The sequence below is a fragment of the Burkholderia sp. BCC0044 genome (assembly GCF_902832955.1).
Classification (GTDB): domain Bacteria; phylum Pseudomonadota; class Gammaproteobacteria; order Burkholderiales; family Burkholderiaceae; genus Burkholderia.
Window position 1 is genome coordinate 1,027,550 of the sequence record NZ_CADFDO010000001.1, and the last position, 57,671, is coordinate 1,085,220.

The 57,671-nt window shown below is 69.3% G+C and carries 42 protein-coding genes (2 of these 42 running past the window's edge); 7 read left to right on the forward strand and 35 right to left on the reverse strand.

Features of this window, described 5'->3' with window-relative positions; genetic code table 11:
* Nucleotides 1-731, reverse strand: the 5' portion of a protein-coding gene (locus HWX14_RS04565; protein ID WP_175881717.1) for a citrate:proton symporter. Its footprint begins 568 nt before the window's first position; only the first 731 of its 1,299 coding nucleotides appear in the window; its start codon is at nucleotides 729-731; the stop codon falls past the left edge of the window.
* A gap of 97 nt (nucleotides 732-828) precedes the next feature.
* Here HWX14_RS04565 and HWX14_RS04570 point away from each other — a divergent pair, with 97 nt between their 5' ends.
* A complete protein-coding gene (locus HWX14_RS04570) occupies nucleotides 829-1,725 on the forward strand; it encodes a LysR family transcriptional regulator (protein WP_175881718.1) in 897 nt (298 codons plus the stop codon).
* A 33-nt stretch (nucleotides 1,726-1,758) separates the two neighbouring features.
* On the opposite strand, the gene HWX14_RS04575 is transcribed toward HWX14_RS04570, so the two are convergent.
* Nucleotides 1,759-2,343, reverse strand: a complete 585-nt coding sequence (locus HWX14_RS04575) for a flavin reductase family protein (protein ID WP_175881719.1) — start codon at nucleotides 2,341-2,343, stop codon at nucleotides 1,759-1,761.
* Between the two features lie 132 nt (nucleotides 2,344-2,475).
* Entirely contained in the window at nucleotides 2,476-2,901 is a 426-nt protein-coding gene (locus HWX14_RS04580) for a VOC family protein (protein ID WP_175881720.1), read from the reverse strand.
* Between the two features lie 112 nt (nucleotides 2,902-3,013).
* Here HWX14_RS04580 and HWX14_RS04585 point away from each other — a divergent pair, with 112 nt between their 5' ends.
* A complete protein-coding gene (locus tag HWX14_RS04585; protein WP_175881721.1) occupies nucleotides 3,014-3,904 on the forward strand; it encodes a LysR family transcriptional regulator in 891 nt (296 codons plus the stop codon).
* Nucleotides 3,905-3,920: 16 nt separating this feature from the next.
* Here HWX14_RS04585 and HWX14_RS04590 read toward each other — a convergent pair whose 3' ends face one another.
* From HWX14_RS04590 to HWX14_RS04605, 4 genes are read right to left on the reverse strand one after another with little or no spacing between them, the layout of a single operon-like run.
* Nucleotides 3,921-4,670, reverse strand: coding sequence for a hypothetical protein (locus HWX14_RS04590; RefSeq protein ID WP_175881722.1), 750 nt, complete (start codon nucleotides 4,668-4,670; stop codon nucleotides 3,921-3,923).
* Between the two features lie 56 nt (nucleotides 4,671-4,726).
* Complete coding sequence (locus HWX14_RS04595) at nucleotides 4,727-7,294, reverse strand: TonB-dependent receptor (protein WP_175881723.1); 2,568 nt, start codon at nucleotides 7,292-7,294, stop codon at nucleotides 4,727-4,729.
* 54 nt (nucleotides 7,295-7,348) lie between these two features.
* Complete coding sequence (locus tag HWX14_RS04600; RefSeq protein ID WP_175881724.1) at nucleotides 7,349-8,350, reverse strand: FecR domain-containing protein; 1,002 nt, start codon at nucleotides 8,348-8,350, stop codon at nucleotides 7,349-7,351.
* A gap of 3 nt (nucleotides 8,351-8,353) precedes the next feature.
* A complete protein-coding gene (locus HWX14_RS04605; RefSeq protein ID WP_175881725.1) occupies nucleotides 8,354-8,863 on the reverse strand; it encodes a sigma-70 family RNA polymerase sigma factor in 510 nt (169 codons plus the stop codon).
* A gap of 482 nt (nucleotides 8,864-9,345) precedes the next feature.
* On the opposite strand from HWX14_RS04605, the gene HWX14_RS04610 reads away from it, so the two are divergent.
* A complete protein-coding gene (locus tag HWX14_RS04610; protein WP_175881726.1) occupies nucleotides 9,346-10,506 on the forward strand; it encodes a porin in 1,161 nt (386 codons plus the stop codon).
* Between the two features lie 405 nt (nucleotides 10,507-10,911).
* Nucleotides 10,912-12,129, forward strand: a complete 1,218-nt coding sequence (locus HWX14_RS04615) for a transglycosylase SLT domain-containing protein (protein WP_175881727.1) — start codon at nucleotides 10,912-10,914, stop codon at nucleotides 12,127-12,129.
* A 129-nt stretch (nucleotides 12,130-12,258) separates the two neighbouring features.
* On the opposite strand, the gene HWX14_RS04620 is transcribed toward HWX14_RS04615, so the two are convergent.
* Nucleotides 12,259-12,594, reverse strand: a complete 336-nt coding sequence (locus tag HWX14_RS04620) for a hypothetical protein (RefSeq protein WP_175881728.1) — start codon at nucleotides 12,592-12,594, stop codon at nucleotides 12,259-12,261.
* 290 nt (nucleotides 12,595-12,884) lie between these two features.
* A complete protein-coding gene (locus HWX14_RS04625) occupies nucleotides 12,885-13,631 on the reverse strand; it encodes a MipA/OmpV family protein (protein WP_175881729.1) in 747 nt (248 codons plus the stop codon).
* A 244-nt stretch (nucleotides 13,632-13,875) separates the two neighbouring features.
* On the opposite strand from HWX14_RS04625, the gene HWX14_RS04630 reads away from it, so the two are divergent.
* Nucleotides 13,876-14,601, forward strand: coding sequence for a response regulator (locus tag HWX14_RS04630; RefSeq protein WP_011545135.1), 726 nt, complete (start codon nucleotides 13,876-13,878; stop codon nucleotides 14,599-14,601).
* Entirely contained in the window at nucleotides 14,602-15,987 is a 1,386-nt protein-coding gene (locus tag HWX14_RS04635) for an ATP-binding protein (RefSeq protein WP_175881730.1), read from the forward strand.
* A gap of 35 nt (nucleotides 15,988-16,022) precedes the next feature.
* Here HWX14_RS04635 and HWX14_RS04640 read toward each other — a convergent pair whose 3' ends face one another.
* The 6 genes from HWX14_RS04640 to HWX14_RS04665 all read right to left on the reverse strand — a co-directional run bounded on the left by HWX14_RS04640 (nucleotide 16,023) and on the right by HWX14_RS04665 (nucleotide 23,870).
* Nucleotides 16,023-17,060, reverse strand: a complete 1,038-nt coding sequence (locus HWX14_RS04640) for an iron ABC transporter permease (protein WP_175881731.1) — start codon at nucleotides 17,058-17,060, stop codon at nucleotides 16,023-16,025.
* Nucleotides 17,057-18,049: an ABC transporter substrate-binding protein gene (locus HWX14_RS04645; RefSeq protein ID WP_175881732.1), complete on the reverse strand. Its 993-nt coding sequence runs from the start codon at nucleotides 18,047-18,049 to the stop codon at nucleotides 17,057-17,059. The genes HWX14_RS04640 and HWX14_RS04645 overlap by 4 nt, the downstream gene beginning before the upstream one ends.
* On the reverse strand, nucleotides 18,046-18,831 hold the full coding sequence (locus tag HWX14_RS04650; RefSeq protein WP_175881733.1) for an ABC transporter ATP-binding protein: 786 nt from the start codon (nucleotides 18,829-18,831) through the stop codon (nucleotides 18,046-18,048). The genes HWX14_RS04645 and HWX14_RS04650 overlap by 4 nt, the downstream gene beginning before the upstream one ends.
* An 11-nt stretch (nucleotides 18,832-18,842) precedes the next feature.
* The gene (locus tag HWX14_RS04655) at nucleotides 18,843-20,942 is read right to left on the reverse strand and encodes a TonB-dependent siderophore receptor (protein ID WP_175881734.1); all 2,100 of its coding nucleotides are present in this window, start codon (nucleotides 20,940-20,942) and stop codon (nucleotides 18,843-18,845) included.
* A 416-nt stretch (nucleotides 20,943-21,358) separates the two neighbouring features.
* Nucleotides 21,359-21,799 (reverse strand): nuclear transport factor 2 family protein, encoded by a 441-nt coding sequence (locus HWX14_RS04660; protein ID WP_175881735.1) that lies wholly within the window; start codon nucleotides 21,797-21,799, stop codon nucleotides 21,359-21,361.
* A gap of 46 nt (nucleotides 21,800-21,845) precedes the next feature.
* Entirely contained in the window at nucleotides 21,846-23,870 is a 2,025-nt protein-coding gene (locus tag HWX14_RS04665; RefSeq protein WP_175881736.1) for an NADPH-dependent 2,4-dienoyl-CoA reductase, read from the reverse strand.
* 152 nt (nucleotides 23,871-24,022) lie between these two features.
* Between HWX14_RS04665 and HWX14_RS04670 the strand changes: the two genes are divergently transcribed.
* Entirely contained in the window at nucleotides 24,023-24,574 is a 552-nt protein-coding gene (locus tag HWX14_RS04670) for a PadR family transcriptional regulator (protein WP_175881737.1), read from the forward strand.
* Between the two features lie 147 nt (nucleotides 24,575-24,721).
* On the opposite strand, the gene HWX14_RS04675 is transcribed toward HWX14_RS04670, so the two are convergent.
* The 20 genes from HWX14_RS04675 to HWX14_RS04770 form a co-directional block, all read right to left on the reverse strand.
* Nucleotides 24,722-25,702: an NADPH:quinone oxidoreductase family protein gene (locus HWX14_RS04675; RefSeq protein WP_175881738.1), complete on the reverse strand. Its 981-nt coding sequence runs from the start codon at nucleotides 25,700-25,702 to the stop codon at nucleotides 24,722-24,724.
* Nucleotides 25,703-25,844: 142 nt separating this feature from the next.
* Entirely contained in the window at nucleotides 25,845-27,674 is a 1,830-nt protein-coding gene (locus HWX14_RS04680) for an acyl-CoA dehydrogenase (RefSeq protein ID WP_175881739.1), read from the reverse strand.
* A gap of 298 nt (nucleotides 27,675-27,972) precedes the next feature.
* Entirely contained in the window at nucleotides 27,973-28,719 is a 747-nt protein-coding gene (locus HWX14_RS04685; protein WP_175881740.1) for a response regulator transcription factor, read from the reverse strand.
* A 99-nt stretch (nucleotides 28,720-28,818) separates the two neighbouring features.
* On the reverse strand, nucleotides 28,819-29,556 hold the full coding sequence (locus tag HWX14_RS04690; protein WP_175881741.1) for an iron-containing redox enzyme family protein: 738 nt from the start codon (nucleotides 29,554-29,556) through the stop codon (nucleotides 28,819-28,821).
* Nucleotides 29,557-29,575: 19 nt separating this feature from the next.
* On the reverse strand, nucleotides 29,576-31,966 hold the full coding sequence (locus tag HWX14_RS04695; RefSeq protein WP_175881742.1) for an EAL domain-containing protein: 2,391 nt from the start codon (nucleotides 31,964-31,966) through the stop codon (nucleotides 29,576-29,578).
* 126 nt (nucleotides 31,967-32,092) lie between these two features.
* Entirely contained in the window at nucleotides 32,093-32,869 is a 777-nt protein-coding gene (locus HWX14_RS04700) for a Crp/Fnr family transcriptional regulator (RefSeq protein WP_175881743.1), read from the reverse strand.
* 445 nt (nucleotides 32,870-33,314) lie between these two features.
* Nucleotides 33,315-34,337 (reverse strand): lipase secretion chaperone, encoded by a 1,023-nt coding sequence (locus tag HWX14_RS04705; RefSeq protein ID WP_175881744.1) that lies wholly within the window; start codon nucleotides 34,335-34,337, stop codon nucleotides 33,315-33,317.
* A 3-nt stretch (nucleotides 34,338-34,340) separates the two neighbouring features.
* The gene (locus HWX14_RS04710) at nucleotides 34,341-35,465 is read right to left on the reverse strand and encodes a triacylglycerol lipase (protein WP_175881745.1); all 1,125 of its coding nucleotides are present in this window, start codon (nucleotides 35,463-35,465) and stop codon (nucleotides 34,341-34,343) included.
* On the reverse strand, nucleotides 35,458-35,874 hold the full coding sequence (locus HWX14_RS04715) for a DUF4345 domain-containing protein (protein ID WP_175881746.1): 417 nt from the start codon (nucleotides 35,872-35,874) through the stop codon (nucleotides 35,458-35,460). The genes HWX14_RS04710 and HWX14_RS04715 overlap by 8 nt, the downstream gene beginning before the upstream one ends.
* Before the next feature lie 19 nt (nucleotides 35,875-35,893).
* Nucleotides 35,894-37,129, reverse strand: a complete 1,236-nt coding sequence (locus HWX14_RS04720; RefSeq protein WP_244130178.1) for a hypothetical protein — start codon at nucleotides 37,127-37,129, stop codon at nucleotides 35,894-35,896.
* 89 nt (nucleotides 37,130-37,218) lie between these two features.
* Complete coding sequence (locus HWX14_RS04725) at nucleotides 37,219-37,998, reverse strand: outer membrane lipoprotein-sorting protein (RefSeq protein WP_175881748.1); 780 nt, start codon at nucleotides 37,996-37,998, stop codon at nucleotides 37,219-37,221.
* Nucleotides 37,999-38,049: 51 nt separating this feature from the next.
* Nucleotides 38,050-39,459 carry an FtsX-like permease family protein gene (locus HWX14_RS04730; RefSeq protein ID WP_175881749.1) on the reverse strand — a complete coding sequence of 470 codons (1,410 nt, stop codon included), beginning with the start codon at nucleotides 39,457-39,459 and terminating at the stop codon, nucleotides 38,050-38,052.
* Nucleotides 39,456-40,178, reverse strand: coding sequence for an ABC transporter ATP-binding protein (locus HWX14_RS04735; RefSeq protein WP_175881750.1), 723 nt, complete (start codon nucleotides 40,176-40,178; stop codon nucleotides 39,456-39,458). Before HWX14_RS04735 ends, HWX14_RS04730 begins: the two co-directional genes overlap by 4 nt.
* The gene (locus HWX14_RS04740) at nucleotides 40,175-41,584 is read right to left on the reverse strand and encodes an NAD(P)-binding domain-containing protein (RefSeq protein ID WP_175881751.1); all 1,410 of its coding nucleotides are present in this window, start codon (nucleotides 41,582-41,584) and stop codon (nucleotides 40,175-40,177) included. The genes HWX14_RS04735 and HWX14_RS04740 overlap by 4 nt, the downstream gene beginning before the upstream one ends.
* A 20-nt stretch (nucleotides 41,585-41,604) precedes the next feature.
* The gene (locus tag HWX14_RS04745) at nucleotides 41,605-45,651 is read right to left on the reverse strand and encodes a cytochrome P450 (protein WP_175881752.1); all 4,047 of its coding nucleotides are present in this window, start codon (nucleotides 45,649-45,651) and stop codon (nucleotides 41,605-41,607) included.
* Nucleotides 45,648-51,656: an SDR family oxidoreductase gene (locus tag HWX14_RS04750; protein ID WP_175881753.1), complete on the reverse strand. Its 6,009-nt coding sequence runs from the start codon at nucleotides 51,654-51,656 to the stop codon at nucleotides 45,648-45,650. The genes HWX14_RS04745 and HWX14_RS04750 overlap by 4 nt, the downstream gene beginning before the upstream one ends.
* 82 nt (nucleotides 51,657-51,738) lie before the next feature.
* Complete coding sequence (locus HWX14_RS04755; protein WP_175881754.1) at nucleotides 51,739-53,349, reverse strand: acyltransferase domain-containing protein; 1,611 nt, start codon at nucleotides 53,347-53,349, stop codon at nucleotides 51,739-51,741.
* On the reverse strand, nucleotides 53,331-54,758 hold the full coding sequence (locus HWX14_RS04760; RefSeq protein ID WP_175881755.1) for a TolC family protein: 1,428 nt from the start codon (nucleotides 54,756-54,758) through the stop codon (nucleotides 53,331-53,333). The genes HWX14_RS04755 and HWX14_RS04760 overlap by 19 nt, the downstream gene beginning before the upstream one ends.
* A 3-nt stretch (nucleotides 54,759-54,761) precedes the next feature.
* Entirely contained in the window at nucleotides 54,762-56,984 is a 2,223-nt protein-coding gene (locus HWX14_RS04765; protein WP_175881756.1) for a peptidase domain-containing ABC transporter, read from the reverse strand.
* An 11-nt stretch (nucleotides 56,985-56,995) separates the two neighbouring features.
* Nucleotides 56,996-57,671, reverse strand: partial view of an HlyD family efflux transporter periplasmic adaptor subunit gene (locus HWX14_RS04770; protein WP_175881757.1) — the 3' portion only. 596 nt of this gene lie beyond the right edge of the window; only the last 676 of its 1,272 coding nucleotides appear in the window; its start codon lies off the right edge, out of view — the gene reads right to left on this strand; its stop codon occupies nucleotides 56,996-56,998.

Genomic DNA, 57,671 nt, shown 5'->3' on the forward strand with positions numbered 1-57,671 from the left:
GTGCCGAGCACGACGAGCGTCAGCACCAGGTTGAACCAGAACAGGTGCGGCCGACGCAGCGCCTGCTCGTCGGCCGTCAGTTCGCGTTTCGGCAGCGGGATCGACGCGTCGTTGCCCGACAGGCCGAGCCGCTTCTCCTCGCGCCGCCCGAGCCAGTACGCGACGCCGAACACGAACACGAGCCCGATCGCCTGCACCGGAATCAGCGGATTGAACAGCGCCGACACCGGCAGGTGCAGCGACGCCGATGCGCGAATCATCGGGCCCGTCCACGGCAGGAAGTTGATGCCGGCGGCCATCGACACGGCGGCGGCCAGCACGCGCCGGTCCATCTTCAGCCGGTCGTACAGCGGCAGCACCGCGGGAATCGTCACGAGAAAGCAGACGGCGCCCGAGCCGTCGAGGTGGATCAGCAGCGCGAGCAGCGTCGTGCCCATCACGATGCGCGTGGGGCGCGTGCCGACCGCGCGCAGGATCCGGTCGATGATCGGATCGAGCGTGCCGGCGTCGGTGATCGTCCCGAAGTACAGGATCGCGAACACGAACATCCCGACGACGGGCGCGAGCCCCTTCAGCCCGTCGATGACGAACTTGCTGGTGTGCAGCCCGAAACCGCCGAGCAGCGACGCCGCGATCGGCACGATGATCAACGCGACGAGCGGCGACATGCGTTTGGACAGAATCGCGGCCAGCAGCACGACGATCGTGCCAAGCCCGAGTAACGGCAGCATCCGTGTCTCCTACCTTGTCTTTTGTTGGAGACGAGCGTAAGGTCGGCGCAGTGATAGCACAATTGAAATGATTTGATCGCAGCAATCACGGACCGTTATGGATCTGAATCTTCGCGACATTCGCGCATTCGTCACCGTCGCGCACGCCGGCAACTTCACGCGTGCGGCCGCGCGGCTGCACCTGTCGCAACCGGCGCTGACCGTGCAGATCCGCCGGCTCGAGGAAATCGTCGGCGCGCGGCTGTTCGACCGCAACAGCCGCAGCGTCGCGCTCACGCAGACCGGGCGCGAACTGCTGCCGCTGCTGCAGCGCTCGCTCGACGACATGGAACGCGTGCTGCGCGATGCGCGGGCGCTCGGCGAAGGCGCGAGCGGCACGGTGCGGCTCGCGTGCCTGCCGACCTTCGCGTCCAGCATGCTGCCGGAGCTGATCCAGTCGTTCCGGCGCGACGTGCCGCGCGCGGGCTTCGAGATCCGCGACGGCGTCGCGAGCCTCGTCACCGCGCTCGTGCGCAACGAGGACGCCGATCTCGGGCTGACCGGCGGCGACACGTTCGATGCGTCGCTGGAGGTGCTGTATGCGGGCGCCGACCGGCTGGTCGCCGTGTGCCCGCAGGATCATCCGCTCGCGCGCAAGCGCCGCGTCACCACCGCCGACGTCGCCGGCGTGCCGCTCGTGCTGACCGCGCAGGGCACGAGCGTGCGCAGCGTCGTCGATGCCGCGCTGGACGCGGCCGGCTGCACGCCCGACATCGCGTGCGAGCCGACCTACATGATGACGGCCGTCGCGATGGTGCGCGGCGGCCTCGGCGTGACGATCCTGCCCGCGACCGCGCGCGAGGTGCGCGCCGAACCCGATCTCGTCGCGAAGCCGATCGACGATCCCGCGTTCGTGCGGCCGATCGCGCTCGTCGCAAAGCGCGGGCGCACGCTGCCGCGCGTCGCGCAGGCGTTCGCCGACCTCATGCTGGCGGCATTGAAAAAGCGCGCATGACGCGCGCCTGGTTCGGGAAAGTGCGCGCGGCGCCTACTGCGCGTCCGGATCGACGTGCAGCGATTCGCCGATCGCATAGAAATTGCCGCCCGCGATGTAGTGCAGGCTGCGCAGCGCCGGGTCGGCCGATTCGAAATACCAGTGGCCGTCGCGGAACACGCGCGTGTCGGACCACGCAGCCACCACCTCGCCGATGAACAGGTCGTAGGTCTGCTGGTTGTGCGGCTCCGGAATCAGCTTGCACGCGAGCCAGCCCGAGCAGCCGGCGACGAACGGCAGGTCGTGGCCGTCGACGTCGAACAGCGTGACGCCCGCTTCACGCAGCTTGTCGGGTCGTTCCGCGAGACTGTGGCTGCCGACCGCATGCGTGAGCTGCAATTGCGCGGCCGTCGGCACCTGGATCACGAACGTGCCGCTGCGCTCGACGAGTTCGCGCGTCTTCGCGGATTTGTCGAGCACGACGGTCAGCTTCGGTGGCAGGAAATCCAGCGCGCACGCCCACGCGGCGGCCATCACGTTGTCGACGCCGTCGTGGCGGGCCGACACGAGCACGGTCGGGCCGTGATTGAGAAGACGGTAGGCCTTGTTCAGCGCCACCGGCGCGATGTGTCTGTCCATACGGGTTCCTTGGAGAGCGGCGCGCACGGACGGATGCCGTGCGGCGCGGCGCCGGCCGTCGCACCTGCGCGCGGCCGGGCTGAAGGCCGCATTCTCGCACCCAACGTCAATCGGCGCTGGCGCCGCGGCCGGTCACTTCGCGAACAGCTGGCCGATGTCGCGGAACGCCTTGAATTCGAGCGCATTCCCGCATGGATCGAACAGGAACATCGTCGCCTGTTCGCCGACCTGCCCCTGGAACCGCACGTACGGCTCGATCACGAAGGTCACGCCGAACCCGCGCAGCCGCTCGGCCAGCGCCTCCCAGCTCGCCCAGTCGAGCACGATCCCGAAATGCGGCACCGGCACGTCGTGGCCGTCGACCGCATTCGTATGCGCGCCTTCCTGCGACGCCGTTTTCGGATGCTCGTGGATCACGAGCTGATGCCCGTAAAAGTCGAAGTCGACCCACTGCGCACTCGAGCGCCCCTCTGCCAGCCCGAACACACGGCCGTAGAAGTCGCGCGCGGCCGGCAGGTCGTAGACGGGAATCGCCAGGTGAAACGGGGAAAGACTCATGATGGCCTCGTGAAGGAATGCTCGCGTGGCGCGAGGACGGCACCATGGTAGACAAGGCCGAGCAAAAATTAAATCAATATATAGTTTTGCGATTCACAAACGGAATTGATCAATGATCCGCGAACTGAAAACCCTCGTCGCCGTCGCCCGCGAAGGCACCTTTGCCGCGGCCGGCAACCGTATCGGGCTCACGCAGGCGGCCGTCAGCGCGCAGATGCAGCGCCTCGAAGCCGAGCTCGGCTTCGCGCTGTTCGACCGGCAGGGCCGATCGGCGCGGCTCAACGAGCGGGGCCATCACGTGCTCGACCAGGCGCAGGCGCTGATCGGCCTGTACGAGAACCTGAGCTCGACCGCGCCCGGCTCGCCGGCCGCCGTGCGCGTGACGATCGGCGCGATCGCATCGGTGCAGAGCGCGCTGCTGCCGGCCGCGCTGGCCGATTTCCATCGCCGGCACCCCGCGTGCCGCACGCGCGTGATACCCGGGCTGTCGATCGAGCTGGTCAACCGGGTCGATGCGGGCGAGCTCGACATGGCCGCGATCATCCGGCCGCCGTTTGCGCTGCAGAGCGACCTGCACTGGACGACGCTCGCACAGGAACCGTTCCGGCTGATCGTGCCGCGCGGCGTGAAGGGCAAAGACTGGGCCGCGCTGCTCGCGAACGCGCCGTTCGTGCGTTACGACCGTGCGTCGTTCGGCGGCCGCCAGGTCGACCGCTTTCTGCGCAAGATGCATATCGCGGTGCGCGACACCTGCGAACTCGACGAGCTCGACGCGATCGTCAAGCTGGTCGAGAACGGCGTCGGCGTCGCGATCGTGCCGCAGACCGCCGTGTATCGTCGCTGGCCGGCCGGCGTGCGCGCGATCGACCTCGGACATCACACGTTCCATCGCGACATCGGGCTCGTGCATCGTGCACGGCGCACGATGTCGGAACCCGCGCAAGCGCTCGCGCAACTGATCGAGGCGGCGTCGCGGCGGCGCGCGCCGCCGCAGCCCGCATGATCCGACGCGTGGCGGCTCAGCGCCGCCCGGCCGCCCAGTCCACCGCCGCGTCGAACAACGCGACGCCGGCCGGCGACAGGTTCGTGAACGTGTCGTTGTCGAGGAAGAACATCACGCGGCGCGCCGGCGCGAGCGTTTCGTAGTCCATCGTCGCGCCCTTCTCGTACGCGAAGATCGCGGCCTTGTCGGGTTGACCGTACACGGTCGCGATCGTGATCGCGCCGAGCCCCGGCTTGCCCCAGCTCATCGGCGCCTGCTTGCCGTACGCGTTCGTCGCGCCGGCCGGCAGCCCGGCCGCGATCGGATGCGGCGCGTTGACGAGCCACAGGTAGCGCTCCTTGCCCGTTTCGCCGAAATCGACGTCGTGCCGCTTGCCCGTCATCGCGAGATCGTCGAGCAGGTCGTTTTCCCAGGTCACGAGCGGCTTGTCGAGCGTGCGCCAGCCGGGCCGCACGTTCTTCGACGATACCGTCGACGAGATCATCACCAGATCGGCGTCGCGCACCGCATCGGGCGTGGCCGACTCGTCGATCAGGCGCACCGCGTAACCGCGTTCGCCGAGATGCTGGCCGATGCGTTCGTCTACTTTCAGGTTCGGGCCGTGCAGTTGCACGAGCATCGCGACGCGCGTGACGGCCGGCGACGCATCGGCGGCGAACGCGGGCGCCGAGACAACGGCGCCAACAACCGCGAACAACGCGAGCGTCGAACCAGCGATCACACGCAACAGGCGGCGGCGCGCCCCGCTCTTCATCTTCAGCTTCATCTGGATTCCTCTCCGAAGCCGCGCGCCGGCGTAACGGCCGCGCGGCGATTGCATGGTCAGAACTGCAGCGTGGTCAGCAGCGACACCTGGCGCGCGTCGCCCACCGCGACGAAGTAGCGGTTCGCGCTCGACGGGTAGTACGTGCGGTTGAACAGGTTCTTCACGTTGAGCTGGAACGACAGCGTCTGCTTGCCGATCCGCGTGTCGTAGGTCGCGAACGCGTCGGCGAGCACGTACGACGGCAGCGTGAAGCTGTTCGCCGAATCGCCGGGCCGCGCGCCGACGTAACGCACGTCCGCGCCGATGCGCAGATCGTCGCCGCCCGCCACCGTGCCGAAGTCGTAGACGGCCGCGAGCGACGCGGTGTGACGCGCGACGTTCCACAGCTGGTTGCCCGCGTACAGCGGATCCTCGGTCGTCTTCGCGTCGATGTACGCGTAGCTCGCGATCACGTTCACGCGCCCGCCGATCTTGCCGGAGACGTCGAGCTCGACGCCGCGCGAGCGCGCCTTGCCCGACGTGCGCCAGTCGGTCAGCTTCGTCGCGTCGTTGTACTGCGACACGAGCACGTTCTTCTTGTCGATGTTGAACAGCGCGAGCGTACCGGTCATCCCGCCCGGCAGATCGAGCTTGCCGCCCACTTCCCATGCGGTCGCTTCCTCGGGCGGCGTCGCGCCGTCGATGATGTAGCCCGTCATCGGCGCGATCGACGACGACGGCTTCAGCGACTGCGAATAGCTGCCGTACAGCGAGAACGCATCGGTCCACTTGTAGACGACGCCCGCGCGCGGCAGCCACTTCGAGCCGCTGAGGTCGGTGTTCGCGGTGAACGGCCGGCCGCGCCCCGCGACCTGGTTGTACGTGATGTAGCGGAGGCCGCCCGACACGATCCACTTGTCGGTCAGGTGGACCGTATCCTGGAAGAACGCGGACGCGTCGTGCAGCGTGTCGGTCTGGTCGCTGTCGCTCGCGGACACCGTGCTCGACGGCGGCAGCAGCCCGTACACCGGATCGATATAGCTGAACGGCGTCTTCACGGCCTGGCGCAGCAGGTCTTTGCGATAGATGCGGCGGTATTCGGTATCGAAGCCGACCTGCACGTCGTGGCGCATCCCCGCGAGCGTCAGCTTGCCCGTCACGTAGCCGATCCCGTAGCTGTCGGTGCTGAGCGCCCCGTGCGTCGCATCGTTGCTGCGCGTCATCGTGCCCTTCACCGGATCGACGCCGGTCGTGCGCAACTGGTTCGCGTCGTAGGTCTCGCGGTTGTAGCTGTAGCCGAAATGCGCGCTCCAGTCCGCATTGAACTGGTGATCGACGCTCAGTTGCGCGAGCTGCGATTCGCCGTCCATGTTGTTGAACGGCTCGTCGATGCGCCGCCGTGCGGGAATGTCGAGCGGCGCATTGGTGCGCGGGTCGAGCGCGGTGCCGCGATCGAACGGCGAATGGAACTTGCGGTACTGGTAGGACACCGCGACCTGCGTATCGCGGCCGTACCACGCGAGCGACGGCGCGACGAAGGTCTGCCGGTACTCGCCGAAGTTGCGCCAGTACTGCTCGTTCGACTGGTCGACGATCAGCCGGTACGCAAGCCGCGAATCGCCGACCGGCCCGGTCGAATCGAAGGTCACGCTGCCGCCGTTCTTGCCGTGCCCGAACGTCGACGCGCCGAGCGAAATCGCGTTGTAGCGGGCGAGCTGCGGCTGCTTGCTGACGACGTTGACGACGCCGCCCGGGTCCATCAGCCCGTACAGCAGCGACGTCGGCCCCTTCAGCACCTCGACGCTGTCGGTCGCCGCGTTGAACGCGCGGCCCTGCACGAGCGGCATGCCGTTCTGCATCACCGAGCCATCGCGGTTGCCGCCGAAGCCGCGCTTCATGATCGTGTCCTGCGTGCCCGCGAGCGTGTTGCCCTGCGTGATGCCGCTCACGTTGCCGAGCGCGTCGTCGAGATTGCGCGGCCGCTGGTCGCGCAGCACCTGCGCGGGCACGACGTTGACGGCCTGCGCGGTGTCGAGCAGCGGAATGTCCGAGCGCAGCACGCCCGCTTCCTTCGGCGCGCGATAGCTTTCGGCGCGCAACGCGTTGGAGCGCACGTCGATCGTCGGCAGCTCGGCGGCCGGCGCGGCGCCGGCCGGCACGGGCCCGGCCGCCGAACCGTCGGCGCGCATCAGCGTGTAGCCGCCGCCCGGCTGGCGCAGCGCGACGAGGCCCGTGCCGGCCAGCAGGCGGTCGAACGCGCCGTCGACGTCGAACCGGCCGTGCACGCCGCCGCTCGTCCGGCCGGCCGTCAGCTCGGCCGGGAACGCGAGCAGGATGCCCGCGTCGCGGCCGAACCGGTTCAGCGCCGCTTCGAGCGGGCCGGCCGGAATGTCGAACGCGCGGCGCGACGCGCGCTGCGCGGCAGGCGCCGCATCGGCGTCGGTGTCGGCCAGCGCGGGCAGCGGCAGCAGCGCCGACAGCAGGACGACGCCGGCCAGCCGGCGGGCGAGACGGCCCGTGGCGGCCGGGCGCGATGCGCGCGGCAGATGACGGGCGGGCGCCGGACGGCGCCGATACGTGAGGCGGATGGAAGCCATGATCGGAGAGTCGGTGGACGATGGGCTAGTGCTGCTTTCATTACCCATGTCACGCGAACATCGAAAAACAGCTCAGGCCGGCTGAAAAATTTTTCGGGGCGCTCACGAATGGGTCGAATAGGCCGAACCAGCCGGCACGACGGTCGCCCAGTAACGCGTCAGGTAGTGGACGTCGATCGGCAGCGTCGCCATCAGCGTATCGAGCACGCGCTGCGGATCGTCGAGCGGATAGGTGCCCGACACGCGCAGGTCGGCCACGGCCGGATCGCAGCGCAGGTTGCCACGGCGATAGCGGTCGAGCTCGGCGACGAGATTGGCGAGCCGCATGCGCGACGCGACGAGCATGCCGTCCGTCCACGCGGACGCATACGGATCGAGCGGCGCCGGCGCGGCGATCGCGTCGCGCGTGAAATCCGCGCCCTCCCCGGCCGCGATCACGCGCGCGCCGGCCGGCGCATCGACCGGCTGCACCTGCACGGCGCCGGCGAACACCTCGACGCGCGTCGCACCGTCGCGCTGCCGCACCGCAAAGCGCGTGCCGAGCGGGCGCAGCTCGCCCTGCGCGGTCGCGACGACGAGCGGCCGCGCGGGCACACGGTGGTCGTGACCGCTAGTGACCATGATCGTGCCGCGCAGCAGGCGCAGGCGGCGCGCCGCGTCGTCGAAACGCACGTCGAGCGCCGTGTCGGTATCGAGCACGACGATCGTGCGATCCGCGAGCGTCACCGTGCGCCGCTCGCCGACCGCCGTGCGGAGGTCGGCCGGCCAGATCGCCGCGCGCCGTGACGGCTCGGCCATCCATGCGGCGCCGCCCGCGAACAGCAGCACGGCCAGCGCCTTCACGGCCGCGCGACGGCCCGCCCGCTTCGGCAGCAGCGCCGCCTGCGCGGCCTGTGCGTCGAGCCCGGCCGCCAGCCGGCCGAACCGGCCCTGCATCGCTTCGATGTGACGCCACGCGGCGTCGTGCGCCGGATCCTCGGCACGCCAGCGCGCGAGCGCGGCGACGAACGCGTCGTCGGTGCGGCCGGACTGCCGGTCGACCCACCATTCGACCGCGCGACGTGCAACGTGCGGCGGCACCGCCGGCGCTCCCGGGGCGGCCATCGGTCAGGCCGCCATCGCGAAGAAGCACTGCGTGCCGGCCTTCACGAGATAGCGCTTCACCGTCGCGAGCGACACGCCGAGTTCGCGCGCGATCTCGGCCTGCGTGAGCCCGTCGAGCTGCGCGAGCAGGAACGCACGCTTCGCCGCGAGCGGCACGCCGTCGAGCAGCCGGTCGATCTCGAGCAACGTTTCGACGACGACGGCCCGCTCTTCCGGCGACGGCGCTACCGCTTCGGGGCGCTGCGCGAGCACGTCGAGATACGCGCGCTCGATCTGCTCGCGCCGCCAGTGGTTGCTCAGCACCCGCTGCGCGACCGTCGTCAGGAACGCGCGCGGCTCGTCGGCGCCGATCGGCTCGTCGCGTGCGAGCAGGCGCACGAACGTGTCGTGCGCGAGGTCTGCCGCGCGGTGCGCGCAACCGAGCTTCCGGCTCAGCCAGCCGCGCAGCCACGCGTGGTGGCCGGCATAGAGGGCGTCGATTTCTCGATGGAGGGACAGCTTGTCAGCGGACATGGCCGGGTTCCGGGGTGCGCGAGCGTCAACAATTCTGTAAATGAGAATGATTATTATATACAAAAGTAAGATTGTGGCCCGGGTTTCGGCGCGCCGCGGCTACGGCGCAACGACGGCGCGTGACGTTTCGAGGCCCATCCGGTCACGCGCGACGCGCGACTATCACAGTCGTTTCAGGGCGACCAATTCGATTCGTTAAATAATGATTTGACGGATCGCCAACAATATTGAGATTGCGGTAATTCGCCTGAAAATCACGCCGAATTATCACGTCACGCGCAAAACGCAATGAAAAACAGACGGAATGACAATCCATTGATACGCAGCCGCCAATAATGCAAATCCCTCAATGGTGTATTTCCAGGAACATCCCTGTCTACATCCGACCACAACGAAGAATTTCATTTTTGCCGTTTATTGCAGCTCTGTAGTCTCCTGCCATTCCGGATCACGAACCCACCCCAGTGCGCCAAGGAGATGAAATGAAACGCATGGCCCTCTCGCTGATTTCGCTCGCGTCGTTCGCGGCGATACCCGTCGCGCATGCGCAGTCGAGCGTCACGCTGTACGGCGTGATCGACACGTCGATCACCTATGTGAACCATGAACAAGGCAAGGACAACGCGTGGATGCTCGGCAACAGCAGCGCGGGCAACCTGGCCGGCAGCCGCTGGGGCGTGAAAGGCACCGAGGATCTCGGCGGCGGGCTGAAGGCGCTGTTCCAGCTGGAGAACGGCTTCGACCCGAGCAACGGCCGGCAGGGCCAGGGCGGCCGCCTGTTCGGCCGTCAGGCGTTCGTCGGCCTGACGAGCGACCGCTACGGCACGCTCACGTTCGGCCGCCAGTACGACCCGCTCGTCGATCTCGTGCAGGGCATCACCGCCGACAACTACCTGGGCAGCGTGTTCGCGACGCCGGGCGACGTCGACAACTACGACAACAGCTTCCGCGTCGACAACGCGGTGAAGTACACGTCGGCCGTCTATGCGGGCCTGCAGTTCGCGGCGATGTATTCGTTCGGCGGCATCGCCGGCAGCACCGGCGCCGCGCAGTCGTACTCGGCCGCCGTGTCGTACAACAACGGGCCGTTCAGCGTCGCGGGCGGCTACTTCCACGCGACCAACAGCCCCGCGTCGAACGGCGTGCGCAACGGCTGGACCAGCTCGTCGGACGGCACGTTCGACGGCCCGATCAACAGCGGCTATGCGAGCGCGCACTCGATCGGCATCGCCCGCATCGCGGGCCAGTACGTCGCCGGCCCGTTCACGTTCGGCGTCGGCTACAGCAATGCGCAATACCGCCGCGACGCGAGCTCGTTGTTCGGCTCGAACGAGCACTACAACACGGGGCAAGGTTTCGTGAACTACCAGGCGACGAACGCGCTGCTCGTCGGCGTCGGCTACAGCTACACGCGCTCGGGCGGCGACACGTCGGCGACCTATCACCAGGTATCGGCCGGCGCCGACTACAACCTGTCGAAGCGCACCGACGTCTACCTGAGCGCCGCGTACCAGCACGCGAGCGGCCAGACCGGCGACGGCAACGGCGGCTCGATGGCCGCGCAGGCGTCGATCGGGTCGTACGGTTATGCGGGCACGAGTTCGCAGACGATGGTCAACCTCGGGCTGCGTCACCGCTTCTGATCGCGATATTGCGAGACCGCCGGCTGCGCGCCGCGTGGCCGGTCGAATCCGCATTGCGCACACGGCGGCTTCGGCCGCCGTTTTTTGTCGCTTTCTTTTCCCCGCCAATGGCTTACGGGCGATTTTCCTTTCGCTTCGCTTATTGCCAGCCGGCTTCACCGCATGAGTGACGTAATACGTCAGGTTTCGGTCATCGCCATTGCATTGGCCTTCGCACCAATGCCGGCCATTCTTACCGATCCCGTATCGCGTCGGGCCACGATCCGGCGCGATAAAAATGCGCGGCGCACGCGCGGACAAATGCAAAGGAAAGTTTGACGCGAGCCATTTGGCCGCCTGCTATGGCACACTTCGCGTCTGCGTAATTTCCTTGCACCGGGCGCCCGAATTCCGTCCCATCCTGCCATGCCGCGTCATACCACTCGCCCGCTCAGCCGCGACACGCTGACCCTCGCCTCGACGATCGCGCTCTCGTGCGCGCTCTGTGGCGTCGCACGGGCCGACTGCCTCGACGACGCGGCCGCGTTCCAGCACGTCAGCGTTGCCCTGATGCGCGGCATCGCGCAAGTCGAATCGGGGATGAATCCGAATGCGGTGAACACGAACACCAACGGCACGGTCGATATCGGGCTGATGCAGATCAACAGCACGTGGCTGCCGACGCTCGCGCGTGAAGGCATCACGCGGGAAAGCCTGTTCGATGCGTGCACGAACGCGTATGTCGGCGCGTGGATCCTGTCGCAGAACATCCGCCAGCTCGGCCCCAACTGGAACGCGATCGGCGCGTACAACTCCGCGTCGCCCGACAAGCGCCTCGCGTATGCGCGCAAGGTCTATGATGCAATCCGGACCATGCCGGATTCGCCGGATACTCCCATGCCCATCCTTCCACCGTCCTTCACGCCGCCGCAACAGGCACAGACGTACAACCCGTTCGCGAGCCTGAGCGTGTCGGCGCCGCCCGTCACGCGTGCGCGCACGATCTCGCCGGCCTCGCCGCCTCCGCCGCCGCAAGGCGGCCCCGCCGGCCCGGCCGGCACGTACAACTTCGGATGGACCGTCACCGGCGCCGACCAGGCCAAGCCGACCCAGGTGTTCGACGACGGCGCGCGGGTCTACGTGCAGTTCAGCGACATGAAGCACGTGCCGGCGATCTTCACCGAGACGTCGGCCGGGCGCGTGCTGATGTCGTGGGAGCTGCAGTTTCCGTATGCCGTCGTGACGCGTCCCGCGCAAACGTTGATCTTCCAGCTCGGGCCGTTCGAAGCGCGCGCGCAGCGCAGCGCGGCGGCCGCGGGCATGACCGCGCAAGCGGGGACGGCGACGGCTGGGGTATCGGCTTCCGCATCGAAGAAGTCGGCCGGGACGGCCGCGAATGCGGCGACGAACACGGCGGCCAATACGGCCGCGAAACGCACGGCGTCGGCCGATGCGCTGTGGTACCTGAATACGCCGTCGACGTCGGGAACGGCGGCGGCCTCGCCGTCGACCGCGAATGTTCCCGCCACGCTGCCGACGGCCATCACGTCGAACACGCCGCCGCCCGCGCCGGCTCAAGCACCGGCTGCGGCCGCCCAGCCGTCGCGCGCCAGCGCGGACGCGCTGTGGTACATCTCGAAGTGAAGCGCGTCCGATCACACGCGCGTCGCGGCGCTCATTTCCGTGCGGTCAGCGGCCGCGCCGCGCTTCATGACATACCCGCGCAGATAGCGCGACGTCGACGATTCCAATGAGGCAATCGTCACACGGCTCTCACCCGCGCCGTACCCAGATCACCTTGCCGTCGCGAATGCCGAGATTGCGGCGCTCCCCCCGGTAATCCATCGTGCCCGGCAACGACTTGCCGTCGCGCTCGAGCACGCGCCACAGGCAGCCGTCGAGCAGCGCGGTCGCGTCGGTCTCGGTCTTGCCGACCAGCGCGTCGTCCGGCGCGGCGTCCGCCTTGCATACCTGCGCGGCGCCCGACTGCAACGGGGGCCTGGCCGCGCCGCCCGCGGTGGCGTTGGGGTGTTTCGTGTCCATGTCCGCACATCCTGCAAAGGTTGCGCTCGCAACGAGTGCAACGAGCATCGCGATCGTGTTCTTCATCGGTTTCTCCGTGTCTCGGCCCGGCGGCCGATGTGCGGCATTCGTGCACGACCGGGCATCGCATGCGTGATCGGTTCCGCACGCTGCCGGCCGTTTCCCGATGGCGCCGGCCGGCGCATGGCGGCCTGTCGCGACCCGGCCGAGCCCGAGCCACCTCTCGGCGCACCGGCGTCGCAGGCCCGGCCTGACGCCGAACCCGCCCGCATGTTACCGCACGCGGTTCGCGGCGACGGCGCGACGCCGACGCATCATGTGCGCGCCGCGCGCGCCGCCCCGCGCCGGCAATCCGTTCAGAACTTGTACGTCACGCCCGCGATGCCGTAGTAGTTGCTGCGCGACTGCACGATCGGGCTGTCCCCGGCACGGCCGAGCAGCCGCGTCACGCCGCCGGTCGCGAGCACCGACCAGTGCCGCGACAGCGTCCAGTTCCACGCCACCGCCATCGATGCGCTGTCGATCCCGCCGCTCGCCGAATACGGCCGGAACCGGCTCGTCATCGATTGTGCGTCGGTCACGCCGTAGAAGGTCTGCATGTAGCGTCCCGAGCCCGCGTGCACGGTGCCCGTCACGACGATCTCGTGCTGCGACGTCTTGAGCACCGGCACCGCGAGATCCACGTGCCCCGACACGCCATGCGACGTGTGCGTGACCGGCGTATCGATCGTGACGCTCAGTTCCGCCGCATCGAAGAGCGTCACGCCGGCGCGCACGCCGACCAGCACCGAGCCCGGAATCCGGCCCATCCCCTTCAGGTAGTCGGAGCCCGGCAGGTCGAAGCGGTTCTCGTCCGCGCGGCCCGCGTCGTAGCTCACCGCCGCCGACACGAACGCACCGTGCGGCAGGTCCAGCCGGTAGCCGGCGCCCTCCGTGCTGTCGACGAAGAAGCCATTGCCGAACTTCGCGGAAAACGACGGCGCGACGACGCCGCGATACTGTTTGCTGCCCTGGTAGCGCGGTGCGACGCCACCGCCGAGCGACAACGAATACTGGTTTTCCGCGTGGGCGGCGGCGGCGAGGGTCAGGCCGGCGAGCGGCATGCAATAGCGGTAGCGGCGAAGTGATGGGCGCACAATATTGAGATATGAGTGACGAAGCCCGCAGTCTAGGTGCCGCCCGGCCCTGAGACTGTCCTGAATGTGCGGCGAATCTGTGCGCAATTGTGTTCGATTGTTCGCGATTGTCGCCCCGCTGCCCCGGCGGTCGATCGGCCGGATAGAATTCGCGTGCCGCGTCGCGCACCGGCTTGCCCGGTGGGAGATGGCGCGTGCATCTGAGGAGACCATGAACGAAGTTCCACTCAAATACCGTGTGCTGCTGATCGAGGACGACGATCGTCTCGCGCAGCTCGTCCGCGAATACCTCGACGGCTATGAATTCGCGGTGACGGTCGTGCGGCGCGGCGACCTCGCCGTCGCGGCGGTGCGCGAGCACCAGCCGGCCCTCGTGATCCTCGACCTGATGCTGCCGAACCTCGACGGCATGGAAGTCTGCCGGCGCATCCGCGCGTTCACCAACGTCCCCGTGCTGATCCTGACCGCGCGCGCGGACGTTTACGACCAGGTCGCCGGGCTCGAGACGGGCGCCGACGACTACGTGACGAAGCCGATCGAGCCGCGCGTGCTCGTCGCGCGCGCCCGCGCGCTGCTGCGCCGCGCGCAGCCGGCCGCGGCGGAAGCGCCCGCGGTCGCGCCCGACGCGCTCGTGTTCGGCGAGCTCGCCATTTCGCCGCCGAACCGCACCGTCACGTGGCGCGGCGAGCCGGTCGAGCTGAAGACCGCCGAATTCAACCTGCTGCTGATCCTCGCGCGCGCGGCCGGCACCGTGCTGAGCCGCGACGACATCCTGAAGCAGTTGCGCGGAATCGAATTCGACGGGCTCGACCGCTCGGTCGATTCCGGCATCTCGAAGCTGCGCCGCCGCTTCGAGGATGCGTCGTCGGAGCCGCACAAGATCAAGACGATCTGGGGCCGCGGCTACCTGTTCAGCCCTTCCGCGTGGGACGAATAAATGCTGCGCCCGTTGCTCCGCCTGTACCTCGTCGTGATCCTGTTCGTCGGTGCGTCGATCATCTTCATCCAGTTGTCGTTCGACCGGATCTTCTACGAGCGCGGCGCGCAGGCGCAACGCGACTCGCTGACGACCTATGCGTTCGTGCTGAACGACTACCTCGAACGCCATCCGGGCGCGCAGCGCGAGCTCGCATTGCGCGAACTCGCGCTGCACGGCCGCGAAGGGTTCGGCTTCATGTCGATGGCCGACGCGCGTGCGCAACTGAGCGGCACGCCGCTGCGCGACCTCGATGCCGGCCGGATCGCGATCAGCTACAACGGCAAGGATTACTACATGCCGCTCGCCGACGGCTCGGTGCTGCATGCGCGCCCGATCGAGGCGCCGGACCTCGACATCCGGATCTATGCGTACATGCTGCTCGCGCTCGCGACGCTGTTCGCGGTGGTGCTGTGGATCAACTATCACTGGCGCGACATTCGCCGGCTGCAGGACGCCGCGCGCGCGTTCGGCGCCGGCACGCTGTCGACGCGCGTGAAGGTGTCGGGCAAGTCGAACATCTACGAGCTGTCGCAGCAGTTCAACGACATGGCCGCGCGCATCGAGGCGTCGATCAAGCAGCAGCGCGAGATGATGCACGGCATCTCGCATGAACTGAAAACGCCGCTCGCCCGGCTCGAATTCGGGCTCGCGCTGCTCGCCGACGCCGACGAAACGGGCCGGATGCGCGAGCGCCGCGACGCGCTGCGGCGCGACGTGCGCGAACTCGACGAGCTCGTCACCGAGCTGCTGACGATCGGCCGGCTCGAACAGGGGGCGAGCGAACTCGCGCCGATGGAGGTCGTCGTCGACGCGCTGATCGACAGCGTCGCCGGCAACGTCGCGGACGACATCGCCGATCGCGGCATCGCGCTCGACGTGTCGATGCTCGACGCGCCCGCGACCCACGTCTGCGATCCGAAGCTCGTCGCCCGCGCGCTGCTGAACCTGATCCGCAACGGCGCGCGCTATGCGTCGCGCAAGGTCGTGCTGGCCGCCGCCCGCGACCGCGCCGGCGCGCTCGTGCTGAGCGTCGACGACGATGGCCCCGGCATTCCGCCCGCCGAGCGCGCCCGCGTGTTCGAGCCGTTCCAGCGGCTGGACTCGAGCCGCGACCGGCAGACCGGCGGCTTCGGGCTCGGGCTCGCGATCGTGCGGCGCGTCGCGCAGGTGCACGGCGGCGACGTGCGGCTCGAGGATTCGCCGCTCGGCGGCGCGCGCTTCGTGATCACGCTGCCCGTGCGCGCGCTGCCGGACAGCCTCTTCGACGTCGCGCAGGGCGTCGCGAACCCGCATGCCGATGCGCGCCGCCGTCGCGGCACGGGTACGGTCATTCCGCTTCGTTGAACAGGGGGCGGGCTCCCACCCGCCCTCGCCTTCGCTCAACGCCGGCGCAACAGCGCGACGAAGAACAGGCTGCCGAACAGCGCGGTCACGACGCCGATCGGCAGATCCTCCGGCGCCGCGAGCGTACGCGCGGCAACGTCGGCCCACACGAGCAGGATCGCGCCGGCCAGCGCGGCGACCGGCAGCAACCGGCCGTGCTCGGCGCCCACGACGCGACGGCACAGATGCGGCGTCACGAGCCCGACGAAGCCGATCGCGCCGCTCACCGCGACCATCGCGCCCGTCGCGAACGACGCGACGACGAACACCTCGCGCCGCATCCGCGCGCTCGGCACACCGAGCGACGCGGCGGCGACATCGCCCGACATCAGCGCATTCAGTTCGCGCCGACGCGCATGGAGCGCGAAGCCGGCGAGCACCGCGCACACGGCCGGCACCGGCAGCAAGTCCCAGCGCGCGAGCCCGACGCCGCCGAGCATCCAGAACAGCACCGACGACGCGGCGCGCTGGTCGCCGAGATACAGCAGCAGGTTGCCGAACGCGGCCATCATGAACGACACCGACACGCCCGCGAGCAGCAGCCGGTCCGATTCGAGCCGGCCGCTCCGGTAAGCGAGCGCGATCACGCAGGCGGTCGCCGCAAGCGCGCCCGCGAACGCGGCGGCCGACAGCGTGAACGGGCCGAACGCCGCGCCGGCCACCACCGTGACCGCGATCGCGCCGAGCATCGCCCCCGCGCTCACGCCGAGCAGGTGCGGATCGGCCAGCCGGTTCGCGGTCGCCGCCTGCAACGCGACACCGACCGCCGCCAGCGTCGCGCCGACGATCGCGGCCAGCAGCGCACGCGGCATCCGGATCAGCCACACGATGCTGTCGTCGCCCGCCGCCGCGAACGCGTCGGCGCCGCCGAACGCCGACGCGACGTGCGCGGCGACGATCCGCACCGCGTCCGGCACCGCGATCGGCGCGGGACCGAACGCGGCCGATACGACGATCGACACGATCAGCAGCACGGCCAGCGCCGGTAGCACCACGCGCATGCCGGGCCGCGCCGCCTGCCCGCGCACGCTCATCGCGCCGCCGCCGCAAATGCGGCCGGATACAGCGCGCGGGCGAGCGTCTCGACGGCCGCGACGTTCTCGGGGCCGGGCGTCGCGGCATCGTACGGAATCACGACGAAGCGCCGGTCGCGGATCGCGGCCACGCGCGCGAGCGCCGGCTGGCTCGACAGGAACTGCTGCTTCTGCGCGGCCGTGACCGCCGAATAGTCGACGATCACGATCACCTGCGGATCGCGCGCGACCACGCTTTCCCAGCTCACCTGCGTCCAGCTGCGCGGCAGGTCGTCCATCACGTTGCGCGCGCCCGCCGCCGCGAGCAACGCGGTCGGCATCGCGAGGCCGCCCGCCGTCATCGGCTTGTCGGTGCCGCTGTCGTACACGAATACGCGCAGCGGCGCCGGGCGTCCGATCGCGCGCGACACCGCCGCGAGCCGCGCACGCATCCCGGCGACGACCTGCGCGGCGCGCGCATCGACGCCGAAGATCCGGCCGAGATTGGTCAGGTCGCGGAACACGTCGTCGAACGACGCGGCCGACTGCTTCATCACGTGCGAACACGATTCGGTCAGCTCGTACGTGCGGATGCCGAACGGCGCGAGCGTCGCCGGCGTCACCGGCCCGCCCACATGCATCCCGTAGTTCCAGCCCGCGAGATAGAAGTCGGCGCGCGCGGCGGCCAGCACTTCCAGCGACGGATACTGGCTCGCCAGTTCGGGCACGCCGCGCAATGCGTCGCGCACGCGTGCGGTGCCCGTCTTCCAGCCGCCGATGCCCGTATAGCCGACGAGGCGATCCTTCAGGCCGAGCGCGAGCATCATCTCGGTGAGATTCACGTCGTTGCTCACCGCACGCGTCGGCGCGCGCTCGAACGTCACGTCGCGATCGCAACTGCGCACGGTGACCGGATAGGCGAGCGCATGAACGGACGCGCCGCCGAACACGGCAGCAGCGACCAGACGGCGGGAGACGGCGGAAAGAACAGGAAACGGCATGGCGGTCATTCCGGATGAAGCGGCGTGATGCGCGGACGGCCCGTGACGGGATGGCGATCGACGAGCGCGGCGACGCCGAACACGTCGCGCAGCAGCGCTTCGGTCAGCACGTCGTCCGGCGCGCCGGACGCGACGACGCGGCCGTGCGCGAGCACATGGAGCCGGTCGCAATACGCGGCCGCGAGATTGAGGTCGTGAATCGTCGCGAGCGTCGCGATGCCGAGGCGGCGCACGCGCGCGAGCAGTTCGAGCTGGTGACGCAGGTCGAGATGGTTGGTCGGTTCGTCGAGCAACAGCAGTTCGGGCTGCTGCGCGAGCGCGCGGGCCAGCAGCGCGCGCTGCTTCTCGCCGCCCGACAGCGACGCGAAGCGCTGTGCACGGCGTTCGACGAGGCCGACATCGTGCAGCGCGGAGTCGACGATCCGGCGATCGTCGGCCGACTCCGCATCGAACGGCCGCTTGTGTGGCGTGCGGCCCATGCCGACCAGCTCGTCCACCGTCAACCCGAAATCGTCCGGCGTCTCCTGCTGCAGCACCGCGATACGCTGCGCGACCGCGCGCGGCCGCATGCGCCACACGTCCTGCGCATCGAGCGCGACGCGGCCCGCGTCGGGGCGCGCGTAACGGAATGCGCAGCGCAGCAGGCTCGTCTTGCCGCTGCCGTTCGGGCCGACCAGGCCGACGAATTCACCTTCGGCCACCGTCAGCGTCACTGAATCGAGCACGTCGACCGCGCCGCCGGGAGACCAGCGCACGCGTTCGATGTCGAGCATGTGGGTGACTGGGCGCATGCCGTACCGCGCTAGAAGCGCATCGTCGCGACGAGCTCCGCCGAGCGCGACGGGCCGAGCAGCCATTGCTCGCCGCCGTTCGACGTCGTCACCGCGTACGTGCGGTTCGCCAGATTGCGCAGATACAGCGCGAGCTCGGTGCGCGACGTCGGCTGCCAGCGCAGCGACGCATCGAACACGGTATACGACGGCACCTGCACGCGATTCGCGTCGTCGCCGTAGGTCGCGCCGACGTAGCGCACGCCCGCATTCGCATGCCAGCGCTCGGCGAACGCCCAGCCGAGCCACAGGTTTGCGGTCTGCTGCGGCACGCCGGACGGCACGTTGCCGGCCCGCGACACCGTTGCGCCGCCAACCGTCTGGTTGAATGCGTCGTAGCGCGCGCGCAGCAGCGCGACGTTCGCGTCGATCGTCCAGCCGTGCGGCAGCCGCGCGCCGCCGGTCAGCTCGACGCCACGCGACGACTGCCGGCCGACCTGCTGGCGCAGCGCCGGATTGAACGGATCGGTGCTGAGCAGGTTGCGCTTCGTGATGTCGTACACCGCGAACGTCCAGTACGCGCGACCGTCGAGCAGCGTCTGCTTGAGTCCGGCTTCCCACTGTTCGCCGGTCGCGAGCCGGTAGCCCGCCTGCGACGCGGACAGCGTCACGAGCGAGCCGACGCCCTCTGCGCCCGTCGTGTACTGCGCATACGCGCTGAACGTCGGCGCGATGTCGAACACGACACCGGTGCGCCAGCCGACGTTCGCGAAGCGCTTGTCGAAGCCCGCGCCGGTCGCCGCCTGCTCGCGGCTGAACGCGATGTGGTCGTAGCGCAGGCCGCTCACCCACGCGAGCCGCGGCAGCACCTCGAGCCGGTTCTCCGCGAATACCGCCGCCTGCCGCGCGCGCGTGCTGAACTGCGGCACGGTCGGGTCGGGGCTCGTGAACACGCCGGCGTCGAAGCCGTGCGCCGGCACCGTCGTTTCGCCGCCGTACGGCGAATTATTGATGCCGCTGAACGTGATCTGGCTGAATTCCGCGCCGACGACGAAGCGGTTCGCGCGACCGAACAGCGCGCCGTCGAAACGCGCGCTCAGCCGGTCGCCGATCTGCCGCTGGTGGTGGCCGATGTCGAGATAGTCGCCGCGCGTGACAAGTCCCGTCGCGGGGTCGAGCACATACGATTCCGCGTTACGCCAGTGACGGTTCGATGTCAGGTAGTAGAGCTGGTTGTCGATCGTCACGCCGGCCGCGGGCCGGTAGCGGGCCGACAGGCGCGTCCACTGGTCGTAGTACGCAATCGTCGCGTCGCCGACGGTGTAGTTCAGCTTGCGCAGCGATGGATCGAGCACGCCGTTCGGCGCGGGCACGCCATAGTACGTCGCGGGCATTTGACGCCCGTAGTCGTAGTCGAGCGTCAGCGTGAGTTGCGGGCTCACGTCGAACGTCAGCGCGCCGCCGATGGCCGTCGTATGCGTATCGGCCCGCTCCGCGAGACCGTTCGCACGCGCATCGCTCGCGTAGAAGCGGTACGACAGCCGCGGGCCGAGCGCGCCCGTCGTATCGAACGCGAAGCGCTTCGCGCCGTCGGGGCCGATGCCCGCCTGCAGCGTCGTCTCGCGCGTGCGCTGCGGCCGCTTCGGCACCACGTTCACGACCCCGCCGATCGCCCCTTCGCCGTACAGCACCGACGCCGGGCCGCGCAGCACCTCGATGCGCTCGACCGACCACGTGTCGAACGGAAACGTGCTCGTGCCGGCCGCCGGCATCAGCCGCACGCCGTCGAGCAGCGTCATCACCGATTCCTGCCCGCTGAAGCCGCGCACGCTCAGCGCGGTGCCGCCGGTGCCCGGCGCGACCGCGCTCGAAAAACCGGCCGCGCGCGTGACCGCATCGAGCACCGTGCGATCGCCGCGCGCGTCGATCGTATCGGCCGTGACGGTTTCGACGCTCGCGGGCGTGTCGAGACTCGCGAGCCCGAGCCGCGAGCCCGTTTCGAGCGGTTGCGTCAGCGGGTCGGCCGGGGCGGATGAAGCGGACGATGCGGTGACGTTGATCGCCGGCAGCGCGTGCCGGTCGTCCTGCGCCGATGCGGCAGCTTCGGCGGCCAGCGCGCCGGTGGTGGCCATCGCGCAGCCCACCAGGGTCGTGCAACCGCGTGCCGCGCGGGTGCGCCAGGCGCCCGTGGTCCGGCGCGGCGCGGCATGGCGCCGTTCCCCGCGCGCCGGGGTCTTTCCGGTTCTCGTCACGTCGTATCGATCTTGTTCGTTTGTCGTCGCGCGCGAGTGTGTGCGGGGCAGCCCGGCCACCGGCGACGAAAACGTCAGATGATACAATATATCAACTTGATCCGTCAGGATTTTGACAGCTCGGGTTGCCGCCCCGCGCGTCTACAGCGGGAAACTGAACTGCACCCACAGCTTGTCGCCCCGCGGCCGGTTGCGCACCGCGAGCGCGCTTGCTGCGCCTCGTCGAGGCTGCGCACGACCTCGCGCGGGGCTCGGCAACGCGGCCGCAAACCGGTTGCACATAGCCACCACACCGCTCACCCGCCGGTCTTGAACGCCGGCAACTGCTGCCCGAGCCGCGCGCCCATTTCCGCGCCGAGCGCCTGCAGCGCATTGAACGGCCGGATCATGACCTCGAATTCGACGATCCGGCCGTCGTCGTCGAAGCGGATCATGTCGATCCCCTTCAGCGCCTTGTCGCCGATGGTCGCGCCGAACTCCAGCACGACGCTCTTGCCGTCGTCGGTCGCGAACGCGCGGTGATACGTGAAATTCTCGAGGATCGTGATCACCGTGCGCAGCGCCATCAACAGCGCGGGCGCCGGCCCATACGGCTTGAACGCCATCGGCGAACGGAACACGGCGTCCGGATGAACGATCGATTCCAGCGCGCCGAAATCCTTGCGTTCGACCATCGCATGCCATGCGTCGAGCGATGTCGCGACGGCGGGATGAACATTCAGCGGTGAGTGCGTCATCGCAGTCTCCAGTAACGTTGTTGAATCGAATGGAAACGAATCGGTATCAAAGCGTCGCGGCCAGCGTCGTGCCCTGGTGAATCGCGCGCTTCGCATCGAGTTCGGCGGCCTCGTATGCGCCGCCGATCAGATGCACGCGGCATCCGGCGGCCTGCAGTTGCTCCGCGAGTTCGCGCGACGGCTCCTGCCCCGCGCAGATCACCACGTTGTCCACCGGCAGCGTCTGGTCGACGCCGTCGATCGTCACGTGCAAGCCGTCGTCGTCGATGCGTCGGTACGTGACCGCCGACGACATTCCGACACCGCGCGCCTTCAGCGCCGCGCGATGAATCCATCCGGTGGTCTTGCCGAGCCCGTCGCCGACTTTCGACGCCTTGCGCTGCAGCAGATGCACGCGCCGCGCCGCCGGTTCGGGCCGCGCTTCGCCCAGGCCGCCGGCATGCGCATACGACCGGTCGACGCCCCATTCGCTGAAGAACCGATCCGCATCGACCCGCCCTGCGCCGTCGCGATGCACGAGATACTCGGTGACGTCGAAGCCGATGCCGCCCGCGCCGACGATCGCGACGCTGCGGCCGACCGCCTTGTCGTCGCGCAGCACGTCGAGATAGCCGAGCGCCTTCGGATGCCCGATGCCATCGATCGGCGGCGTGCGCGGCACGATGCCCGTCGCGATCACCACTTCGTCGAATTCGCCCTGCAACAGCATCTCGGCGGTCGCACGCGTGTTGACGTGCAGCGCGATGCCGCGCAGTTCGATCTGCCGGCGGAAATAGCGCAGCGTTTCGTTGAACTCTTCCTTGCCGGGCACCTTCTTCGCGATGTTGAACTGGCCGCCGATCTCGGCGCCCGCTTCATACAGCGTGACCGCATGACCGCGTTCGGCCGCCGTGACCGCGAAGCCGAGGCCCGCCGGCCCCGCGCCGACCACCGCGATCCGCTTGCGGCGCGGCGCCGGCTGGATCACGAGCTCGGTTTCATGACACGCACGCGGATTCACGAGGCACGACGTGATCCGGCCGCTGAACGTATGGTCGAGGCACGCCTGGTTGCAGCCGATGCACGTGTTGATTTCATCCGCGCGCCCTTCCCGCGCCTTGCGGACGAGCGCGGCATCGGCGAGGAACGGCCGCGCCATCGACACCATGTCGCAATAGCCGTCGGCGAGCAGTTGCTCGGCGACTTCCGGCGTATTGATCCGGTTGGTCGCGACGAGCGGAATGCCGACCTTGCCCATCAGTTGCCGCGTCACCCATGCATACGCGGCGCGCGGCACCTTGGTCGCGATGGTCGGAATGCGCGCCTCGTGCCAGCCGATGCCGGTATTGAGGATCGTCGCGCCGGCCGCCTCGATCGCCTGCGCGAGCCGGATCACCTCGTCGAGCGTCGAGCCGCCTTCGACCAGATCGAGCATCGACAGCCGGTAGATGACGATGAAGTTCGTGCCGACACGCTCGCGCACGCGCCGCACGATCTCGACCGCGAAGCGGATGCGGTTCTCGTACGCGCCGCCCCACGCATCGTCGCGATGGTTCGTGCGCGCGGCGATGAATTCGTTGATCAGGTAGCCCTCGGACCCCATGATCTCGACGCCGTCGTAGCCCGCATACTGCGCGAGCGCCGCGCATCGCACGAAATCGGCGATCGTCTCGTCGACCTCGTCGCTCGTCAACGCATGCGGCGTGAACCGGTTGATCGGCGCCTGCAGCGCGCTGGGCGCCGCCAGCGCCGGGTGATACGCATAGCGCCCGAAATGCAGGATCTGCAACGCGATCCGTCCGCCCTCCGCGTGCACCGCGCGCGTCACGACGCGATGACGTTCGGCTTCCGCCTCGGTCGTCAGCATCGCGCCGCCCGGCGCCGGACGGCCGCGCTCGTTCGGCGCGAATCCGCCCGTGACGATCAGCCCGGCCTCGCCGCGCGCACGCTCCGCATAGAACGCGGCCATCCGCTCGAAGCCGTTCGGCGCTTCCTCCAGGCCGACGTGCATCGACCCCATCAACACGCGGTTCCTGAGCGACGTGAAGCCGAGTTCGAGCGGGGTCGTCAAATGCGGATAACGGGAAGCCATCGGGTGTCTCCATGTTTATGCAACAAGTTGCACTGATGGTAGCCCGTCGCCCTCGTTTATGCAACATGTTGCATAAATGCCCCTCCTGAGGTTTGTGCTGCGGCCCCGATATGGCAAGATGCGGTTCATTCCGCAGCCTTCGCCGATTCGACATGTCCCTGCCGCACGCGCTTCTCACCGCCCTCGCCGAACGTCCCGGTTCGGGGTCCGAGCTCGCCGATCGTTTCGATCGCTCGATCGGCTATTTCTGGCAGGCGACGCACCAGCAGATCTATCGCGAACTCGGGCGTCTGGAGGACATGGGCTGGATCGAATCGCTGCCCGCCGAGTCCGGCCGCGGCCGCAAGCGCGCGTACCGGATCCTGCCGGCCGGCAAGAAGGAATTGCGACGCTGGATCGCCGAACCGGAAGATCCGACGCCGCTGCGCGAAGCGTTGATGGTGCGCCTGCGTGCGGAAGCCGTGCTCGGGCCAGCCGGCCTCGAGGACGAGATCAAGCGGCGCATCGCGCTGCATCAGGAAAAGCTGGATTTGTATCTGCAGATCGAGGCGCGCGATTTTTCTGCGGACGACGATTCGGCGGACGATGATTCGCGCCGGAAGCGCCTGCAGCATCTGGTGCTGCAGGCCGGCATCGCGAACGAGCGGTTCTGGGTCGAGTTTTCGCAGCATGCACTCGACACGCTGCGTTTGCCGAAGGATTGAGCCGCTGACGAAGCGGGCGCGACGCCGATCGACATCGCGGGACGAACTATCTGGCCATGACTTTCTACAGCAAGTCGCGCATCGCGCCCGCCGTCGTGAAGAACCGGCCGCGCGGCCTGCGTTGAAGCGCCGCGCGGCGAAGCCGGATCACGCGTCCGGCAGAATCACCACCTTGCCCTTCACCTGCCGGTTCGCCATCCGCGTGATCGCGTCGGCGGCACCGGACAGCGCCACGCGCTCGGTGATCGTGGGCCGCACCTTGCCGGCCGCGAACCATTCGGCGAGCAGCTGCATGTTCGCCGCATGCTGCGCCGGATCGCGACGTACCGCATCGCCCCAGAACACGCCGAGAATGTCGCGCTCCTTCAGCAGCGCGAGGTTCAGCGCGAGCTTCGGGATCTCGCCGGCCGCGAAGCCGACCACGAGGAACCGGCCGCGCCACGCGGTCGCGCGCAGCGCCGCTTCGCTGTATGCGCCGCCCACCGGATCGTAGACGACGTCCGCGCCGCGCCCGCCGGTCAGTTCGTCGACGCGGCGGCGCAGGTCTTCGGTCGCGTAGTCGATCGTCTCGTCGGCGCCCGCTTCGCGGCACAGCGCAAGCTTGTCCGCGCTCGACGCCGCCGCGATCACGCGCGCGCCGAGCGCTTTCGCGATCTCGATCGCGGCGATCCCGACGCCGCCGGCCGCACCCAGCACGAGCAGCGTCTCGCCCGCCTGCAGGCGCGCACGCTGCTGCAACGCATGCAGCGACGTGCCGTACGCGAGCACGAGCGCCGCGCCCTGCTCGAACGTCATCCCCGGCGGCAGCGCGGCGAGCTGATGCACGTCGGCCACACATTGCTCCGCGAACCCGCCGTGCCCCGTGAACGCCATCACCGAATCGCCGGGCCGCCACGCGGTGACGCCGTCGCCCACCGCGTCGATCACGCCGGCGAACTCGGCGCCCGGCGAAAACGGCAGCGCCGGTTTCACCTGATACAAACCTTGAACGATCAGCGCGTCGGGGAAATTGAGCGACGCGGCCTTCACCCGGATCCGGACCTGCCCGGCGGCCGGCTCGGGAATCGCGATGTCCTCGATGCGCAAGCGGTCGATCGGGCCGAATGCGGTACACAACAGGGCTTTCATGCGCTTCTTTCTCCTTGCGCGGCGTGGCCGGGCATCGGTACGGTGTGCGGGATATCCCCGCGCGGCCGGTTCACGACGAGCATGTGATGGCCATCGGCATCGACAACATCATCAGTATTCCGGAATGTATTTGAATACACGATCAGAACCACGCGTCGTGCATGTCGAGCGTCGTCGTGTCGACGCTCGCCAGCAGATCGAGCTGCGCATCCACCTTCGGCAGTTCCCAGCGGAAAAAGTACCGGGCCGCCGCGCGCTTGCCGTCGTGGAAATCGCCGTCGCGCCCGTGCGCGGCGAGCGTCACGTCGAGCCACAGCCAGGCGACGACGAGATGGCCGAACGCTTCGAGATACACGCTCGCGTTCGCGAGCCGCGTCTGCGGATCACCGATCGCGCCCAGTTGTCGCGTGACGTCACGCAGCCGCGCCCAGCGCCGTGCCAATGCATCGGCCTGCTCGCGCGTGCCGGCATCCACCGCTCGTGCGCGTTCGACGGTCGCGCCGATCCGCGCATCGAGCGCGTGCAGCGACGCGCCGTCGTCCTGCACGACCTTGCGGCCCAGCAGATCGAGCGCCTGGATACCGTGCGTGCCTTCGTGGATCGGATTCAGGCGATTGTCGCGATAGAGCCGCTCGACCGCGTAGTCCCGCGTGTAGCCGTAGCCGCCGTGCACCTGGATCGCGAGATCGTTCGCGGCAAGACACCACTGCGACGGCCAGCTTTTCGCGATCGGCGTCAGGATGTCGAGCAGGCGCGCGGCATCGGCACGCACCGCCGCATCGTCGTGCGCATGCGCTTCGTCGACGAGTTTCGCGCAGTACAGGATCAACGCGAGCCCGCCTTCGACGTACGCCTTCTGCGCGAGCAGCATGCGCCGCACGTCCGGATGGTCGACGATCGGCGTCTGCGGCGCGGCCGCATCCTTGGCCGCAGGCCCGAGCGGCCGCCCTTGCGGACGGTTGCGCGCGTAGTCGAGCGCGTGCAGGTAACCGGTGTAACCGAGCGCCACCGCGCCCGCGCCGACGCCGATGCGCGCTTCGTTCATCATGTGGAACATGTACGCGAGCCCATAATTCGGCTGGCCGACCCGGTAACCGATCGCGCCCGCGCGCCCTTCCGGACGATAACGCGTCCCTTCGCCGAAATTCAGCAGGCAGTTGGTCGTGCCGCGATAGCCCATCTTGTGGTTCAGCCCGGCGAGCACGACGTCGTTGTGCTCGCCGTTTGCGCGGCCATCGGCGCCGGTCAGGAACTTCGGCACGATGAACAGCGAGATGCCGCGCGTGCCGGGCTGCAGCCGGCCGTGTTCGTCGGGGACCTTCGCGAGCACGAGATGCACGATGTTTTCCGCCAGTTCGTGCTCGCCGCCGGAAATCCACATCTTGTTGCCGGTCAGCCGATAGCGCGGGCCGAGCGGCGAATCGCATTCGAAATCGGCGCGCGTCGCGATGTCGGACAGCGACGAGCCCGCTTGCGGTTCGGACAGACACATCGTGCCGAGAAAGCGCCCTTCCAGCTCAGGGCGCGCGAACGCGTCGATCTGCGCGGCGCTGCCGTGCGCGACGAGCAGGTTCGCATTGGCGACGGTCAGGAACGGATACGCGGCCGTCGCGATGTTCGCGGCCTGGAAGAACAGGAACGACGCGGCTTCGACCAACTTCGGCAAGCGCATGCCGCCGAGCGCTTCGTCGTGGCCCGCGGCGATCAGCCCGGCGTCCGCGAACGCGCGCACGGCCGGTTCGACTTCCGGGATCAGCGTCACGCGCTCGCCGTCGAACCGCGGCTCCTCGCGATCGCCGCGCGCCGCGTGCGGCGCGAACAGGTCTTCGGCAATCCGCTCGCTGGTGTCGAGCACCGCATCGAAGGTCTCGCGACTATGCTCCGCGTAGCGCGGCAGCGCGACGAGCGCTTCGGCGTCGAGCCAGTCGTACAGCAGGAACGCGAGATCGCGTCGCGACATCAGCAGACTCATCGCGACGCCCTCCGCGTGCCGGCCGCGCGCCGCGCGCGGCCCGTGCCATGCGCGCCGCGGTCGATCCGCACACGCCCGATCGATGCAAGCTCCATCACGTCTGTCTCCTGTCGGGCGGCGCGCCGGCGCGCCCGTTGGCGCCGGTTGCCGGAACCGGATCTGTGGGTCGGTGACTGCTAGGGCTGGCGGAAATTTAGCACGGTCGTTCTAAATCGACAATGCCGGGTCGCCCTGATCGGCCAGTGGGCGCGGCCGAAAGCGGGCCGGATGGAAGGATCGTGAAAGCCGGCCGCCGCGCTCACGCGTCCGGCGGGGCCGCGCCGTCGTCGGCGAGCGTGCCGAGCGGAACGAACATGTAGCCTTTGCCGCGCACGGTGCGGATATAGCGATAATCGCCGACGGCCTGCTCGATCAGGTTGCGCAGACGGAAGATCAGCACGTCGAGCCCGCGCTCGGAACGCCCGGCCGCCTTCAGCCCGAGCAGCACGAGGATCTCGGTGCGCGACAGCACGCGCATCGGCTGCGAGATGAACAGCTCGAGCAGCGCGAACTCGCTCACGCGCAAGCCGAGATCGCGCCCGGCGCGGCTCGCGCGCCGGTTCGCGAAATCCACTTCGATGTCGCCGAAGGCATAGGGCTCCGGCGTGCCGGGCGCGCGCGGCCGTCGAGGCCGGTTCGACGCGTGGCGGCGCATCGCGCAGCGCACGCGCGCGATGAACTCCATCGGCTCGAACGGCTCGACCACGTAGTCGTCCGCGCCGATCTCGAGCGCGACGACCTTGTCGACCACCCGCGCGCTGCGACTGAGCGCGATCACCGGAATGTCGCAGCCCTCGCGGCGCAAGGCGCGCAGCGCGATATACACGGGCGTCGCCGGCTGCTCGACGCGCAGCACGATCAGCGCCGGCCGCACCGCCGCCACGCGCGTCGACAGCAACGACACGTCGTCGAACGCCGCCGTATCGATCTGGAAACTGCGCAGCAACGCGCGGATCATGTCGCGCGTGCGCGGATTCGGCTCTACGACGAGAACTGGGGTGACCATGAAAAATTGCCCGACACGACAATCTGGACGACGACGACACACGCCGGCGTTGCGCCGATCACGCCGGCTCGCGCGTCGGCGATCGCGCGGCGCCGGCTCTTACCCATGCATGCAGCAATCGAGACTCGTCGCGAAATAGCCGAGGCTCTTGCGAATCGACGTCTCGACGTCGCGCACGTCGCGGGCCGCGGGCGAGCGGCCGAGCAGCGTCGCGACGATGTCGAGCGCTTCCCACGGATGCCGGTCGTCGTAGTCGGCATGCAGCTTGAGCCAGCGCATCGCGCGATGCCGCACCGCCGGATCGAACTGCGTCTCATACGACGACGCGCACAGCAGCGCGCTCCATTCGCCCGTCACGCCTTCGATCGCATAGTTGGTCGCGGCGATGCTCGGCGCGAGCGCGTCGGCGTTGGCGCTCCGCCAGCACCAGTGGCTCAGGGCAAATCCGTCCGGCGGCGCATCGCCGCCCAGCATCATGTCGATCGTCACGCCCGACTCGGCGGCCCAGTTGGCCCAGTGGTCGACGTGATTCTGCTCGACGCGGATATTGCGGATCAGGTAGCGCCGCGCCTTCTCGTCGCCGCGCGACCGGTACGCGGCGGTCTTCACCAGGTTCATCGCCATGTACTCGGGAAACTGGCTGACCACCGCCCAACCGGTCACGAAGAAGGTGCGCAGTTGCGACGCGCGCAGGGTCCCCGCGCTCATCGCCGCGAATGCCGGATGCGCGAGGATGCGGCCACGCAGCTCGTCGGTCGTGCCGACCACGTCGCGCAGCCAGCCGGGATAGCTGGCCAGGTCCATCAGGTCGCCGGTCAGCTCAAATGGAGCACTCATGCGTTCGATCCTCCGTCGTTCAATGAAAGCCCCCTTCCTGCCAGGGCGCGGGGCGGCCGAAGTAATAGCCCTGGCAATAGTCGACGCCCAGCGCGCGCAGCATGTTGGCGGTCGTCGTGTCCTCGACGTGCTCCGCGACGGTGCGGTACTGCAGCACGTGCGCGATGTCGTTGATCGCGCACGCGATGCCGCGCTTGACGTGGTCGGACGTCATGTCCGACACGAGGCCGCCGTCGATCTTCAGATAGTCGATCGGCAACTGGCGCAGATACGAGAACGACGACATGCCCGCGCCGAAATCGTCGAGCGCGAACCGGCAGCCGAGATCGCGCAGCTCGCACATGAAGCGCGATGCGACTTCGAGGTTGCGCACCGCGCTCGTCTCGGTGATCTCGAAGCACAGCAACGACGGATCGAGCCCCGACGCCGACAGCTCGGCGATCACGAATTCGACGAAGCGCTCGTCGGTGATCGACATCGCCGACAGGTTCACGTTGTATTCGACGTACTGGCGCCGCTCGAGCCGCGCGAGGCGCCGGATCACGGTGCGCACGACCCAGCGGTCGATCATCGTCATGTGACCGTAGCGCTCGGCGGCCGGCAGGAACACCGGCGAGATCAGCTTGCCGTCGGCGTCGGGGATGCGCAGCAGGATTTCCGCGTGCTCTCGCGCGTCGTTGCCCGACTGGATCGGCACGATCCGTTGCGCATACAACTGGAACGAATCCGTTTCGAGCGCCGTCTTCACGCGGCGGCTCCATTGCATGTGATACGCCTGGCGGCCCGAATTCAGGTCGCGCGAATCGGCGACGTGCACGCGATTGCGGCCGCGGTCCTTCGCGACATAGCAGGCGATGTCGGCCATCTGCATCGCCGTCTCGACGTTGTCGGGCCGGCAGGCGAGATCGAGCACGCCGATGCTGACACTGATCTTGAACGGCTCGCCTTCCCACCGGAACGTGAAATCCTCCACGCATGCGCGGATCCGCTCGGCCTTGCCGCCGTCCGGCACGCCGTCGCGGCCGGCCGGCAGCAGGATGCCGAACTCGTCGCCGCCGAGCCGGCCGACCACGTCGGCGTCGTCGAGACCGCGCCGGAACACCGCGGTCGCATCGCGCAGCAGCGCGTCGCCGGCCGCATGGCCGCATACGTCGTTGATTTCCTTGAAACCGTCCAGATCGAGCACCATCAGCATCCCGCCCGCGCGCTGCGCCAGCGCCTCACCGAGACGCCGCTCGAACTCGGACCGGTTGATGAGGCCCGTCAGCGCATCGTGCGACGCCTGCCAGGTCAGCTTCTCGATCAACTGGTATTCGCGCGACATGTCGCGCAGGATCAGCACGTAGCCGACGCAGTGGCCCGCCGCGTTGTCCATCTTCGACAGCGACGCGCGCACGGCCACCGCGGAACGGCACCCGCGGATCAGGTCGAGATCGCGCGTGAAGGTGGGATCGCCGCTGTTGCTGAACGACGCGAGCAGCTTGATCGACATGCCGGTCGACGTATCGATCAGGTCCAGCACGTCGTTGATCGGCTTGCCGACGCACGTGTCCGACGACGCGCCGAGCAGTTGCTCGGCCGCCGGGTTCAGCGTCTCGATGCTGCGCGTGAGGCCGATCGTGACGATCGCGTCGGCCACCGAGCGCAGCGCGGCTTCCGCGAACGCCTGGCTCCGGTCCAGCTCGGTCTGCATCGACAGCTGCTGACGTTGCGCGCGGCTCGCCCAGCGCACCGACAGCAGCAGGATCAGCAGCGACGCCACGAGGTACGACAGGAACAGCTGGATCACGGCCGAGCGGAATTCGGCGCTCAGCTCGTCGGAAAAGCGCTTCGGCAGCGGCTCGATGCGCGAATTGAGATCCCAGATCTCGCGGTTCAGACGACGCGTGCGGCGCACGTCGGCCGCCTGCACGGCCTCGCGCAGCGCGTCGGCGAGCCGGCGCAGGTCGACCAGTTGCCGGTCCGCATCCTCCCAGTACCGCAGCGCGACGTTCAGGCTCGCGAAGCTGCTCAGGACCGGATAGAACCACACCACCGCCGCCGCATCGACGGGATTGATGCCGGCCGCGATCATCGCCGCGCGCGCGACGCCGGAATCCGCCGGCACGCCGACCATCGCGCGGCGCGCGACGCCGAGAAACGTGAGGGTCCGGTCGACCGCCAGGTAGTCGCCGAACAGCTTCTCGTCGCCGGTCTGGCCATAGCGTGTCAGCAGGATCACCTCGTCCTTCTGCGCCTTCGACCAGCTGCTTTCGCCGCCGACGTACACGCGCAGCGACATGATCACGATCAGGCTGACCGCGACGAACCCGGCCAGCGCGACGATCACGACGACGATCGGCAGGATGCCGAGCGCCGGACTCCACGGCCACACGTAAAACGAGCTGCGCTGACTCTGGCGCTTCGACATGTCTTCCCTGCTGAATGGCTGCTTTTCTGATTGTTGTCGACGCCGCCGGCCGGGCGTCGGCCGGACTGCCGGCCTCGATGCGTCTCCGTGCTCCGTACACGCCCGGCTCGCCGCGCCACGCGGCGGCTAGGTCGTCCTGACGCGGCATGACGACCCGGCGCCGGCATTCGCCACGGCGTCGACCGTCAGGATGCGGCGCGTCTCGTCCCGGATCACGCGATGGCAGTCGCACCCATGCCGTTCGAGATTCGCGAGATCCGTCAGCACGATCGCGCCGCGGTGCTGATGGATCAGGCCCAGTTCCTGGAGCTGCCGCGTGGTGTCGGAAACGGTCTCGCGCCGTACGCCCAGCAACTGGCCGAGCATGCCGTGCGTGACCGGGATCTCGATGCTGCGCGAGCGTTCGTACGCGATCAGCAGCCATCGGCCGAGCTGATGCCGCATCGCGTGATGGCGGCCGCAGAACATCACTTGCGACGCCTGCGAGAGCGCCAGCTGCATGCGCGCGAACACCTGCCGCCGCATCGCGGCCGATGCGTCGCACGCCTGCGCGAACCGGCGGGCCGGCAGCCGGTACGCGAAGCCGCCGCGATAGACGACGACGCGCCGCTGCATCGCACTGCCGATGATGTCGTCGCATACGACACCCTCGCGGCCGATTTCCGTGACGCTCAGCGTCGTCTTGCCGCCCGCCGTGTACTGCAGCGAAATGCCCGCCGTCACGGGAAAATAGGCGGCGCCCGGGTTCTCGCCGGCTTCGCACAGCACCTCACCGGTCTTGAGATTCGCCAGTTGCAGATGCGGCGCCAGTTCCGCGAGATTCATTCCGTCAAGCGCAGCCAGGAAATGATTGGCACCAAGTGCATGCGGCAACTCGATGACGTTGTTTGCCTCGTGTATCACGGCGCACCTCGTACGTTGTATCCCTGCCCTGGCCACCGAACTTCATGTTTTTTAAACCGGATCGGTTTTCCGGCATCCCGGTTTTGATTTTTTCATCCCGGTTGCATTGAGCAAAAAGGTATCACGCAGGTCCGCCGTTCGCGCCACTCCGCCTTTGTTACATGAAGTAATTTGACAGTTTATTTAGCCCTGTGAAGTTTTTTTGCATTGTCAATCCTCAATTGTCTACTTAAATTGAGCTTCAATAAATATGGCTTTGCGGTGAATCATTGAAAATTCCCATTGAAAGACAATTCCCCGGAATGCAATTACATTCGAAAATCAAAATAATTCATCCTCCGAAATAATGCGGGTTGAGTGACATGGCCCACACTTCGTCGATGACGGACGTGGAATGAGCAGGCGCGCGCCGGCCCGCCATGCCGGCATCGGATGAGATCGCGCGCTAGTGCGCGGCTGCGGTACCGGACGGGCTGCCCGCGTCGAGCGACGCGGCGCGCAGCGCATCCGCCGGATCCGGAAAGTCGCGCTGCCGCAGTTGCGCGAGCTGCGCATCGCGCGCGTCGGGCGTCAGTGGCTGTGCGTCGAGTTGCTGGCGTTCGGCCGTGTAGTCGCGATAACGCGCGTGCCACGCGTCGTCGCGCTGCTGCATCTGCACGACCCGCTCGGCGACGTCGGCGCCGAGCTGCGCACGCAGCGCATCGGGCGTCGCGCGCTGCGCATCGAGCCGTGCGACCGTCGCGATCGCGTCGCGCTGCCGCGCGAGCCGCTCCCGTGCGTCGCGCACGCCGGGCGGCAGCGATTGATCGAGCGCGGCAAGACGTTCGCGCTTCTGCGCATCGCCGAGCGACGGGTCGCGCGCGATCCGGATTCGTTCGAGGTCGTCGCGCTGCTGCCGGAATTCGTCGCCGAAGAACGGCGCGCTCCAGTCGCCGAGCCAACGGCTCGCGAGCGATGCGCGCCGCTCGAGCGCGCCCGCGATCGCATCCGGATCGAGGCCGGCGGCGGACTGCGCGGCCCCCGGCTGCGCGTCGAACGCCGCGACGCACGCGCGATAGCGCGGCCACAGGTCGAGCGCGTCGCGCCGCGCGAGCGCGCCGATCGGCTGCGCGGCGAGTTCGCGCGCCACCAGCACATCGAGCGCGGCCGGCGTCAGGTCGTGCCGGGCGAGCAGAAAGTAATCGAAGAATTCCCGCACCGCGCGCCGCTTCGCGAGATGCCCGTCCGGCCCGACCGGCAGGCGCGGCGCGCTCGCCCCCGCCAGCGTCGCGGGCAGCGCGACATCGGACGCGGCATCCAAGGGCGGATGCACCGCCGCCGCGAGCGCCGCGGCGTCGATGGCGGGTGCTACGCCCGTGACGGCCGCCGGCACCGCGGGCGGCGCGAACGCGTGCCACACCACGGCCGCCGCGATCGCGCCGGCCGCGCCATACAGCCCGGCGCGCCGCAGCATCGTCCCGGTCTTCATCGGTCACACGCCCTGCCGTTTCAGCCGGTTCGCATGCACGCGCAGCGCCGCGACCGGATCTTCCGCATACGCGCCGCGAATGCCGAGCAACTGGTTGATCGCGTCGAAGTGATTCCAGCGGTAACGCGTCGAGATCACCGTGCCGAACAGCGAACTGCAGGTCGACGTGAAGCCGTCGTTCGGCCCCGCGCCGGCCAGCGCCATGACGTTGCCGGCCGTCAGGAACATCAGCGTCGACGGATCCAGCACGTTGGCCGGGTCGATGACGGGAATCACGCTGGTGTCGGCGGCCCCCGTCACGATGCCGAGCAGCGACACGGGCTGGTAGGCGGCGCCGCTCCACGAATACAGCAGATGCACGTTGCCGCCGATCGTCTCGGCCGGCGCGCCGCTGCCGCACGCGCCGGCGCCGAGGCCCGGGCTCGGGAACAAGCGGTTGAACTGCGCGGCATACGTCGTTCCGAGCGCGTTGAGCGCGGCGATCGCATCCTGGTTCGTATTGTGCCTGTCACTGGTCAGGATCCCGAACAGGTTCAGCAGCGTGCCGAACACCGGCGTCGACAGGCCCGTCGGGTCAAGCTTCAGCGCGCCCAGCACGAAATCGGCGAACTGCGAGCCGCGATGCGGCGTCGCGATCGTCGTGACGGACGCCACCAGCGCGGGCGCGACCGACGCCACGTAGCGCGACGTCAGCCCGCCCTGGCTGTGCCCGATCAGGTTGACCTTGGCCGCGCCCGTGACCGCGAGCACCTGCTTCACGTACGCGAGCAACTGCTCGCCGCGCCCGTTGGGGCCAAGATCGCTCTGGAAGCCGGACAGGTCGGCGACATAGACGGTCGCGCCATGCCGTTGCAGGTCGGCCTGCATCCCGTACCAGTATGGCACGACGCCGAAGTAGTCGTCGGTGCCGGTCAGCCCGTGCACGAGGATGATCGGATAGCGGGTGGCCGCGTAGGTGTCGAGCGCGGCGCCGGCCGCTGTCTGCGCGCCGGCGGGCGACGCGGCCACCGCGACGCATGCGATCAACGCGGCGCGGGACAGGAACCGCGCGAACGCTCGCGCCACGCGGCGTACAAGATGTCGCGCAATTGCCGCGCGCCGGTCGATGAAGCTGTCGATGTCACGCATGTGTGCGCTCCCAGGTTGCGCGGGCGGCCACGCGCCGCTGCCACGCGATGAATACCGGCGCGCCGACGACTTCGAGCACCGTGAAGCCGACGAACGGCGGCCACGGCAGCCCGAGCGACGCGAGTGAAATCAGCCGTCCGATGCCGCCGAGAAAGATCATCGCCCATAGCGTCGCGAACAATCGCCCCTGCCGCTCGATCCGCGGGATCACCGAAAACGCAGCGAGCCCCAGCCCGAACCACACGCCCGCGTAGAAGCGCAGGTTGCCGTCCAGCGTCGCGTCCGCGGGCAGCGCGATGCCGAGCGACGCATACAGCGGATCGTGGATGCCCATCATGCCGAGCACCCCGGTGATCGTCGGGACCAGCGCAAGCACGGCGGTCGCCGCCTGAAGCGCACGTTTGCTCATTCGAACTCTCCTTGCCTCGTCATCGATAGAAAATGCCCAGCACCTGCACGCTGCTCGACTCCGGCATCGCACCGAAGCGGCTCCACGACGGCCCGCCCTGATGCAGCCACTGCAGCGCGACGTCGAACCGGTCGAAGCGGCGACGCAGCTCGACCCAGTATTGCCGGCCGCCGCCGAGGTCGGCCTGCATGAAACCCGACAGGTCGAGCCGGCGCACGCCGACATTACGCCACGCGGCCATCAGGAACACGCCGTGACGGGTCTGCAGTTCCTGCGCGGCAATCGCCGTGCGCACCGCGCTGCCCCACGCATACGGGTTCGCGCGCTGCAGCGAGCGCCATTGCGCGGCATCCGCGCCGCCGCCGTTGCTCTGGAATTCGGCGGTCAGCGACAGGTCGACGGGCAGCGTCCACGTCGCGCCCACCGACGAACTGGTGCGAAACGCGCGGTCGTTGCCCGCGCCGGTCGCGCGCGCGATCAGCGAGCGCCGGTAACCGCCCGCCCATTCGACGTACGCGACCACCGAGTTGCCGAGCAGCACGCTCAGGTTCTGGCCGAACTGCGGCGCCTGCCCGCTCTCGCCGTAGACGATCCATTGCGGCTGGAGCGCCGCGCTGAACCGCTGGCTCGCGACGAGCATCCAGCGATCGACGCCGTTGGTGCGCTGCAGGTCGGACGCCGCGGCCGCGTCGCCCGGCAGGCTGCGGCGTTCGAGCCGCGGCGACAGCAGCGCCGCGACGGAGCCCGTGCTCCACACCTGCTGCGCGCGCAGCGCGACGGTGCCGAGCCGGTTCGTATGGCGGCTGTCCGGGTCGGGCGGCACGTCGAGGCTCACCGCGCCCGCGCGGAAGAAGTCGGTCGGGTTGTAGCCGATCGCCGCGCCGAGCCGCTCGTTCACGCGCCCCGCGTCGACGACGAACGCCGGCGACGCGCGCCAGCTCGCATACGCTTCCTTCACGAGCGTCACGTCGCGCGACGACGTGCGCGACGTGCGCGACGTCCCGAGCGGATCGAAGCGGTCGAAGCGCATCGAGAAGTGCGCGGCGAAGGTCGGCGTCAGCCACTGCGCGTATTCGAATTCGATCGACAGCTGATTGCGGCCCGCCTCGCCGCCGTCGCGATAGCGGCTCGCGCGCAGCGCGTCCTGCACGTTCAGCTTCCATGGCTTCGCGGTATCGGCCGACGGCGCGGGCGACTCGTCGGCAAGCGCGAGCGCCGCCGCATCGGCCGCATCCACGCCGCCCATACCCCTCATGCCGCCCGCATCCGCCGCGTCGGCCGCCCGCGCGAGCGCCGGCAGCAGCACGCACGCGAGCGCGGCGATCCGGCCTCGACGCCGCACCGTCATTGCGCCTGGAAGCGGGACAGGTAGTCGCGCTGCAGCCAGCCATCGGGAATGTCGCGCCATGCGTAGTCGGAAAAGCGCATCACCGTGACCCAGTTGCTGTCGAGCCCGTCGATGATCACGGTCTCGGTCGGCCGCTCGACGCCGAGCTGCATCGTGTAGCGCCGGTAGAACGCGGTCTTCAGCAGCCGGTCGCTTTCCGAATAGAAGCGCGCCTTCAGCGGCCGGTTGTTCGCCGCGTCGATCCAGATCTCGATGCGGCGGTAGGTCAGCCCGTCGCCGTGGCCGGTGAGCGCGAGCCGGTACGCGCGGCGCGTCTGCCGGTCGCCGTCGGCGATATCCTCGACGCCCTTCAGCTCGGCCGTGTAGTCGTGCGCGAGATTGACCGTCACGACGTCGCCGTTCGCGGCCTGACCGAGCAGCCGCTGGTCCGGCGAGATCCGCACGCTCGCCTGGTTCGCCGGATCGTAGAACCACAGGTCGTTGCCGTTCTTCAGCATCAGCTTGCCCGTGTCGCGCGCTGGCGCGACGAAGCGCACCAGCGTGCGGAACGCGCCGCCGGGCGCGTCGGGCTTCGAATAGATCGACAGCGTATTGCCGTCGACCTGCTTGCCGGAGCGGTACTCGACGAGCGTCGCGGTCAGCACGAACGATTTCTCCGGCGTGCGGATCGCGTCGCTCGCCGCGAGCACCTTCTGCGGATCGGGCGCCGGCTGCGCATGCGCGACGCCGGCCAGCAACGAAAGACTCAGACAGCATGAAACGAACAGGCGACGCACGTGCGCTCTCCCGAAAGTGAAATGGACGAAAAATGCGGCACACGGGCGGCATCACACATGCCGCAGCGCATCGACGATCGACAGCCGCGCCGCATGGCGCGACGGCAGCCACGCGGACAATCCGGCCACGCACGCGAGCCCGACGAACGTGACGGCGATGGAGCGCCACTCGCCCCACACGCGCACCGTCAGCGCGACGGCGTCGATCCGCGCGGGCGGCGTCCACGCGAGCCCGCTGTGATTGACGGCCGCAGCGATCGCGAGCGCGACCAGCACGCCGAGCGATGCGCCAGCCACGCCGAGCAGCGCGCCTTCGCACACGAACAGCGCCTGGATACCGCCGCGCCGCATCCCCATCGCGCGCAGCGTGCCGATCTCGACCGTGCGCTCGATGATCGCGGTGCTCATCGTGTTGCTGATCACGAACAGCACGATCGCGCTGATCAGCACGAACACGAACCCGAAGATCACCGAGAACATCCGGTTGGTCTGGTCGTAGAACGGGTTCAGCGTCGCGAAGTCGACGACGTCGAGCGGCTGGCCGTCGAAGCCGCCATGCAGCAGTTGCGCGATGCGCGCGCGGGCCGCCGGCAGATCGGCCGTGCGCGCGAGCTGGATCTCGATCGCGGTCGCGCGCGGTTCGGCGCCGCCGTAGACGAGCCGTTGCGCCTGCGGCAGACGCACCGCGAGAGACACGTCGTCGAGTTCCTTCACGCCCTGCTGCTCGGCCTTCACGACCGAGAAGCGGCCGACGTTCGGCGCGCCGCCCGCGCTCGCGGTCAGCACCTCGATATGGGTCGCGCCGCCGTCGGCCGGCTGCGTGCCGGCCTCGCCCTGCGCGAGCGCCAACACGTCGGGCGGCGCGGTCGCGGCCGGGCCGGTGGATGCCGGCTCGGCCGGGCCGGCCGGCGCGTCGTGGCAATCCGGCACGTGCAGCGGCCCGCACAAATGCAGCACGCGCGCGACCCCGAGGCCGACGATCGCCGCGTCGTCGGCGCTGCCGCGCAGCGCGAATTCGCGTGGTCGCAGCGGAAAGCCGTACGCATTCCATTCCTGCATCCGGTACTGATCCTCGGGAATCGCGCCGAAGCCCATCACCGTGCGCGACACGCCGGCCGCGAAATTGCCGGCGATCCCGCCGAACTGCAGCGTCGGCGTGACGACCTGCAGCAGCGGCGCGAGTTGCGGATCGCGCCGCAGTCGCTCGATCAGCGCCGGATAGTTTCGAATGCCGTACGCGGCCGGATCGCCGGTGCCGTACAGGAAATAGCCCTGCCGCTGGATCTGCAGATGGCCGCTGCGCTGCACGAAATCGGTCTGCAGGCCGAGCGTGATGTCGCGACTGAAGCCGCCGAACAGCAGGATCGCGCTGACGCCGACGATCATCGCGAGCAGCGTGGTCAGCGAGCGCCGGCGGTTGCGCTGCAGGTTGCGCAGCGCGAGCATCAGCGTATGGGTCATCGGCACGCCTCCTGCGCCGCTGCGTCGCCGCGTTCGCGGCCACGCTCATGGCCGACGATGCGGCCGTCGAGAATCCGGATCACCTCGTCGGCCACACGCACGACCTGCGGATCGTGCGACGACACGATGATCGACACGTCGCGCTCGCGCTGGATCGCGCGCATCAGCTCGATGATCGCGTGCCCGGTCGCGCTGTCGAGGTTCGCGGTCGGTTCGTCCGCGAGGACCATCGCCGGCTCGGCCGCGAGCGCGCGGGCGATCGCGACCCGCTGGCGCTGGCCGCCCGACAACTGGCTCGGCCGGTGCCGCGCCTTGTCGGCCAGCCCGACCGCGTCGAGCAGGTCGCGCACCCGCGCCGCGCGCCGCGCGCTCGCCCAGCCCGCCATCAGCAGCGGATACTCGACGTTCTCGTACGCGGACAGCACCGGCAGCAGGTTGAAGGTCTGGAACACGTGGCCGACGTGGCGCGCGCGAAAATCCGACAATGCATCGTCGGACAGCGACGCGGTGTCCTGGCCCGCGATCGTCACGCGCCCGCTGTCGGGGCGGTCGATGCAGCCGATCATGTTCAGCAGCGTCGTCTTGCCGCTGCCCGACGGGCCGCTCAGCACGGTGAAGCGGCCCGCGTCGAGCGTCGCCGACACGTCGGCGAGCCCGGTCACGCGCACGCTGTCGAGCAGGTAAGTCTTCGACAGATGTTCGACGGTCACGAGACTCACGACGCACCTCCCGCGCGCACGCGCCGCACCGCCGCCGCTTGCGACGTGCTCGCGTTGGCGTTGGCGTTGGCATTGGCGCCGGCCGCGCCGGGCACGGCCGGCAGCCCGCGGATCAGCCGCCGCAACTGCAGCCGGTACGCGAAGTGCTCGACCTCGATCACGTGCCGCGGCGTGCGATGGAACGCGATGCCGCCACGCCAGTCCGAGCGGCCGCGCCGGATCAGCCGGTCGACGCGCGCGGCCTTGCGCGGCGCCGCGTCGCGTGCATGCAGGTAGCGCGCGAGCAGTTGCGCCTGATAGTCCATCAGCGGCCAGTTGCCGGTCGACGTCTGGAACAGCCCGATGAAGAACAGGTCGCGGTGCTGCGCGTCGAACATGTTCAGGTACAGCGACGGCTGCGACTTCGGCCATCGCAGATGCGCCTGGTCGATGAACGGAAAGCTCGGCTGGTAACCGGTCGCGTACACGATCACGTCGACCGGTTCCTCGCTGCCGTCGACGAACGCGACGCGATCGCCGTTCAGCTCGCGCACGTCGGGCCGCGCGGCGAGGTCGCCATGGCCGAGGTGATAGAACAGCGTCGAGTTGATGATGAAATGCGATTCGAACAGCTTGTGGTCGGGCTTGCGCAGCCCGTAATCCTCCGGCTGCCCGGCCGTGGTCAGGCGCAGCAGCCGCTCGCCGAAGAAGCGGCGCGCCCACAGCGGCATGCGCAGCCGCAGCGGCCATTCGGCCCACTCGTCGGCCGGTATCCCGAACAGGAATTTCGGCCAGTAGTAGTAGCCGCGCCGCGTGCTGTGGAACACCGCGCGGGCATGATGGGACGCCTCGACCGCGATGTCGCAGCCCGAGTTGCCGGCGCCCACCACCAGCACGCGCTTGCCGCTGAAGATCTCCGGCGTGCGGTACTGCGACGAATGCAGTTGCAGCCCGTCGAAGCGGCCCGGATAGTCGGGCAGTTGCGGATGCGACAGATGGCCGTTGCAGACGATCACGCCGCGATAGGTGCGCACTTCGCCGCGATCCAGTTCGACGCGCCACTGCGTGCCGCCGGCAACCGGCGCGATCTCCAGCACCGAACGGCCGAACTCGATCCGGTCGTACACGCCGAAGCGCCGCGCGTAAGCCCGCAGATACGCGAGCGCCTGGTCGCCGCGCGCGTAGGTCGGATAGTCGTCGGGAATCGGGAAGTCGGTGTACTCGGAAAACCGCTTCGAGCTGATCATGTGGATCGACCGATACACGGCGCCGCTCGGCCGGCCGTAGTACCAGTTCCCGCCGACATCGTCCTCGCGCTCGATCACGTCGAAGCCGATGCCGGCCGCGAGCAGGTTCTTCGCGGCGGCGATCCCCGCCGCGCCCGCACCGATGATGCAGTACCGCGCGCCGTCGTTGCGCTCCGTCATGGTGGATCTCCTCTTCCCGTTCAAAGAACCGCCGCGGCCGCGGCCTGCGTATCGGTCGCGCCCGCGAGCCGCGCGTCGTGCAGAGCGGCGATCGATGCGCCCGCGCGATCGGCGACAGCGAAGCGTCCGTGCGGATAGCGCAGCAGCATCTCGGCGTCGCCGGCCTGCGCGGCGCCGAACACGATGCCGCCGATGCGCCACGTGCGCGGCGGTTCGCCGTCGTCGGGCCACGCGCCAAGCAGCACGCGCAACACGTTTTCCAGATGGTTGACCGGCAGCCACAGCTGCGGGCACGGCGCGTCGTTGCCGTCACCCGCGCCGTTCCCGTCGGCCGACGCACGCCACAACGCATCGGCGTCGGCGGCCCGCGCCTGCGCGATGTCGTCGTGCCAGCACGCGTCGGGCAGCAGGTCGCCGCGCCAGCTCGCACGCGTGACCGGCCGCGGCGCAACGTCGTGCGCATCGCACGGCAGCGATACCGTCGCGCCCGCGGGCGGACGGCTGCGATACACGAACGTCGCATCGAGCAGCGCGCGGCCGGCGAGCGATGCGCAGCGGACCGTCACGCGCCAGCCGTCGTCCACCGTGCGGCCCGTCACGTCGGTGTCGAGCGCGACGTCGCCATGCGCGTCGAGCGCGTCGGCGAGCGCATCGAGCGCGATCGTCACGTCGACGGCTTCGTGCAGGTAAGCGGGCTCGCCATCGGGCGGCGCGACCCAGTCGGCCACGACGCGCGCATGCTCGAGCAGCAGCGACGCGGGCATCGCCGCACGGCCGCCGAAGCGGAATGCGCGCGTGTAGGGCGCGCCGGCCGTGCGATAGCGCGTCGAGAAGAACGCGAACGGCCGGAATCGTGTCGGCTCGCCCGCGTGATGCCGGCGTGTCGCGAGTTCGCCGAGATTCGGCAAGCCGTCGACCGCGTCGAAGCCGCGCAACTGGATCGGCGTCAGTGCGCGGCCGACCGCGCCCATGTACATCGGTTCACCGCTATCGGAAGCCGTGGGCGCCGCGAGTTCCGCGAGCCAGTGCCGCACGCCGTCGTCGATGCGCATCGGCGTCACGTAGCGCCGCGTGACGGCCAGGTTCGTGATCATCCCGACACCGTCCCACGTCGGCCATACGAGCGTCTTCACGTGGCGCGTGCCTGCGTCGCGTCGCGCCCACCAGCCGAGCCGCGCGAGCGCGTCGTTCGCCGCCGCATAGTCGGTCTCGCCCGTCATGCCGCCCCAGCGGCCGGTCAGCGAACCGACGTTGACGAAGCAGTCGACGCGCGGCCGCTCGCGCACCGCCGCGTACAGATTCATGAAGCCGCGCACCTTCACGCGCACGGTGCCGACGAATTCGTCGGCGCGCTTGCGCGGCAGCCGTACCGGCTGATCGATGCCAGCGTTGTGGATCACGCCGCGCAACCGGTCGCCGAATGCGTCGCACAGTACGCGCACCGCGGCTGCATCGGTCACGTCGCACACGCGGTAGTGCACCGGCAGGCCGAGCGCGGCCGCCGCGTCGAGCGACGCCTTCAGTTCGCGGCGCCGCTCGAGCTGCCTCAGCGTGTGCCGGATCGCCTTCGGCGGCCGCTCCGGCGTCGCCTGCCGCAGCAGGTCGAGCCCGTAGCGCTTGAAGCCCGCGTCGTCGAGCGCGAGCCACGGCTCGTCGCCGGCCGGCAGCGCATCGCGGCCGGTGACGATCACCGTGCAGCGATGACGTTTCGCGATCTCGCACGCGGCCAGGAACCCGATCCCGCGCGCGCCGCCCGAAAACAACACGATGTCGTCCGGCCCCCAGTCGGGCGCCGCGTCCGCCGGCAGGTCGTCGCGGCGCGCGACGAGCGTATGGCGGCGCCCGCCGCGATGGCCAACCTCGAAGCGCCCCCAGCGATACAGTTCGCGCACGATCAAGCCGTCGACGCGCCCCGTCTCGTCGGGTGCGACGTCGAGCACGCGCACGTTGCAGTTCGGCAATTCCTGCGGCAGCGTCTTCGCGAGCCCCGCCCACAAGCCGCCGAGCGGCTGCACGAGCGTGCCGTCGCCGTAGCCCATCAGCCCGTCCTGCCACGTGAGCGCGAGATAGAACAGCCGCGACGTCGACTCCTCCTGCACCCAGTCGCCGTAGCACGCCTGCAGCAACGCGACCGTGCGACGCAGCGGCGCGTCCCACTGGTCGTGGCCGTCGAGCGAGAACGGCGCTTCGACGCCAAGATCGACGATGCCGTCGAACGGCCCCGACTGCATGACGAACGCGTTTGCGGCGCTCGCCGGATCGACGCCGTCGGCCGGCGCGAACACGCTCGGCTTCGCGCATGCGCGCAGCAGCGCCGCCACCACGCGCTCGACCGTGCGGCCGAGACCGTTGACGATCGCGATCCGCTTGCCGCTCAGTTCGGCCGCGGGCGCGTCGGGCAGCGGCTCGATTTCGACCGGACGCCATGTGAAGCGGTGTGTCGGCGCGGCGTCGGTGTGCTGCCGCGGGTCGTGCGTCGTCACATCGCGCTGTAGAAAGGCCAGCATTTCAGGCGCCAGCGTGGGACCGGCGGGCCGCTCGGGCGTCGGCGTGGGCGATGCCGCACTCGTCGGTTGTGCCGCATCGGGTTCGCGCGACGACGACGGCGGGAGCGGTGCCGCCTGCACGCGTCGCGCCTGCGTGCCCGTGAACGGACACGCCGCTGCCCGCTCGGCCGGCACGCTCGCGTCGCGTGCCGTCTGCTTCGTCGGCACGCGTTCGCGCGAGCGCGGCTTCGCGATCATCCGGATGCCGTCGCGCGGACGCAACGAGATCGTCGCACCGGTCTCGAGCGAATGCCCCGGCACCGCGCTCAGGTCGACGTGCTGCGCGACCACCGCGATCAGCACGCGCATCTGCAACAGCGCGGTCTGATAGCCGATGCACTTGCGCATGCCGCCGCCGAACGGAAAATACGCATACTTGTGCCGCGCCGGCGCGTGCGATCCGAAGTTCTCCGGATCGAATGCGTCGGGGTTCGCCCACAGCGCCGGATGACGATGCGTGACGTACGGCGACATGAACACCGACGAGCCGGCCGGCACGTGATAGCCGCCGATTTCATCGTCGTCGACCAGATCGCGCGTGAAGCCCCAGATCGGCGGATACAGGCGCAGGATCTCGTCGACGGTCTGCACCAGATACGGCAGACGTTCGATGTCGCCCGCGTCGGGCGCGCGGCCGCCGAGCACCGCGTCGAGTTCGTCGCGCAGCCGGCGCAGCACGTGCGGATGCTGCGCAAGCGCATAGAGCCCCCACGCCATGCCGCTGCCGGTGGTTTCGTGGCCGGCGAGAAACACCGTCATCACCTCGTCGTGCACCTCGCGCTCGGTCAGCGGCGCGCCCGTGTCGGGGTCGCGCGCGGCGAGCAGCAGCGAGATCACGTCGCTCGGCTCGCTGCGCCCCGTGCGATGCTCGGCGACGATCGCGTCGACGATCGTGTCGATCCCGCGGCGCGCGTGCGCGATCCGGCGATTGAACGGCGTCGGCATCCAGCGCGGCACGAAATCGTTCGCGTTGCCCTGCGGCATCATCGCCTCGATGCCGAAGCGCACGGCCGGCCCGACGTCGTCCGCGTGCCGCGAGATGTCCGCGTTGAACAGCATCAGCCCGAGCATGCGCAGGCTCACGCGCATCATCTCCTCGACGACGTCGAACGGCGCGTGCGCGGGCCGCTTCGACCAGCGCTCGACGAGCGCGAGCGCCGCGTCGCCGAGCGCGGCCGTGTGCGCGTCCACCTGCTTGCGGTGAAAGAGCGGCTGCACGACGCGCCGGTGCCGTCGCCAGAACTCGCCGTCGGTCGTCAGCAGCCCGTCGCCGAAGAACATCTTGAAGTTGTCGTAGAAGCGGCCGCGCACGTAGTTGCGGTGATTGTCCTGCAGCACGTGCTGGACGCCGTCCGGATGCGCGAGCGCATGCGTGAGGAACGGGCCGAGGCGGTTGCGGGCAATGTCGCCGTACTGCTGCTGAAGCTTCAGCAGCATCGTGACGGGATTGCGCTTGTATTGCGCGAGGTTGCCCATCACGACGCTGCCGCGCGGGCCGGGCGCGAGACGCTTCGTGCTCATGCGGACACCTGTTCGGCAGCCGCCTGCGCGGCGCGGCGCGCATCGACCTCGCCACGCGCGGCGAACGCGCCGGTCACGCGATGCACGTAGCCGATCACGATGCCCGTCACGTCGCGCATCTGCATCAGGATCCTGCCGTCCGGGCGCACCGCGACGAACCGGTTGCCGCTGCTCGCCGGCCCTTCGAGCGCGAACGCGCGCGGCGTCACGTGCAGCGCGATCGATGCGTGGCGGGCCGACAGCTCGCCGTCGTTGCCGGCTTCGTACAGGTCGATGCGGCCGATCGACATCGGCGCCGCGAGCGGGATGTAGTCGCCGGCGACATGATCGAGCGCCGCCACGCGCGCGAGCCCGTCGAGCAGGATGCTCGGCACCACGAACCGCGAGAACACCGGATCGCCGTCCGGTACGTTCAGCCGGAACCGTGCGTGCTTGCCCATGTCGCTCATGCCAGTGTCGGTCGTCGACACGAACATGCCGGTCAGCCGCACCGGCGCCGCGTCGAAGTGATACGGATCGGCGACGGGCGTAAACGTGCCGGCCGCCGGTTCGCTCCACACCGGCGCCGGCGCGTAGGTGTCGGCCAGACGCACGGTGATCTCGAAGTGCGGCTTGTCGCGTACGAGCACCTGCCCGCCCGGCGCCAGCACGTCGCCGGCAATCCTCACGTGCACGAGCACGGCATCGGCGTCGCGCGACACGATCCGCGCATGGATGCGCTTCACGCTCGGCCGCTTCGCATCGTAGACGCGCAGGAAGTGCAGGAACGTCGCGTCCGCGAAACCGACCACCTTGAGCCCCGGCACGAGCCGCAGCGCGGCCTCGGCGGCCACTTCGGGCACGAACGTGCCGGGCAGCGTCGGGAAGCCGTTGACGACGTGATGCTGCAGGTACGCGTCGCGCGCGAGATCGAACACGCGCTCGAACGTCACGCTGTCGGCGGTGCGCGCCAGCTCGCGGCCGAGATAGAAATCGGGCGCGCACGCGGCGGCCGGCGCCGGTTCGTCGAGATCGAAGTAACCGGGCAGATGCGTTTCGATCGCACGCCGCTCGGCCTCGCCGAGATGCACGGACATCGCCGCGCGCTCGCCGAGCCCGAGCTCGCGCATGAAGTGGTGCTGCCCTTCCGCGGTGCGCATGCTCGTAAAGAGGCCGCTCTTCTCCAGAAACGCGCGCGTGACCGGATTCGAGCCGAGCCCGACCGAGCGCCACAGCGTCCAGCCGATCGTGAATTCGTCGTGGCCGAGCGCCGCGCGGTGATACGACGCCTGCGTGTTCAGGAAGTCGTTGCCCGACGCGTAGTCGGTTTCGCCCGCCTGCCCCGTCAGGCCGATGAACGACCCGAAGTTGCACCACAGCCGCGGCTGCCGCGCGCCGAACGCGCGGCGCAGGTTCCAGTAGCCGCGCACCTTGATGTCGCGCACCGCGACGAAATCGTCGAGCGACTTCACGCGCACCGACGCCGACCGGTTCAGCCCGGCCGCGTTGACCAGCAGGTCGACGCGCGGCTCGCGCGCGAGGATCGCGTCGATGGCCGCCTTCACGCTGTCGGGGTCGAGCACGTCGGCGCGCACGTAGGTCACGCGATGCGCGCCGCTGAACGCGCGCATCGCGTCGATGTTGATGCACGCCGTGCGCGCGTCGGCCCGCCGCTCGAACGCGCGGATGATCTCCGGCAACGGCCGCTGCGGATCCAGCGCCTTCTGCTGGCGGATGTAATCGGGACGACTCTTCGCGAACGCTTCGTCGTCCATTGCGAGCAGCTCCGCGTCGACCGTGTCGAGCGCGCTGCTGCCGATCAGGTACAGCGTCGGGCGCACGTGCGCGGCGAGCGTCTTCATCAGCTCGCCGGTGATCCCGCGCGCGCCGCCGATCGCGACGACGACCGAGTCCTGGCCGAGCGACAGCCGCTCGTCGGCACGCAGCTCGCCTGCGTCCTCGCTCACGCGCGGCGTGCGGCGACGGCCCCCGCCCAACGCGACGACCGGCAGCCAGTGCTGTGCGCCGCTCTCTCGCTCCGCGTCGCGCAGCGCATCGGGCAGCGTGCGGGCATCGGTCAGCACCGCGACCGGGCGTGCTGTCGGCATCTCGATCGCGAGCGCCTTCACGAGGCCCGTGAACAGGCCGGCGTCCGGATGCGGCACGTCGCCCGCGAGCGCGTCGAGCAGCAGCGCGACGAACGTGCCGTCGCGCTCCAGTGCGTCGTGGCAGCGCTTGATCGCGAGGAACGCGAGGTCGTGCAGCGCGAGCCGCGCGGGTGCGGCCGGCGCGGCGGCGCCCGATGCGAGCGCGCTGGCGTCGAGCGACGTCAGCACGCGCACGTGGCCGATATCGTCGGGCAGCCTGTCGAGCGCCGCGGCATCGATCCGCTCGATCCAGTGCCAGCCCGGCCTGCTAGTGGCGAGCGGTCGCGTCGACAGCACCACGCAACCGGGCCCCGGTGCGGCCTGCGCGGCCAGCACTTCCGGCATGTCGGTCACGATCACGCAGCGCGGTGTGATGAACGGCGTCGACTGCCCTGTGGGTCGCCACGGCGCGTCGCGCCATTCGATCCGGTAACGCGCGACGCCGAGCGGTTCGCCGTCGGCCGCGACGCCGGTCCGGCGCAGCGTGCCGGGCAGCAAGGTGCCGGGGGAAACGGGTGCGGCGGGTGCGTCGGGCGGGTTGGTCATCGCCGCCGAAGCAGCGGCCGGTGCCGCTCGATCGGCGGACGGATCAGGCGTCGCCTCGCCATGCGGTTCGCCAGACGCAGCCGCTTGCGTGCCCGCGCGGTCGCAGGCGACGTGCAGCGCATAGCGCGCACGATCGCCGCCGCTGTCGCGCGTGAGCGTGGTGGCGGCCTCGCGAGCGACGAGCGCGCGCAGCACGTCGATCGCCGAGTCGGCGCCCGCATACGTGACCGCGCGACCCGTTGCGTCGCGCGGCGCGGCCGGTTCGACGGCCGCCTGCGCGTCGCCGCCGCCGACCACCGCGAGCACCGGCAGCCCTTCCGCGTGCGCCCGCCGCACGGTCGTCACCGCGAACAGCACGATGCCCTCCGCGAGCGGCAGCTCGAACGCCGGACGCACTTCTTCCGCCGAATTGCCGTTGATCCCGCCGACGATCGCCATGTCGAGTTCGCCGCTGCACAGAAAGCGCTCGGCCGCGTCGAATGCGGCCAGCGTCGACGCGTGCCCCGCGTCGACCGTCATGTTCATCCCGTGCAGGTCGTGATAGTTCGCGACGCGCGCCGGAATCACGTTCGGCATCATCCCCGGGAACGAATTCTCGGTCGTCGGCGCGACGAGCTGCTGCGTCGCGTCGCGCAGGCCGTTCAGCACGCGTTCGGTCGCCGCGCGTTCGTCCGGATGCGTCGCGTCGCGCACCGCGGTCGCGATGTCGTCGAGATAGCAGCGGCTCGCGTAGAGCGCCGCGTTGCGCGTGGGCCCCATGTGCCCCATCACGAGCCCGATCGTGTCCGCGTGCTCGCGCCAGAACGGGCCGAGGCGTTCGCGCAGGTCGTGCGCGGCATCGAGCGCCATCAACTGGCAACGGTCGAGCGCGCGCAGCACGGCCGGCGGCATCTTCACGCGCGCGAAGCTCGGCAGCGGATAGCCGACGCCGAAGCTCGCGTCGGGCGCGCGGCCTTCGCCGCGCAGCCACGCGGCGACCTGCGCGTCGCCGTCGAGGCCGGGAAACTTCGCCGACCATCCGACGATCGCGAGCGGCTCGCGCTTGAAGCGGCCGCTTGCAGGGCCAGCCGGCAGATCCTCACGGTATTCCGACACGATCAGATGCCCGTTCGTCCCGCCGAAGCCGAACCCGGACACCGCCGCGACGCGCGCCGATTCGCGCCGCGCCGGCCACGCTACCGGCGCGACCGGAATCCGCAGACTGGTGCCGGCGATGTCGAATTCGGGCGGCGGTTCGTTGAAGCGATGCTGCGGCGGAATCACCTGATGCCGCAAGCCGAGCAGCACCTGGATCACCGACACGACGCCGGCCGCCCAGCCCGTATGTCCGACCAGCGACTTGTTCGACGTCAGTTGCACGGGGCGGTCGCGCCGGATCGCATCGCGCAAGCTCTGAAATTCGGCGAGATCGCCGGCCGGCGTGCCGGTTGCGTGCGCAACGACCCAGTCGACGTCGGCGGGCACCGTGGCGGTGCGGGCATACGCGCGGTCGATCGCGATGCGCTGGCCGGCCGAATTCGGCGCATAGATCGCCTTGCCCTTGCCGTCCGACGACGAGCCGAACGATTTGAGCACGCCGAGAATGCGGTCGCCGTCCGCGCGCGCCCGCTTCAGGCGCTTCAGGATCACGACGCCCGCGCCGTCCGCGAACAGCACGCCGTCGCAATTACGATCGAGCGGCCGCACCTCGCCGCTGCGCGACAGCCCGTGCAGCTTCGAGAACAGGATCGAGCCGCGCGGCGCGAGCGCGAATGCGCCGCCGCACGCGACCACGTCCTGCTGGCCGAGCAGCAGCGCCTTGATCCCGAGATCGATCGAATACAGCGACGACGAACACGCGGTATCGACCATCATGGTTTGCGCATCGTCCGGCAGCACGCCCTTCATCGCGTTCAGGCCGACGCGATGCGGGAAGAACGACGCGAGATCGCCGGCGCCGCGCGCATAGCGCGCGCTCAGCACCGCATCGATCGCGGCCACGCGGCGCGCGCGCTCGGTCGCGTCGACGCCCGCGTCTGCCAGCACCGCGTTCAGGCGCTCGCGGGCCGCGGCCAGCACCATGCCCTCTTCGAGATGCTGGCTGCCGTCCGCGGTGTAACCGACGAGGAACGCGACGCGATCGGTGTCGCGCAGCGTCACGCCGTCGAGCGACTGGCACAGCGCGTGGCGCAGCCACAGCGTCGTCAGCTCGCGCGGCGCGGTGCCGGCGTCGAGTTCCGCACGCACCGTCGCGCATGGCTCGAACCGCTCGATGAAGACCGAGCGCGACTGATAGCTCTTGTCCTCGGCCGACGTATCGGGCGAGTAGAACGAGCGGTAATCCCAGCGATCCGGCGGCACGTTGCCGAACAGTTCGGGGCCGTCCAGCAGCGCGCGCCAGAATGCATCGGGATCGCTCGCGCCGGGCAGCGCGACGCCCATGCCGACCACGGCGATGTCGTCGCTGTCGTCGCTGTCGGGTACGTGATCAGCCCGCTCGTCCGGTGCATGTGCCGTCCGCGCGGCCGCGGCAACCGTATCGTCGCCCGCATGCGCGGCCGGCGCCCATTCCGCACGCGGCGACAATCCCTCGCTGCACAGCGACAGCCCGCCATCCGCGACGACCACCTGCCCGGTGATCCAGCGCGCCGCGTCCGACGCGAGAAACACGACGAGATCCGCGAGATCTTCCGCACGCGCGAGCCGCTTGAGCGGCGTCGCCGAGATGCTCGAGCGCTTGGTGTTCTCCGGGTCCGGAAACTGCGCGGCGACGTCGCCGTCGATCAGCGTCGACGACGCGCCGTTCACGCGAATGTCACGGCCCGCGTACTCGACCGCGAGATAGCGCGTGAGCGACTCGAGCGCCGCCTTCGCGGTGCCGACGACGAGATAGTTCGCCGGCACGAGCGTCGCGCCCACCGACGACACGTTGACGATCGCGCCGCCGCCCGAGCGCGCCATCAACGCGGCCGCACGCCGCGCGCACCAGAACGCGCCTTTCAGGTTGGTGTCGAGCGCACGATCGAAATGCTCGGCACCGATCTCGTCGACGCCGAGCAACGCGCCGGACGCCGCGTTGTTGACGAGCACGTCGAGGCGGCCGTAGCGCCGTTCGATCTCGTCGAACATCCGGTCGACCTGCGCCTGCTGCGCGACCGACGCGCGGATCACGTCGACGGTCGCGCCGAGCGCGCGCAGTTCGTCCGCGGTCTCCTTCGACGCATCGAGCGAGTGGAAGAAATTCAGGATCACGTGCGCGCCCTGCTCGGCGAACCGCCTGCAGATCGCCTTGCCCACGTTTTTCGCACCGCCCGTCACGAGAACGAGCTTGCCGCGCATGCTGGTATTCGACATGGATCGCCTGCCTATCGAGAACTTGTCATCACGGGCAGGGCCCCCCCTGCCGACCATCGACCACCGTTTCGGCCCGCCGCCGTCAGGCGGCTGCCTTTCCCTGGTTCTCGTAGACGAAATCGACGATCTGCCCCATCGCCTTGAAATCGCCGCTGCGGAAATTCGCGGGCAGCGGCGGCAACGCATAGCGCGCCGTAATGCGCTGGATGATCTCGGTCTGCTTGACCGAGTCGATGCCGAGTTCGGCCTCGAGTTCGATCGATTCGGAGAACACCTCGGCCGGATACTCCATCGCCTGCGCGTAGATGTCGACGAGCTCGGAGAACAGCCGCTCGCGCGGCACGTGTGCGGGTCTCGCCGGCGCGGCGGCGTCAGCCGCGGCCGCCGCGAACGGTTCGTGCGCGACCGACGGCGCAGGAACCGCCGTCAATGCCGGCCCGCCTACAGCGGCCAGCCGCGGCGCAGGTGCGACGCTCGGCTCCGGCTGCGGTGCGAACGGCGTTACGCCCGGTGCCGCGCCTGCCGGCGCCGCGCTCGCCGCGTCGAACGCGTGACGCAGTTCGCCCTTGAGCCAGTCGACGATGTGCGGCCCACGCGCATGCCAGAACGCGTCGAAACCGGAGCCGGCGTTGCCGATGCGAATATCGTCTTTCATGATGCTGTCCTCCTGGAAATAACGGGTGATCGTCGTGACGACGCTCGATTCCTCTGTCGCGTTCGACGGGCCGCCGAACGTCCTGACCGTGCCCGGCCCCGCGATGCGCACGACGATGCGCGCCAGCGCGTTGAGCGCGCCGCACTCGACATAGCGCACGATGCCGTCCGCGCGCGCGGCGCGAATCGCATCCGCGAACCGCACCGGCAACACGAAATGCGACGCGAGCCGCGCACCGGGATCGTCGGCGACGCTGTAGCGGCGCCCGAGAATCGGCGAATACACCGGAATCGCGAGCGCGCGATGCGGATAGGCGGCCAGCCGCGCAGCGAACTGTTCGCGCGCACCGGCCAGGTCGGGGTGATGAAAGCCGTACGGAGACCTGAGCGCCTGCGCGGTCACGCCGCGCGCCGCACAAGCCATGACGAAGCGTTCCAGCGCATCGCGCGGGCCCGACACGACGGTCTGCGACGGATGGTTTTCGACCGCGACGCACACGTTGCGCACCGCATGCGTGATGGCGCTCGCGTCGATCAGCTCGCGCGTCGCATCGGCGCCCGCGGCAATCGCGGCCATCATCCCGTCCGCCGGCGCGGCCGCCTGCAGCGACGCAATCCGGTCGCAGACGATTCGCGCGCCCTGCTCGATCGAATACAGGCCGCCGCACACCAGCGCCGCGATCTCGCCGAAGCTGTGTCCGATCAGCACGTCGGGCACGACGCCGCGCGCATGCAGCACGCCGAACATCCCGACCGACGCGCCGAAGATTCCCAGTTGCAGCAAATCGGGCGCGTCGCGCAGCCACGTGTCGAGCCCCGCGTCGTCGCGCCACAGCGCGCCGGTCAGCGGGCGGCCGAGCCGTTCGCTCGCGATCGCGTCGATCGTATCGAGCGTCTGCCGCACGCTGCGATGCTCGCGGCCGAGCTGCCGCAGCGCGCCCGCGTAGAACGCGCCCTGCCCCGGGAACAGGAACGCACAGCCGCGCGCTTGCGCGCCGTCCGCGTCCGGCCCCGCGTGAATCAACTCGCGTCGTTCCATAATCCCAATCTCCCGAGGCTCTCGGCCAGCTTCAGTCTCGCGGTGCGCCACTTCGACACCGCGAGCACGCGTTGCCGGCGCGCATCCGCGAGCGCCGACTGCGCATTCAATAGTTCCGTGAACGTGCCGACGCCGGCCTTGTAGCGGCCGCGCGCGATGTCGAGCGAATGCAGCGCGGTGTCCAGCAGATGCTGCGAGTTGTCGAGGTTCGTCGTATCGGTCTGCAGGCTCTGGTAGCTCTTCCACACATCGAGCGACACCTTGAGCTCGGTACTGCGCACGTCGGCTTCCTGTGCATCGGCCTGCGCCTTCGCCTCGGCGACCCGATAGCCGGACGCGAACCCTTCGAACAACGGAATCGACACCTGGATGCCGATCGAATTGCCGTGGCTGCTCTGGATCTGCAAAAACGACGGCTGCTGCTGGTACGACGGGTTGTTGCGCGACAGGCTGCCCGTCAGCGAAATCGTCGGCAGCGTCTGCGCCCGCACCGCGCGAACCTGGTCGCGTGCCGCGTCGAGCTTCTCGCGCGCGGCGATCAGCTTCGGGTGATGGCGCTTCGCTTCGGCGATCAGGTCGGCGACGCCGCGCGTGAAGTCGTCGCGATCGGGCGACGGTTCCGCGTCGGCGATGCGCAACGGCGTGTCGGCATCGACGCCGAGCGTCGTCGCGAGCGTGCCGATCGCGTTCTGCAGGTCGCCTTCCGCGCTCACGCGATCGAGCAGCGCCTTGCGATAGGTCGTCTGGGCCTGCAACGCGTCGCCGAGCGTGCCCGCGCCGCCGTCGTGACGCGCGGTGGCTTCGGCGAGACTTTCCTGCGCCGCGCGCTCGACGGCTTGCGCCGCCTCGAGCGCCGCCTGCGCGTCGCGCAGCGCATAGAACGCCTGCGCCGCGTCGAAGAACACGCTCTGCAACGTATCGTCGTGCGCGGCGTTGGCCGCGCGCAGCAGCGCACGCGCACGATCGAGATTCGCGCCGCGCTTGCCGAAATCGAACAGCACCCAGCTCAGGTTGAGCATCCCGTAGCGGCTGCTGCTGCGCTGGTTCTGCGAGAAGCCGCCGTTGTAGTCGGTCGTCAGGTTGTCGCGCTGGATGCCGGCCGTCGCGTTCAGCGTCGGCCAGTACGCGGCCTTCGCCACGCCGACCTCGGCCGTCGCCGCGCGCGCGTCCGACCACGTGCGGGTCAACTGCGGATGCGAACAGATCGCCTGCAGGATCGCATCCTCGAGCGCGAGCGGCCGGCCGTCGACGTGCGGTGCGCCGCACGCGGTCGCCGACGCCATCGATCCGCCCTGTGTCGCCGCGACATCGTCGCGCGTGCGATAGACGTCGAGCAGTTGCGCACGTGCCGGCGACGCGAATGCCGCGCAGGCAACGGCGGCCAGCACGATGGCGAGAGCGCGTGTCATCGTCTAGCGCCCCGCGACCGGCTGTGCCAAACCGGAATCGTGCGGCGCGTGCTGCGGTTCGGCCGGCGCGCCGCCGGACGGCTTCGCCGCGGCCGCCGCGCGCATCGCCGCGGTCGACTGGTCGAGCACGATCTTGCCGCCCTGCAGCATGATGACGCGCTGCGCCGACGCGATCGTCTCCGGCCGGTGCGCGACGATGAGCCGCGTCATCGCGAGCTGCGTGACGGCCGCATTGACCTGCTTCTCGCGTTGAATGTCGAGATGGCTCGTCGCCTCGTCGAGCACCAGGATGGCCGGCCGCTTGTACAGCGCGCGCGCCAGCAGCACGCGCTGCTTCTGGCCGCCGGACAGCACCGTGCCCATGTCGCCGACGAGCGTGTTGTAGCCCATCGGCATCGCGGCGACGTCGTCGTGCACGGCCGCGAAGCGCGCGCATTCGGCCACCCACTGCGGGTCCGCATCCGGGTCGAAGAAGCTGATGTTGTCCGCGATCGAGCCCGCGAACAGCACGTCGTCCTGCAGCACCGTGCCGACGAGCCCGCGCAGCCTGTCGATGCCGAGCCGCGCGACGTCGAGGCCGCCGATCCGCACGGTGCCGCCCGTCGGCTCGTGAATCCCGAGCAGCACGCTGATCAGCGTCGTCTTGCCGCAACCGGAGGGCCCGACGATCGCGACCGATTCGCCGGCCGCGATCGTCGTGCTGACGCCGTCCAGCACCAGCGGCTCGCCGTCCGCGTAACGAAACGACAGCCCGTCGATCTCGATGCTCGCGTCGAGTGCCTCCGCCTCGCCCGGCACGTTGCGCAGGCTCGCGTCCGGCTCCGCTTGCGCGAACACGATGTCGGCCAGCCGCTCGCCCTGCAGTTGCAGCATTTTCACTTCGAAATACTTGTCGATCAGACTGCCGACCCGGCTGTCGAACTGGCTCTTGTACGCGTTGAACGCCATCAGCACGCCGACCGTGAACTGACCGTCCATCACCATCCGCGCGCCGAGCCAGATGATCAGCACGTTCTCGATGCCGAACAGCAGGCCGTTGAGCTGCTGATAGAAGATCTGCAGCTTCTGCACGTGCAGGCCCGCATTGACCTGCTCGACCAGCAGCGTGATCCAGCTCGCGCGCCGCTCCGTCTGGCGGTTGAACAGCTTGATCGTCTTCACGCCGCGCACCGTCTCGAGGAAATGGCTCTGCTGCTTGGCCGCGTGCACGATCTGATCCTCGGTCGCGCGCCGCAGCGGCGCGTACCACATCCATCGGACCAGCGCGTACAGCGTCATCGTCACGAGCGCGACCACGCCGAGCACGCGGCTGTACACGAACATCATCGCGAGCGTGACGATCGTCATCAGCCCGTCGATCACCGCGCCGAGAAACGACGTCGTCAGCGTCTGCTGGATCGTGTCGATCGAACCGAAGCGCGACACGACGTCGCCGAGATGACGCCGCTCGTAGTAGCGCACCGGCAGGCTCAGCAGATGCGTGAACACGTTCGCGCGCCACTGGATGTTCAGCGTGACGCCCACGACCATCAACGCCCACGCGCGCATCGCGCCGGTCGCCTGCTGCATCAGCAGCAGCAGGCCGAAACCGAGCGCCAGCACCGTGAGCAGGTCGCGATCGGCGCTGACGATCACTTCGTCGATCACCCACTGCAGGAAGAACGGCTGCACGAGCATGAACACTTCCAGCGCGATCGCCAGCACCAGGATCTGCGCGAGCGAGCGCGACAGTCCCGACACCGGGCCCAGCAGTTCGCGCAGCTTGACCGCCGGGCGCGCCGCGCGCGGCGCGAAGCCGGCGGCCGGCCACAGCTCGAGCGCGACGCCGGTGAACGCGCGCGACACGTCGGCGAGCGGCACCTTGCGGATGCCGTGCGACGGATCGTGAATCGTCGCGGTCTTGCCGTTCACTTCCTTCAGCACGACGAAGTGGTTGAAATTCCAGTGCAGCAGGCACGGCACGCGAAGCTGCCCGAGCTGCGCCAGGTCGAGCTTCACCGCGCGCGTGCCGAGCGCGAGACGCTGCGCGACCTCGATCACGCGACCGAGGCCCGCGCCCTTCAGCGACACGGGGAATTGTCCGCGCAGCGTCGCGAGATCCACGTGGTGGCCGTGATAGCCCGCCACCATCGCGAGACACGCGAGCCCGCATTCGGCGGCTTCGGTCTGCAGGATCATCGGCAGCCGGCGGCCGATGCCGAACGAGAGTCGATCGAGTAATGCCATGCGCGACCTCGTCAGAGTTTGCCGGTCAGGCTGTAGAGCGGCTCGAGCACCCACTCGTACAGGCGCCTGCGTTCCTGCAGGATGTCCGCCTGCAGCGTCATGCCGGCCTGCAGCGGTTGCGGCGCGCCGTACGCGGTGACGTGCTGCGCATCGAGCGCGACGACCACGCGGTAGAAGGTCGCGTCGCGCCCCTCGCCCGGCGTCGCCGCGGGGCCGCCGTCGTTCGCGAGTTCGGCCGCCGACAGCGCCGTGCGCGCGATCGACACGACCGTCGCGCGGTACTGGCCGAACTTCTGGTAAGGAAACGCCTGATAGCGGATCAGCACCGGCTCGCCCGCCCGCACGAAGCCGATCGCCGTGCTCGGCACGAACAGGTGCGCCTGCCAGCGCGCGCCGCCCGGCACGACGCTCGCGAGCGGCCGCGACGGTTCGACCGACTGGCCGACGTCGGCGATCGCGGCCGTCACGATGCCCGTCTCCGGCGCGGTGACGACGATCCGGCGCTTCGCCTCGCTTTCGATCAGGTTCTGGTCGACGTCGATCACGGTGCGGTCGATCTGCGCGAGCTGGTTCTGCTGCTTGAAGCCGAGCCCCGACAGTTCGTTGCTCGCTTCGGTGAGCGACTGCAGCGTCGATGCGCGGTCGCGCAGCAGCCCGTTCAGCTTCGACTGCTGGTCGAGCAGATCG

Coding starts and splice junctions, on each gene's coding strand:
- HWX14_RS04570 (WP_175881718.1), top strand. CDS start 829: ATGGATCTGAATCTTCGCGACATTCGCGCATTCGTCACCGTCGCGCAC.
- HWX14_RS04575 (WP_175881719.1), bottom strand. CDS start 2,343: ATGGACAGACACATCGCGCCGGTGGCGCTGAACAAGGCCTACCGTCTT.
- HWX14_RS04580 (WP_175881720.1), bottom strand. CDS start 2,901: ATGAGTCTTTCCCCGTTTCACCTGGCGATTCCCGTCTACGACCTGCCG.
- HWX14_RS04585 (WP_175881721.1), top strand. CDS start 3,014: ATGATCCGCGAACTGAAAACCCTCGTCGCCGTCGCCCGCGAAGGCACC.
- HWX14_RS04590 (WP_175881722.1), bottom strand. CDS start 4,670: ATGAAGCTGAAGATGAAGAGCGGGGCGCGCCGCCGCCTGTTGCGTGTG.
- HWX14_RS04595 (WP_175881723.1), bottom strand. CDS start 7,294: ATGGGTAATGAAAGCAGCACTAGCCCATCGTCCACCGACTCTCCGATC.
- HWX14_RS04600 (WP_175881724.1), bottom strand. CDS start 8,350: ATGGCCGCCCCGGGAGCGCCGGCGGTGCCGCCGCACGTTGCACGTCGC.
- HWX14_RS04605 (WP_175881725.1), bottom strand. CDS start 8,863: ATGTCCGCTGACAAGCTGTCCCTCCATCGAGAAATCGACGCCCTCTAT.
- HWX14_RS04610 (WP_175881726.1), top strand. CDS start 9,346: ATGAAACGCATGGCCCTCTCGCTGATTTCGCTCGCGTCGTTCGCGGCG.
- HWX14_RS04615 (WP_175881727.1), top strand. CDS start 10,912: ATGCCGCGTCATACCACTCGCCCGCTCAGCCGCGACACGCTGACCCTC.
- HWX14_RS04620 (WP_175881728.1), bottom strand. CDS start 12,594: ATGAAGAACACGATCGCGATGCTCGTTGCACTCGTTGCGAGCGCAACC.
- HWX14_RS04625 (WP_175881729.1), bottom strand. CDS start 13,631: ATGCCGCTCGCCGGCCTGACCCTCGCCGCCGCCGCCCACGCGGAAAAC.
- HWX14_RS04630 (WP_011545135.1), top strand. CDS start 13,876: ATGAACGAAGTTCCACTCAAATACCGTGTGCTGCTGATCGAGGACGAC.
- HWX14_RS04635 (WP_175881730.1), top strand. CDS start 14,602: ATGCTGCGCCCGTTGCTCCGCCTGTACCTCGTCGTGATCCTGTTCGTC.
- HWX14_RS04640 (WP_175881731.1), bottom strand. CDS start 17,060: ATGAGCGTGCGCGGGCAGGCGGCGCGGCCCGGCATGCGCGTGGTGCTA.
- HWX14_RS04645 (WP_175881732.1), bottom strand. CDS start 18,049: ATGACCGCCATGCCGTTTCCTGTTCTTTCCGCCGTCTCCCGCCGTCTG.
- HWX14_RS04650 (WP_175881733.1), bottom strand. CDS start 18,831: ATGCGCCCAGTCACCCACATGCTCGACATCGAACGCGTGCGCTGGTCT.
- HWX14_RS04655 (WP_175881734.1), bottom strand. CDS start 20,942: ATGGCCACCACCGGCGCGCTGGCCGCCGAAGCTGCCGCATCGGCGCAG.
- HWX14_RS04660 (WP_175881735.1), bottom strand. CDS start 21,799: ATGACGCACTCACCGCTGAATGTTCATCCCGCCGTCGCGACATCGCTC.
- HWX14_RS04665 (WP_175881736.1), bottom strand. CDS start 23,870: ATGGCTTCCCGTTATCCGCATTTGACGACCCCGCTCGAACTCGGCTTC.
- HWX14_RS04670 (WP_175881737.1), top strand. CDS start 24,023: ATGTCCCTGCCGCACGCGCTTCTCACCGCCCTCGCCGAACGTCCCGGT.
- HWX14_RS04675 (WP_175881738.1), bottom strand. CDS start 25,702: ATGAAAGCCCTGTTGTGTACCGCATTCGGCCCGATCGACCGCTTGCGC.
- HWX14_RS04680 (WP_175881739.1), bottom strand. CDS start 27,674: ATGAGTCTGCTGATGTCGCGACGCGATCTCGCGTTCCTGCTGTACGAC.
- HWX14_RS04685 (WP_175881740.1), bottom strand. CDS start 28,719: ATGGTCACCCCAGTTCTCGTCGTAGAGCCGAATCCGCGCACGCGCGAC.
- HWX14_RS04690 (WP_175881741.1), bottom strand. CDS start 29,556: ATGAGTGCTCCATTTGAGCTGACCGGCGACCTGATGGACCTGGCCAGC.
- HWX14_RS04695 (WP_175881742.1), bottom strand. CDS start 31,966: ATGTCGAAGCGCCAGAGTCAGCGCAGCTCGTTTTACGTGTGGCCGTGG.
- HWX14_RS04705 (WP_175881744.1), bottom strand. CDS start 34,337: ATGAAGACCGGGACGATGCTGCGGCGCGCCGGGCTGTATGGCGCGGCC.
- HWX14_RS04710 (WP_175881745.1), bottom strand. CDS start 35,465: ATGCGTGACATCGACAGCTTCATCGACCGGCGCGCGGCAATTGCGCGA.
- HWX14_RS04715 (WP_175881746.1), bottom strand. CDS start 35,874: ATGAGCAAACGTGCGCTTCAGGCGGCGACCGCCGTGCTTGCGCTGGTC.
- HWX14_RS04720 (WP_244130178.1), bottom strand. CDS start 37,129: ATGAGGGGTATGGGCGGCGTGGATGCGGCCGATGCGGCGGCGCTCGCG.
- HWX14_RS04730 (WP_175881749.1), bottom strand. CDS start 39,459: ATGACCCATACGCTGATGCTCGCGCTGCGCAACCTGCAGCGCAACCGC.
- HWX14_RS04740 (WP_175881751.1), bottom strand. CDS start 41,584: ATGACGGAGCGCAACGACGGCGCGCGGTACTGCATCATCGGTGCGGGC.
- HWX14_RS04745 (WP_175881752.1), bottom strand. CDS start 45,651: ATGAGCACGAAGCGTCTCGCGCCCGGCCCGCGCGGCAGCGTCGTGATG.
- HWX14_RS04750 (WP_175881753.1), bottom strand. CDS start 51,656: ATGTCGAATACCAGCATGCGCGGCAAGCTCGTTCTCGTGACGGGCGGT.
- HWX14_RS04755 (WP_175881754.1), bottom strand. CDS start 53,349: ATGGAACGACGCGAGTTGATTCACGCGGGGCCGGACGCGGACGGCGCG.
- HWX14_RS04760 (WP_175881755.1), bottom strand. CDS start 54,758: ATGACACGCGCTCTCGCCATCGTGCTGGCCGCCGTTGCCTGCGCGGCA.
- HWX14_RS04765 (WP_175881756.1), bottom strand. CDS start 56,984: ATGGCATTACTCGATCGACTCTCGTTCGGCATCGGCCGCCGGCTGCCG.